General features: G+C 72.7%; 43 protein-coding genes and 2 pseudogenes (1 of these 45 only partly in view). 24 read left to right on the forward strand and 21 right to left on the reverse strand.

The window, feature by feature from the left end; all coding sequences use genetic code 11:
• On the forward strand, nucleotides 1-80 hold the 3' portion of the coding sequence (locus ABZ565_RS27435; RefSeq protein ID WP_361032268.1) for a class I SAM-dependent methyltransferase. 733 nt of this gene lie to the left of the window's left edge; only the last 80 of its 813 coding nucleotides appear in the window; its start codon lies off the left edge, out of view; the stop codon is at nucleotides 78-80.
• Here the strand turns inward: ABZ565_RS27435 and ABZ565_RS27440 are convergent.
• A complete protein-coding gene (locus tag ABZ565_RS27440) occupies nucleotides 77-2038 on the reverse strand; it encodes an acyl-CoA dehydrogenase (RefSeq protein WP_361032271.1) in 1962 nt (653 codons plus the stop codon). The two genes, ABZ565_RS27435 and ABZ565_RS27440, sit on opposite strands and share 4 nt — an antisense overlap.
• 151 nt (nucleotides 2039-2189) lie before the next feature.
• Nucleotides 2190-3677 (reverse strand): DHA2 family efflux MFS transporter permease subunit, encoded by a 1488-nt coding sequence (locus ABZ565_RS27445; RefSeq protein ID WP_361032274.1) that lies wholly within the window; start codon nucleotides 3675-3677, stop codon nucleotides 2190-2192.
• Nucleotides 3678-3921: 244 nt separating this feature from the next.
• Here ABZ565_RS27445 and ABZ565_RS27450 point away from each other — a divergent pair, with 244 nt between their 5' ends.
• Entirely contained in the window at nucleotides 3922-4530 is a 609-nt protein-coding gene (locus tag ABZ565_RS27450; RefSeq protein ID WP_361032277.1) for a helix-turn-helix domain-containing protein, read from the forward strand.
• Between the two features lie 281 nt (nucleotides 4531-4811).
• Here the strand turns inward: ABZ565_RS27450 and ABZ565_RS27455 are convergent, their stop codons facing one another.
• Nucleotides 4812-6296, reverse strand: a complete 1485-nt coding sequence (locus tag ABZ565_RS27455) for a hypothetical protein (RefSeq protein WP_361032280.1) — start codon at nucleotides 6294-6296, stop codon at nucleotides 4812-4814.
• Nucleotides 6297-6475: 179 nt separating this feature from the next.
• Here ABZ565_RS27455 and ABZ565_RS27460 point away from each other — a divergent pair, with 179 nt between their 5' ends.
• Nucleotides 6476-7855 carry an MFS transporter gene (locus ABZ565_RS27460; RefSeq protein WP_361032283.1) on the forward strand — a complete coding sequence of 460 codons (1380 nt, stop codon included), beginning with the start codon at nucleotides 6476-6478 and terminating at the stop codon, nucleotides 7853-7855.
• A 56-nt stretch (nucleotides 7856-7911) separates the two neighbouring features.
• Here ABZ565_RS27460 and ABZ565_RS27465 read toward each other — a convergent pair whose 3' ends face one another.
• The gene (locus ABZ565_RS27465) at nucleotides 7912-8388 is read right to left on the reverse strand and encodes an NUDIX domain-containing protein (RefSeq protein ID WP_361032286.1); all 477 of its coding nucleotides are present in this window, start codon (nucleotides 8386-8388) and stop codon (nucleotides 7912-7914) included.
• 29 nt (nucleotides 8389-8417) lie between these two features.
• Nucleotides 8418-10013 (reverse strand): apolipoprotein N-acyltransferase, encoded by a 1596-nt coding sequence (gene lnt, locus ABZ565_RS27470; RefSeq protein ID WP_361032289.1) that lies wholly within the window; start codon nucleotides 10011-10013, stop codon nucleotides 8418-8420.
• A 194-nt stretch (nucleotides 10014-10207) separates the two neighbouring features.
• Here lnt and ABZ565_RS27475 point away from each other — a divergent pair, with 194 nt between their 5' ends.
• A complete protein-coding gene (locus tag ABZ565_RS27475; protein WP_361032292.1) occupies nucleotides 10208-11323 on the forward strand; it encodes an O-antigen ligase family protein in 1116 nt (371 codons plus the stop codon).
• Here ABZ565_RS27475 and ABZ565_RS27480 read toward each other — a convergent pair.
• On the reverse strand, nucleotides 11271-11834 hold the full coding sequence (locus ABZ565_RS27480; protein WP_361032295.1) for a hypothetical protein: 564 nt from the start codon (nucleotides 11832-11834) through the stop codon (nucleotides 11271-11273). The genes ABZ565_RS27475 and ABZ565_RS27480 overlap by 53 nt on opposite strands.
• A 69-nt stretch (nucleotides 11835-11903) precedes the next feature.
• Complete coding sequence (locus ABZ565_RS27485) at nucleotides 11904-12686, reverse strand: aspartate/glutamate racemase family protein (protein ID WP_361032298.1); 783 nt, start codon at nucleotides 12684-12686, stop codon at nucleotides 11904-11906.
• Nucleotides 12687-12744: 58 nt separating this feature from the next.
• Between ABZ565_RS27485 and ABZ565_RS27490 the strand changes: the two genes are divergently transcribed.
• Nucleotides 12745-13917 (forward strand): glycosyltransferase, encoded by a 1173-nt coding sequence (locus ABZ565_RS27490; RefSeq protein WP_361032301.1) that lies wholly within the window; start codon nucleotides 12745-12747, stop codon nucleotides 13915-13917.
• 21 nt (nucleotides 13918-13938) lie between these two features.
• Here ABZ565_RS27490 and ABZ565_RS27495 read toward each other — a convergent pair whose 3' ends face one another.
• Nucleotides 13939-15294 (reverse strand): TerD family protein, encoded by a 1356-nt coding sequence (locus tag ABZ565_RS27495; protein ID WP_361032304.1) that lies wholly within the window; start codon nucleotides 15292-15294, stop codon nucleotides 13939-13941.
• A gap of 234 nt (nucleotides 15295-15528) precedes the next feature.
• Nucleotides 15529-15675: pseudogene (locus ABZ565_RS27500) on the reverse strand (DUF5954 family protein); the annotation flags it as partial.
• Between the two features lie 705 nt (nucleotides 15676-16380).
• Between ABZ565_RS27500 and ABZ565_RS27505 the strand changes: the two are divergent.
• The 3 genes from ABZ565_RS27505 (at nucleotide 16381) to ABZ565_RS27515 (ending at nucleotide 20305) form a co-directional block, all read left to right on the forward strand.
• Nucleotides 16381-16857, forward strand: a complete 477-nt coding sequence (locus tag ABZ565_RS27505; RefSeq protein WP_361032307.1) for a DUF6643 family protein — start codon at nucleotides 16381-16383, stop codon at nucleotides 16855-16857.
• A 226-nt stretch (nucleotides 16858-17083) separates the two neighbouring features.
• Nucleotides 17084-17680: a hypothetical protein gene (locus ABZ565_RS27510; RefSeq protein ID WP_361032310.1), complete on the forward strand. Its 597-nt coding sequence runs from the start codon at nucleotides 17084-17086 to the stop codon at nucleotides 17678-17680.
• Between the two features lie 201 nt (nucleotides 17681-17881).
• Nucleotides 17882-20305, forward strand: coding sequence for a right-handed parallel beta-helix repeat-containing protein (locus tag ABZ565_RS27515; RefSeq protein WP_361032312.1), 2424 nt, complete (start codon nucleotides 17882-17884; stop codon nucleotides 20303-20305).
• Here the strand turns inward: ABZ565_RS27515 and ABZ565_RS27520 are convergent.
• Nucleotides 20278-22559 (reverse strand): annotated as a pseudogene (locus ABZ565_RS27520) (hypothetical protein); the annotation flags it as partial. The gene ABZ565_RS27515 and the pseudogene ABZ565_RS27520 overlap by 28 nt on opposite strands.
• Nucleotides 22560-22801: 242 nt before the next feature.
• Between ABZ565_RS27520 and ABZ565_RS27525 the strand changes: the two are divergent.
• Both ABZ565_RS27525 and ABZ565_RS27530 read left to right on the forward strand, forming a co-directional pair.
• Complete coding sequence (locus ABZ565_RS27525; RefSeq protein WP_361032315.1) at nucleotides 22802-23632, forward strand: DeoR/GlpR family DNA-binding transcription regulator; 831 nt, start codon at nucleotides 22802-22804, stop codon at nucleotides 23630-23632.
• A gap of 48 nt (nucleotides 23633-23680) precedes the next feature.
• Complete coding sequence (locus tag ABZ565_RS27530; RefSeq protein WP_361032318.1) at nucleotides 23681-24133, forward strand: SRPBCC family protein; 453 nt, start codon at nucleotides 23681-23683, stop codon at nucleotides 24131-24133.
• A gap of 4 nt (nucleotides 24134-24137) precedes the next feature.
• Here ABZ565_RS27530 and ABZ565_RS27535 read toward each other — a convergent pair whose 3' ends face one another.
• Nucleotides 24138-25274 carry a PLP-dependent cysteine synthase family protein gene (locus tag ABZ565_RS27535; RefSeq protein ID WP_361032321.1) on the reverse strand — a complete coding sequence of 379 codons (1137 nt, stop codon included), beginning with the start codon at nucleotides 25272-25274 and terminating at the stop codon, nucleotides 24138-24140.
• A 228-nt stretch (nucleotides 25275-25502) separates the two neighbouring features.
• Between ABZ565_RS27535 and ABZ565_RS27540 the strand changes: the two genes are divergently transcribed.
• The 6 genes from ABZ565_RS27540 to ABZ565_RS27565 all read left to right on the forward strand — a co-directional run bounded on the left by ABZ565_RS27540 (nucleotide 25503) and on the right by ABZ565_RS27565 (nucleotide 29125).
• Entirely contained in the window at nucleotides 25503-25844 is a 342-nt protein-coding gene (locus ABZ565_RS27540) for a hypothetical protein (RefSeq protein WP_361032324.1), read from the forward strand.
• A gap of 186 nt (nucleotides 25845-26030) precedes the next feature.
• Nucleotides 26031-26549, forward strand: a complete 519-nt coding sequence (locus ABZ565_RS27545) for an ATP-binding protein (protein WP_361032327.1) — start codon at nucleotides 26031-26033, stop codon at nucleotides 26547-26549.
• A 95-nt stretch (nucleotides 26550-26644) separates the two neighbouring features.
• On the forward strand, nucleotides 26645-27205 hold the full coding sequence (locus ABZ565_RS27550; protein WP_361032331.1) for a TetR/AcrR family transcriptional regulator: 561 nt from the start codon (nucleotides 26645-26647) through the stop codon (nucleotides 27203-27205).
• 29 nt (nucleotides 27206-27234) lie between these two features.
• Nucleotides 27235-27633, forward strand: a complete 399-nt coding sequence (locus ABZ565_RS27555) for a cupin domain-containing protein (RefSeq protein WP_361032334.1) — start codon at nucleotides 27235-27237, stop codon at nucleotides 27631-27633.
• Nucleotides 27634-27644: 11 nt separating this feature from the next.
• Nucleotides 27645-28226 carry a DUF4865 family protein gene (locus ABZ565_RS27560; protein WP_361032337.1) on the forward strand — a complete coding sequence of 194 codons (582 nt, stop codon included), beginning with the start codon at nucleotides 27645-27647 and terminating at the stop codon, nucleotides 28224-28226.
• Entirely contained in the window at nucleotides 28220-29125 is a 906-nt protein-coding gene (locus tag ABZ565_RS27565) for a phosphotriesterase (RefSeq protein WP_361032340.1), read from the forward strand. Before ABZ565_RS27560 ends, ABZ565_RS27565 begins: the two co-directional genes overlap by 7 nt.
• Before the next feature lie 33 nt (nucleotides 29126-29158).
• On the opposite strand, the gene ABZ565_RS27570 is transcribed toward ABZ565_RS27565, so the two are convergent.
• Entirely contained in the window at nucleotides 29159-30373 is a 1215-nt protein-coding gene (locus ABZ565_RS27570; RefSeq protein ID WP_361032343.1) for an ROK family protein, read from the reverse strand.
• Between the two features lie 155 nt (nucleotides 30374-30528).
• Between ABZ565_RS27570 and ABZ565_RS27575 the strand changes: the two genes are divergently transcribed.
• Nucleotides 30529-31752, forward strand: coding sequence for an MFS transporter (locus ABZ565_RS27575; protein WP_361032345.1), 1224 nt, complete (start codon nucleotides 30529-30531; stop codon nucleotides 31750-31752).
• Nucleotides 31753-32002: 250 nt separating this feature from the next.
• Nucleotides 32003-32758, forward strand: coding sequence for a maleylpyruvate isomerase family mycothiol-dependent enzyme (locus ABZ565_RS27580; protein ID WP_361032348.1), 756 nt, complete (start codon nucleotides 32003-32005; stop codon nucleotides 32756-32758).
• A gap of 13 nt (nucleotides 32759-32771) precedes the next feature.
• Here ABZ565_RS27580 and ABZ565_RS27585 read toward each other — a convergent pair whose 3' ends face one another.
• Nucleotides 32772-33500: a TetR/AcrR family transcriptional regulator gene (locus ABZ565_RS27585; RefSeq protein WP_361032351.1), complete on the reverse strand. Its 729-nt coding sequence runs from the start codon at nucleotides 33498-33500 to the stop codon at nucleotides 32772-32774.
• Between the two features lie 141 nt (nucleotides 33501-33641).
• Between ABZ565_RS27585 and ABZ565_RS27590 the strand changes: the two genes are divergently transcribed.
• On the forward strand, nucleotides 33642-34106 hold the full coding sequence (locus tag ABZ565_RS27590) for a nitroreductase/quinone reductase family protein (protein ID WP_361032354.1): 465 nt from the start codon (nucleotides 33642-33644) through the stop codon (nucleotides 34104-34106).
• A 38-nt stretch (nucleotides 34107-34144) separates the two neighbouring features.
• Here the strand turns inward: ABZ565_RS27590 and ABZ565_RS27595 are convergent, their stop codons facing one another.
• The gene (locus tag ABZ565_RS27595; RefSeq protein ID WP_361032357.1) at nucleotides 34145-35359 is read right to left on the reverse strand and encodes a geranylgeranyl reductase family protein; all 1215 of its coding nucleotides are present in this window, start codon (nucleotides 35357-35359) and stop codon (nucleotides 34145-34147) included.
• Nucleotides 35360-35543: 184 nt separating this feature from the next.
• Between ABZ565_RS27595 and ABZ565_RS27600 the strand changes: the two genes are divergently transcribed.
• Together ABZ565_RS27600 and ABZ565_RS27605 are read left to right on the forward strand one after the other, a co-directional pair.
• Complete coding sequence (locus tag ABZ565_RS27600; protein ID WP_361032360.1) at nucleotides 35544-36908, forward strand: dipeptidase; 1365 nt, start codon at nucleotides 35544-35546, stop codon at nucleotides 36906-36908.
• Between the two features lie 92 nt (nucleotides 36909-37000).
• On the forward strand, nucleotides 37001-37711 hold the full coding sequence (locus tag ABZ565_RS27605; protein WP_361032363.1) for an MBL fold metallo-hydrolase: 711 nt from the start codon (nucleotides 37001-37003) through the stop codon (nucleotides 37709-37711).
• Here ABZ565_RS27605 and ABZ565_RS27610 read toward each other — a convergent pair.
• Both ABZ565_RS27610 and ABZ565_RS27615 read right to left on the reverse strand, forming a co-directional pair.
• Nucleotides 37670-38707 carry an NUDIX domain-containing protein gene (locus ABZ565_RS27610; protein WP_361032366.1) on the reverse strand — a complete coding sequence of 346 codons (1038 nt, stop codon included), beginning with the start codon at nucleotides 38705-38707 and terminating at the stop codon, nucleotides 37670-37672. The genes ABZ565_RS27605 and ABZ565_RS27610 overlap by 42 nt on opposite strands.
• A 110-nt stretch (nucleotides 38708-38817) precedes the next feature.
• Entirely contained in the window at nucleotides 38818-39084 is a 267-nt protein-coding gene (locus ABZ565_RS27615; RefSeq protein ID WP_143625684.1) for a hypothetical protein, read from the reverse strand.
• Between ABZ565_RS27615 and ABZ565_RS27620 the strand changes: the two genes are divergently transcribed.
• The gene (locus tag ABZ565_RS27620; RefSeq protein WP_361032370.1) at nucleotides 39083-39706 is read left to right on the forward strand and encodes an excalibur calcium-binding domain-containing protein; all 624 of its coding nucleotides are present in this window, start codon (nucleotides 39083-39085) and stop codon (nucleotides 39704-39706) included. The two genes, ABZ565_RS27615 and ABZ565_RS27620, sit on opposite strands and share 2 nt — an antisense overlap.
• Before the next feature lie 43 nt (nucleotides 39707-39749).
• Here ABZ565_RS27620 and ABZ565_RS27625 read toward each other — a convergent pair whose 3' ends face one another.
• From ABZ565_RS27625 to ABZ565_RS27635, 3 genes are read right to left on the reverse strand one after another with little or no spacing between them, the layout of a single operon-like run.
• Nucleotides 39750-40661, reverse strand: coding sequence for a carbohydrate ABC transporter permease (locus ABZ565_RS27625; protein WP_361032373.1), 912 nt, complete (start codon nucleotides 40659-40661; stop codon nucleotides 39750-39752).
• Complete coding sequence (locus tag ABZ565_RS27630; protein ID WP_361032376.1) at nucleotides 40658-41572, reverse strand: sugar ABC transporter permease; 915 nt, start codon at nucleotides 41570-41572, stop codon at nucleotides 40658-40660. The genes ABZ565_RS27625 and ABZ565_RS27630 overlap by 4 nt, the downstream gene beginning before the upstream one ends.
• 16 nt (nucleotides 41573-41588) lie before the next feature.
• Nucleotides 41589-42878: an ABC transporter substrate-binding protein gene (locus ABZ565_RS27635; RefSeq protein WP_361032379.1), complete on the reverse strand. Its 1290-nt coding sequence runs from the start codon at nucleotides 42876-42878 to the stop codon at nucleotides 41589-41591.
• Between the two features lie 263 nt (nucleotides 42879-43141).
• Between ABZ565_RS27635 and ABZ565_RS27640 the strand changes: the two genes are divergently transcribed.
• The gene (locus ABZ565_RS27640; protein WP_361032382.1) at nucleotides 43142-45178 is read left to right on the forward strand and encodes an NPCBM/NEW2 domain-containing protein; all 2037 of its coding nucleotides are present in this window, start codon (nucleotides 43142-43144) and stop codon (nucleotides 45176-45178) included.
• 39 nt (nucleotides 45179-45217) lie between these two features.
• Here ABZ565_RS27640 and ABZ565_RS27645 read toward each other — a convergent pair whose 3' ends face one another.
• On the reverse strand, nucleotides 45218-46171 hold the full coding sequence (locus tag ABZ565_RS27645) for an ROK family protein (protein WP_361032385.1): 954 nt from the start codon (nucleotides 46169-46171) through the stop codon (nucleotides 45218-45220).
• Between the two features lie 177 nt (nucleotides 46172-46348).
• Between ABZ565_RS27645 and ABZ565_RS27650 the strand changes: the two genes are divergently transcribed.
• Entirely contained in the window at nucleotides 46349-47377 is a 1029-nt protein-coding gene (locus tag ABZ565_RS27650; RefSeq protein ID WP_361032388.1) for a LacI family DNA-binding transcriptional regulator, read from the forward strand.
• Between the two features lie 10 nt (nucleotides 47378-47387).
• Here the strand turns inward: ABZ565_RS27650 and ABZ565_RS27655 are convergent, their stop codons facing one another.
• Complete coding sequence (locus ABZ565_RS27655) at nucleotides 47388-48686, reverse strand: aldolase/citrate lyase family protein (RefSeq protein ID WP_361032391.1); 1299 nt, start codon at nucleotides 48684-48686, stop codon at nucleotides 47388-47390.
• Between the last annotated feature and the right edge of the window lie 266 nt (nucleotides 48687-48952).

Consider the following 48952-nt stretch of genomic DNA (forward strand, 5'->3'; position numbering starts at 1 on the left):
CCATCGACGCGCTGGGCGGCCGTTTCACCATGCGGTACGTCACCCTGGCGACGACCGCCGTCCGCGCCGAGAGCACCTAACCCACCAGGTCGGGCGCGCGCAGCATCTCGTCCGGGATGCCCCAGGCGTCCACGAGGTCGACCGCGAGAGGCCGGACCTTGCGGCAGAGGTCGTTCACCTCGCGGCTGATCGCCTTGGAACGCTGGACGGTCAGCCGGCCGTGCTCCATGAACCAGGCCCGGTCCGCCTCGATGACCGAGAGGGCGAACAGGTCGCACAGCAGGCGCAGCGCCTCCCTGTTGCCGCCCTCGGGCAGGGCGCGCACCTTGTCCGTGAACGCTTCGAGGACGAGCCGCTCGACGTGCGCGCGGGCGACGGCGATGACGTGGTCCTGAACCCGGGAGAAAACGGCGCCGGGGTCCTGGTGCTCGTCCATTCCGCGCTTGAGCCTGCGGGCCACCCCAGCGAGCATGTGCTCCTCACGGAAGCGGACCATGGCGAGCTGGTACTCCGGGTCGAGCAGCCCGGCCTCGCGGTCCCACTCGTCGCCGCCCGGCAGCAGGTCCCGCACCCGTTCGAGGAGCTTGTGGGCGGAGGTCTTCTCCAGGACCGTCTCGACGGCGAGCCCGGCGACGTGGCGGACGGTGCCGAGCTGGTCCAGGTCCTCGAACTCACTCGCGTAATGGGTGAGCAGGCCCTTGGCCACGAGTTGCAGCAGGACGTGGTTGTCGCCCTCGAACGTCGTGAAGATGTCGCTGTCGGCCTTGAGCGCGGCGAACCGGTTGACGCTGAGGTAGCCGGCGCCGCCGCACGCCTCGCGGCACTCCTGGACGACCCGGGTCGCGTGCCAGGTGGCGAGCGCCTTGGTGCCCGCGGCCCGGGACTCCAGGAGGCGCCGGGCCCGCGCGTCGTCCTGGATTCCGGAGAAGACGTCGTGCAGCCGGCTCCGTACGGCGTCCTGGGCGAAGTGCAGTGCGTACGTACGGGCGAGGAGCGGCAGCAGGCGGCGCTGGTGCAGTCCGTAGTCGAGGAGCAGCTGCTCGTCCGTGTCCGGGGCGGCCGCGAACTGCCGCCGCCGCACGGCGTACTTGGTGGCGATGGCGAGCGCCACCTTGGCCGCGCCGACCCCGGCGCCGGCGACGCTGACCCGGCCCTGCACGAGGGTCCCGAGCATGGTGAAGAACCGCCGTCCGGGGTTCTCGATCGGGCTCTCGTAGACGCCTTCGGCGGTGACGTCGGCGAACCGGTTGAGCAGCGCCTCGCGCTCCACGCGTACGCCGTCGAACCGGATGCGGCCGTTGTCGACGCCGTTGAGGCCCATCTTGCGGCCGTCGTCCTCGATCCGGACGCCGGGCACCGTCTCGCCCCCGTCCCGGATCCGTACGACGAAGGCGTGCACGCCCTCGGCCTTCCCACCGACCTCCAGCTGGGCGAAGACGACGGCGAGTTCCGCGTGGCGGGCGGCGTTGCCGATGTAGTCCTTGCACGCCTCGTCGTCCGGGGTGGTCAGGACGAACTCCTGGGAGCCGGGGTCGTACCGCGCCACCGTCCCGAGCGACTGCACGTCGGAGCCGTGCCCGGTCTCGGTCATCGCGAAGCACCCCATCAGGCGCCCGGTGATCAGGTCCGGCAGATGGGCCCGGTGGTGGCGTTCGGTGCCGAGCTGAAGAATCGCCCCGCCGAAGAGGCCGAACTGCACCCCCACCTTCACCAGCACGGACAGATCCCCGAAGGCGAGCGTCTCGAACGCCGCGATGGACGCCCCGACGTCACCGCCCCCGCCGTACTCCTCCGGAAACCCCATTCCGGTCTGCCCGGTGGCGGCCATCTCCACCACGATCTCCCGCACCCGCTCGCGATAGGCGTCGAGGCCCAGCTCCTCGGCCTCCTCCAGCACGGAGGCGTACGCCACCAGATTGCTCCGGACGAGATCGCGGATACCGGCGTAATCCCCGTCGAGCACCCGGGTCAACGCCTCGACGTCGACCTCGGGCTGCACGTAACCCCCACCAGCAGCGAATGTGTTCTCAGTGCCCATGCCACTTCGCTACCCCCCTCGGGCCGCGCCGACACCGGTGCGAGCGCCCCGCGGATCTTCCACATCGGCCGGTGAACACACCGCCGCCGGGTCGAAGAGGGCTTCTGCCGTCTTCGACCCGGCGGCGTTCAGTGGTCCGCGGGCCGGAGGGTCAGTGACCGACCATCGCGGTCGGGTCCGCCGCCTTGACCTTCCTGCGCGGCAGCAGCAGCGCCGGAACCAGGCACACGGCGATGAGGACGGCCGCCACCAGGAACACCGAGGCGAACGCGTCGCCCATCTGGTCCTTGATGCCGTCCGGGGTCCTCGCGGTGATGTCCTTCAGACCGTTGGTGAGGAGCACCGAGAACAGCGCGGTGCCGATCGAGGCGGCGACCTGCTGGACGATGTTCATCAGGGTCGATCCACGGGCGACCGTGTGCTCCCTCAGGGTGGCCAGGGCCGACGCCATGATCGGCATCATGGAGGCACCCATGCCGAGGCCCATGATGAAGAGCGCCGTGATGATGTAGGCGTACGACGTGTCGGCGGAGAGCTGCGTGAACATGCCCATGCCGACGGTGATCACCGCGATGCCGGTCATGACGATCTTGCCGGGGCCGATGCGGTCGGCGAGCATGCCGGCGATCGGCATGGTGATCATCGCGCCGATGCCCTGCGGGGCGAGCAGGACGCCCGAGTCGAGCGCCGACTCCCCGCGCACCTGCTGGAAGTAGAGCGGGAACAGCAGGCTGGCGCCGAAGAACGCCATCGCGAACAGCGACATCGCGATCACGGCGACGCTCAGGTCGCGGTTCTGGAAGAGCCGCAGATCGATCAGCGGGTGGATGTTGCTGGGCCGCAGCGCCCAGGGCACGAACGCGGCGACGAGCACCAGACCGATGATCGCGGGTACGAGGACCTTGACGGCCCAGACGGTGCCGGTCTCCGGGATGGAGGAGACGCCGTACAGGAAGGACGCGAGACCGGGCGAGAGCAGCAGCACGCCCACCCAGTCGAAGGTCTCGGACGGCTCCACGTTGTCCTTGGGCAGCACGACCCACGCGTACACGAGCGCGATCGCGCCGATCGGCAGGTTGATCAGGAAGATCCAGTGCCAGGTGGCGATGTCGATCAGCCAACCGCCCAGAATGGGACCGAAGATGGGGCCGAGGAGCATGGGGATGCCGAGCACGGCCATCACCCGGCCGACCCGCTCGGGGCCGGCCGCACGCGTAAGAATCGTCATGCCGAGCGGCATCAGCATGCCGCCGCCCAGGCCCTGGATCACCCGGAACGCGACCAGCATTTCCAGCGAGTTGGCGGCGGCGCACAGCGCCGAACCGGCCGCGAACAACGCGACCGCGAGCAGATAGAGACGTTTTGTCCCGAACCTGTCGGCGGCCCAGCCGGTGAGCGGGATGACGCTCGCCAGTGCCAGCGTGTAGCCGGTCATCGTCCAGGCGACCTGGGCCGAGGTCGCGTGGAACTCCTTCTGGAAGGTCTGCAGTCCGACCGAGACCACGGTGATGTCCAGGATCGACATGATCCCGCCGAGCACGACCACACCGGCCACGAGGAGGACCTTGCTGTCCAGCTTGTCGCTGGAGGCGCCCCCTCCCCCCGGAGGGCTCGACTCATTTTTTTGCAACGTGGTCATGACTCACCTTTCGGAGAAGCTGCGGGGCCGTCCGAGGCCCGCTCGATCTGTCCACCCCCCGCGACCTCCGGCTGGTGGCAACGGTGCGCTCCGGCGGGCGTGGATACGGAATCCGCTCTTCCGTCGGGCGGTCGGAGCTCCACCGGGGCACGGTCCACGACGGACGACTCACCGGGCGGGATTCATGCGATCCGTTGTGGAACATGAATGTACCAGCGCCGGTAGGCCAGTATCTTTTGGATTGATGACAAGAAACGTGCACCTGCGCGATCGCGTTGCGATCGCGATCCTCGACGCCGCAGCGATGCTGCTCGCCCGGCGGGGCGAGAGCGTCAGCATGGCGGACGTCGCGGCGGCTGCCGGCGTGGGCCGCACCACTCTGTACCGCCACTTCCCCAGCCGTGACACCTTGCTGGACGCCCTGTCCCAGGAAGCGTGCGCCGAACTGATCGGCAAGCTGGCGGACGCCGGCCTGGACCGCGTCGCCGTGCCCGAGGGCGTGGCGCGGGTGAGCCGGATCGCGATGGGTCAGGCCGCCAAGTACCAGGCCCTGATGCGCATCCACGGCAAGCCCGCCGTGCCCGACGAGACCGCCCGCCAGCTCATGGCGCCCCTCACCGCGCTGTTCGTCCGCGGATCGGCCGACGGCACCTGGCGCACGGACCTCGGCCCCGACACGCTGCTCGACCTCTACAGCGCGCTCCTGCAAGGCGCGCTGGGCCAGGCGCTGCACGCCAAGCTGGGCGTGGAGCCCGCCGCCGCCGCCGTCACATCGGTCTTCATGCACGGCGCGGGCACCCGGCGGCCGGTGAGCGACGGCCTCGTGAACAGCCCTTCTCCGGCGGGCTTCTGAGGCGCGCGGGCCGTCCGTGCGGTCAGCCGGCCGATACCGGCGCGTCGGTGCGGACCCGCCGGCGTTCCACGACCCGTGCGGACGCTGCCCGGGCCTAGGCGGACCCCGGTGCCGTGAAGGCGGACGTTGTGGGCACCCCAGGGGGTGCGGAACGCGGGCCCGGCGGCGGTCGCCCAGGTGCTACCGCAGGCGGTGGCCGGCGCACTCTTTCGGGTGACAGGAGCCTCCCCCGCCTCCCTCTCGGCCAGGTCCGCACCGTCAAGGGTACGAGCCCCCCGCCGTCAGCCGACCGATGCGCTCCAGCCCTCTTCCGTGGCGACGTGCAACGCGCCACGGTGCAGGTCGAGGCTGCTGGGGCCGGTGGCCTTCCCGGTACGGGCGAGTGCGCCGGGCCCCTGGAACGCGGCGTCGCCGACGCGGAAGGCGCGGGGCTCGGTGCAGCTGAGGGTGCGCAGCCGCCAGGGCGCGCCGGGCCGGCCCGGGAGGGCGAGGTGGAGCTGGGCCTCGGCGGGACGGTCCGTGCGGTAGCCGGTGCGGGCGGCCGTCCAGGCGGCCATGACGAGAGCCGCCCGGCGCGGCGGCTCCGGGGGCCGGGGCGTTCCGGTGAGCGGGGCGGGCGCTCGTACGGGGTCGTCGCCGGCCTCGATGAGGTCGTCGCGGCCCGCGCTCGACCTGAGGATCTCCGCGAACGAGCGGGCGAGGACCGGGCCGCCCCGGTCGGCCCAGGCGCGGATCAGCTCCCGGAAGGCCGCTTGCCGGTGCGCACGCGGTGCGGAGCCGGCGGCGAGAATCGCTGCCCCCGCCCCCTCGAAGACCCGGCACAGGGCGCGTACGGGAACACGACCGGCTTCGCCGGGATACCGCACCGAGCGGATCTCCCACATGACGTGGCGCAGCAGCACGGCGGCGGCATCCGCGTCGGCCCCCAGCTTCCCGTCCTGGGGCGGTGGGTCGGTCCGTCCCGACCGGTCGTCGCGGGGCGGAGTCACGGCGTCGGCGCGCCGGCCGGCGGCGGAGCGGTACCAGGAACGGTCGTCGCACCAGTACTCGGCGAGTTCCGCGCGGAGGCGGCCGCCCGCCCCCAGGGATATGACGATCCCGTCCGCCCGGGGGTCCAGGACCGCGCCCCGCGTGTCCGAAAGGCCGAAGGCGGCCTCGGTGACACGGTCCAGCGAGACGTTCAGCAGGGCGGGGTCCGCGGCCCCGCCCTCCTCGACGGCGAACCTGCGGGGAACGGCCAGTTGGAGCAGGGCGGTCAGATCCCTGCCGGCGCGTTCCACCCGCAGGTGGCTCACGGTGGCCGCCGCCAGGTCGTAGTCGGGGAGCAGTTCCTCGACCCGCTTCCCGGTCACCACCTGGGGCAGCGGCGCCATGACGCGTCCGCGGTAGTCCCGGCCCGGGACGTACGGCTCGGCCGAGGGGAGCAGCGGGCCGATGTCGTACCCGGCGATCGCGGCCTGCTCCGTCATCCACTCGCGGCGGCGCTCACTGATCCCCGCCATCCACCTCAGGGCGGCCAGCGCCCGCCGTTCCCGCTTCCCCGCATGGGCCGAGTGCGCGGCCCGGAAGAGCGGGAAGAGGTTGTTGTCCCACACGTCGGACACCGCCCGGATCGCCTCCCGGTCGTACCAGCGGGCGTCCGCCGCCGCCTCGGCGATCTGCGCCACCGAGCGGTCCAGGAGCGCCGCCAGTACGGCCATGGCCGAGACACCGTCCGCGCCTTCGGGGGAGACGCCGGGCGGCAGCGGGGCCGCGGGGGGTGTCATGCCCGCGATCGTCGCACACCCTCGTCCGCGCCATCCGGCGTCGTACGCCGCAACTCCATGGTGCCCCCGCGCACACCCCCGCCAAGAACTGTGGTGTCCCGCCACATACGCCCCTGACCTGGCCCTTCCTACGGTGTGGCGACACGTCCCCGTCCCCCGACCGTCCGGAAGTGGTTCCCATGGCCGACGCAGCATCCGCTCCCCCGCCTCCCTCGCACCTCCGGCGCATCGTCGCCGCCAGCCTCATCGGCACGACCATCGAGTGGTACGACTTCTTCCTCTACGGGTCGGCGGCCGCGCTGGTCTTCAACAAGCTGTTCTTCCCGGACTCCGAACCGCTCGTCGGGACCCTGCTGTCCTTCCTGACGTACGCGGTCGGCTTCGCCGCACGACCCATCGGGGCGCTGGTGTTCGGCCACTACGGCGACCGGCTGGGGCGCAAGAAGCTGCTGGTGCTGAGTCTGCTGATGATGGGCGGGGCGACCTTCGCGATCGGACTGCTGCCGACGCACGCGACCGTCGGCGTGGCCGCGCCCGCGCTGCTCACCCTGCTCCGGCTGGTGCAGGGGTTCGCGCTCGGCGGCGAGTGGGGCGGGGCCGTGCTGCTGGTGTCGGAGCACGGGGACGCGGAGCGGCGCGGGTTCTGGGCGTCGTGGCCGCAGACCGGTGCGCCGGCCGGTCAGTTGCTGGCCACCGGCGTGCTGTCGGCGCTGACCGCGCTGACCTCGGACGCCGCGTTCGAGTCGTGGGGGTGGCGCGTTCCGTTCCTGCTGTCCGGGGTGCTGGTGATCATCGGTCTGTGGATTCGTCTCTCTGTCGATGAATCGCCTCTGTTCAAGGAGGCCCTGGCCCGCGCCGACGAGCGGAAGGCCGCTTCGGGGGCCGCCGAGAAGATGCCGGTCGTGGCCGTCCTGCGGCACCACTGGCGCGATGTGCTGGTCGCCATGGGGGCGCGGATGGCGGAGAACATCAGCTACTACGTGATCACCGCGTTCATCCTCGTCTACGCGACGAACGCGGCGGACCTGAGCAAGCAGACGGCGCTCAACGCGGTGCTCATCGCGTCCGCCTTCCACTTCGCCGTGATCCCGCTGTGGGGCGCGCTCTCCGACCGGGTGGGGCGCAAGCCCGTCTATCTGGTCGGCGCGGTCGGCGTGGGCCTGTGGATGTTCCCGTTCTTCGCGCTGATCGACACCCGGAACTTCGGGAACCTGCTGCTGGCCGTCACGGTCGGGCTGTTCTTCCACGGGGCGATGTACGCGCCGCAGGCGGCGTTCTTCTCGGAGCTGTTCGCGACCCGGATGCGCTACTCGGGCGCGTCGATCGGCGCGCAGTTCTCGTCCGTCGCGGCGGGCGCGCCCGCACCGCTCATCGCCACGGCCCTGCTCGCCGACTACGACAGCTCGACGCCCATCTCCCTGTACGTGATCGCCGCCGCGCTCCTCACGGTGCTGGCCCTCCTCTGCGCCAAGGAGACCCGCCACCGGGATCTCGCCGAGGTCGGACCCGGGTCCGGGACGGCGGCCGAGGCGCCCCGGGACGCCGCGCGGGTCGTCTGACCCTGGGCTCCGGGAAGCGCGAGAGCCGGGCGGTCCGCCCGGCTCTCGCGTCGTCCCTACCGCGGGGTGGCCTCGAACCAGGTGGGCCCGTCGGTCAGTGCCTGCTTGATCCGCAGCAGCGCGAACTCGGCCAGGTCGGGCAGCGCGTCCACGGGGAACCAGCCCACCTCCAGCGACTCGTCGTCGTTGACCCGGGCCGTGCCGCCGGTCGCCCGGCAGCGGAAGGTGATGTCGAGGAACTGGCAGCGGTCGCCGTTGTCGTACTGGATGGGCGGCAGCGCCTGGGTGAGGACGACCCGCTCCGCCACGCAGCGCACGGCGGTCTCCTCGTACACCTCGCGCTCCGCCGTCGTCGCGGGCTGTTCGCCCGGCTCGGAGATGCCGCCGATCACGGACCACTCACCGGTGTCGGCGCGCCGGCCGAGGAGCACTCTGCCCTCGTCGTCGAAGACGACGGCGGTCACACCGGGCAGCAGGAGCAGCTGCTGCCCGGCGGTGGCACGGATCTCGCGGATGAAGTCAGGAATGGCCATGTGCCGACCCTACGTGGCGTGTCACCCGTTCAGCGGACACGTCGGGCGCGCACCGCCTGGGCGCCCGCCCACCCGAGCGCACCGAGCGCGAGCAGGATCAGGATGCCCTCGGGCAGCGGTCCCATCCGGGTCGCGGGGGTCAGCGAGGAGCGCAGCGGCACCTCGTCCACCAGGGCGTCCGGGGTGAACATCTTCGTCTTCTCGGCCACGGTGCCGTCCGGGCGGATGATCGCGCTGACGCCGCTGGTGACGGGGACGACGACGGAACGGCTGTGCTCGACGGCGCGCACCCGGGACATCGCGAGCTGCTGGTAGGTCATCTCGCTGCGGCCGAAGGTGGCGTTGTTGCTGGGCACGGCGATCAGCTGGGCGCCGTGCTCGACCGTGTCGCGTACGGCGTCGTCGAACGCGGCCTCGTAGCAGGTGACGAGCCCGGTGTAGGTGCCCGCGAGGTCGAAGACGCCGACCTTCTTGCCGGGGCCGAAGTCGCGCTGCACCCGGTCGACGTCCGAGCTGAAGACGCGGACGAACGAGCGCATCGGCATGTACTCGCCGAACGGCTGGATGTGCCGCTTGTCGTACGTGGCGACGGGGCCCTTGTCCGGCTGCCACTGGATGAGGGTGTTGCGCAGGGGGCCCGTGTCGGGCTCGATCACCGCGCCGATGACCGTCGGCGCCCCGATCGCCTTCACGGCGTCGTCGATGACGATCCGCGCGTCCGGGTTGCGGTAGGGGTCGAGGTCGGAGGAGTTCTCCGGCCAGAGGACGAAGTCCGGCTGCGGGACCTTGCCGGCCTTCACCTCCCGGGCCAGCTGCTCCGTACGCTTGGCGTGGTTGTCCAGGACCGCGCGGCGCTGGGCGTTGAAGTCGAGGCCGAGGCGGGGCACGTTGCCCTGGATCGCGGCGACGGTCGCGGTGCCGTCCTCCGCCGAGTCGTCCACGAGCGGCAGCGCCGCGAAGGCCGCCGCCACGGGGACGAGGACCGTCGCCGCCGCGACGGCGCTCGCCCCGCGACGGAGCTCGCCGGCCGACCGGTAGCGGGCGAAGCGGCGTACCGCCTCGAAGAGGCCGAAGCCGCAGAGCACCACGGCGAAGGAGAGGAGCGGGGTGCCGCCGAGCGCGGCGAGCGGCAGGAAGACGCCGTCCGCCTGACCGAAGGCGATCTTGCCCCAGGGGAAGCCGCCGAACGGCACCCGGGCACGGACCGCCTCGTCCAGCGTCCAGACCGCGGCCGCCCACAGCGGTCCGCCGGGGAGCCGGGAGACGGCGGAGATGCCGATGCAGCCGACCGCGACGAACAGCGCCTCGGCTGCGGCGAGGGCCAGCCACGGCACCGGGCCGACCTCCTCGCCGGTCCAGTGCAGCAGGGGCAGCATGAAGCCGAGACCCGCGAGCAGCCCGAGACCGAACGCGGCGCGGGCCCGGCGCTCGGACAGCACCCAGCCGAGCAGGGCGAAACCGGGCAGAACGAGCCACCACAGCGGCCGGGGCGGGAAGCTGAGGTACAGCATCACGCCGGAGAGGACGGCGGCCCCGGGCCGCGCGAGGCGCTTCGGCAGCCCGGCTGTCCGGAGGGCGGGGGCGGGGCTCTGCGGTTCGCCGACCTGGGCGATGGTGGTGCTCACCCGGCGGAGTCTACGGTGACCGCCCGGCCACGCGGGAGCCCTGTCCCGATGGCGGAATCCCGACCACCGCATCATTTCTCCGCATCTTCCGCCCATATGACCGATGCGGCCGTTAGCCTGTGCGCCAGTCCCCCGCCGACGGGCCGGCTCCGGCCCTCGCGTACGGGACGGTCACAGGCCGGGGGACGGACGTGATGGCTGAATCAGTGCGGCGGGGGCCCGAGCGGGGGAACGCTTCCGATGCCGCCGGTGCGCTGATCCTCGCCGCCTGCGCGGTGTGGTCGCTGATCAGCGCGGCGGGACGGGAGACCCGGCCCGAAGGGGTGCTGCTCGCCCTGCTCGCCGTCGCGGCGGGCTTCGCCTGCGGACGCATCTGCGGCACGCTGCTGCCGGTGGCGACCGCCACGGGCGCCGCGCTGGCCGCCCTGCTCCTGGCCCTTCTCTGGCGGCACGGGATGCCGGGCGCGACGGCTGCCGCGGATCACGCGCCGGGGCAGACCGGCGCCGCCGCGGCGCTGCTGGTCCTCGCCGCCGGGTGCGCGTGCTGCGCGGCGGCGGGGGCCGGGCGGCGCGTGTCGCGTACCGCCCTGCGGCTGCTGGCACTGGGCACCGCCGGCGCCTCGCTCGCGCTGGGCTCGGCGGCCGGGTTCGCGGCGGCGCTCGGGGTGCTGGTGTGCTCGCTGGCCGCCACCCGGACGCGGCGTCGGCTGCTCGGACTCGGCGGTCTCGCGCTGGTGGCGGGGCTGGTCGTCGGCACCTCGTGGGCCATGGCCGAGGAGGTCCTGCCCGAGGGGCTCACGGTCTCGCTGGAGGGCCCGCTCACCCGCAACCGGGTCGAGCTGTGGCAGGACGCCGCCCGTCTGACGGGCCGGCACCCCGTGCTCGGCATCGGCCCCGGCCGGTTCGACGAGCTGAGCCCGACCGCGCAGCACAGCCTCGGTTCGGACGGGAAGCCGCACTCGGCGCCGTGGCAGCAGGCCGCCGAGCAGGGGGTCGTCGGGGTGGTGCTGCTGGGCACCGCGTTCGGCTGGCTGCTGTACGCGCTGTGGCGCTCGCCCCGGTCCACGGCGGTGGTCCTGGCCGCGGGCGCGACGCTGACGGCACTGGCCGTGCTGGCGAGCGTCGGCAACGCGCTGAGCTTCACACCGGTGACGGCGGGGGCGGGGCTGCTGGCCGGGCTCGCGTCGGCCAGGCGGCCGATCGGCGCGGGCGAGCCCTGCGGGCCTGACAAGGAGGAGAGCGGGCAGGAGGACGGGGTCAGGCCCCGGCCGGGAAGCCCGAGGACGGCAGGTGCAGCCGGGCCCGGATGAACCGTACGCCCGCCTCGGCGTCGTCCACCGTGATGGTGAACGTACGCCCGTCGCCGAGCCGCAGCACCAGCCCCTCGCCCCGGCGCACGACGACGGCCGTGCCCTTCTCGGGGCGCCAGCGGTAGCCCCAGCCGCCCCACTGCCGGGGGTTCACGTGGGGCGTGAAGTCGGCGGCCACCACATGGGTGAGCAGGATACGGCGGCGCGGCAGCCCCATGTGGCCGCAGCGCACCTCCAGGGCGTCGCCGTCGACGCGGACGGCGACGTTCACGAAGGCGAGGGTGCCGAACAGCATCAGCAGGCCGGCGGCGACGCAGCCGATCACCGACATCAGCAGCGGGGCGATGCCGGAGGCCCAGTTGGAGCTGACGGCGAGCTGGACGCCCAGGGCCAGACAGGCGGCGCCCAGGACCGCGAGGACCCACTGGGTGCGGTTGGTGGCCCGGCCGACCCAGACCTGCGAGTGGGTGCCGGTTCCGGTGCGCTTCGGTTCTCCGGGGTGCTCCCTCATGCCGAGCAGCGTACTGAAGAACGGGCGCCGGGGGACGGTCGCGGGCGTGCGGACGGGGTCGTCCGTGGGTCAGTGGACGGAGCCGACGGCGGCCAGTCCGCGCCCTTCCGCGTAGGCCAGGGCGGCTTGCGGCAGCGCCGAGACGCGTCCGCTGAGGATGACCGCGATGGACGAGGAGGGTTCGGCCGACGGAGCGGGTTCGGCGCCGATCCGGCGCAGCGCCTGGGCGGCCACGGCCCCGGCGGACCCGTGCAGGGCGACCGGGCGCCGGCCCGGGCCGCCGACGGCCTCGCGGATGCGCTCGGCGACGAGCTCGTAGTGGGTGCAGCCCAGGACGATGGCCCGGACGTCGGGCGGGGTGAGCGCGGCGGCGGCGGCGATCGCCTTCTCGATGGCGTCCTCGTCCGCGTGCTGCACGGCGTCGGCGAGGCCCGGGCAGGGCACCTCGGCGACGGCGGCGGACCCGGCGAACTCGCGGATCAGTCCGCGCTGGTACGGGCTGCCGGTGGTGGCCGGGGTCGCCCAGATCGCGACGGAGCCGCCGGCCGCGGCGGCGGGCTTGATCGCGGGGACGGTGCCGATGACCGGCAGGCCCGGTTCCAGCTCGGCGCGCAGCAGCTCCAGCGCGTGCACGGAGGCGGTGTTGCAGGCGACGATCAGCGCGTCGGGCCGGTGCGCGGCGGCGGCCCGGGCCACCGCGAGCGCGTGGGCCTTCACGCCTTCGGGGGCTCGGCCCCAGGGCATGTTGTCCGGGTCCGACGAGAGCACCAGATCGGCGTCCGGCCGCAGCCGGCGTACTGCGGCGGCGGCGGCGAGCAGTCCGATTCCGGAGTCCATGAGCGCGATCTTCACCCGGTCACCATAGTCGACCGCCCTTGCGGTCCCCGCTCAGTGGTGCAGACTTCCGCCAATGAGCGCCGTTGCCTGGATCGCCGTGGGTTCGCTTCTCGCATGGGTGTGGCTGCTGCTGGGCCAGGGGTTCTTCTGGCGCACCGACCAGCGGCTTCCGAGCCGTGCGGCCCCGGAGCGCTGGCCCTCGGTCGCCGTCGTCGTGCCGGCGCGCGACGAGGCCGCGATGCTGCCGGTGACCCTGCCGTCGCTGCTCGCGCAGGACTATCCGGGGAGCGCCGAGGTCTTCCTCGTGGACGACTGCAGCAAGGACGGCACGGGTGACATCGCCCGTGCCCTGTCCGTGAGGTACGGAGGGCTGCCGGTGACCGTGGTCTCGCCGGGCGAGCCCGAGCCCGGCTGGACGGGCAAGCTCTGGGCCGTACGCCATGGGATCGCGCTGGCCCGGGCCGGGGAGCCGGAATACCTGCTGCTCACGGACGCCGACATCGCGCATGAGCCGGACAGCCTGCGGGAGCTGGTGGCGGCGGCGGAGACGGGCGGCTTCGACCTGGTCTCGCAGATGGCGCGGCTGCGGGTGGCGAGCGTCTGGGAGCGGCTCGTCGTGCCGGCCTTCGTCTACTTCTTCTCCCAGCTCTATCCGTTCCGGTGGATCAACCGGAAGCGGGGGCGGACGGCCGCCGCGGCCGGGGGCTGTGTGCTGCTGCGGACGGAGGCGGCTGTGCGGGCCGGGGTGCCTGGCTCGATCCGGCAGGCCGTGATCGACGACGTGTCGCTGGCCCGGGTGGTGCGGCGCTCGGGTGGCCGGATCTGGCTGGGGCTCGCGGACCGGGTGGACAGCGTGCGTCCGTATCCGTGCCTGGCCGATCTGTGGCGGATGGTCTCGCGGAGCGCGTACGCCCAGCTGCGGCACAATCCGCTGGTGCTGCTGGCCACCGTGCTCGGGCTGGCGCTCGTCTACCTCGCGCCGCCGGTGACCCTGGTCGCCGGGGTGCTGGGCGGGGGCGCGGTCGCGGCCTGGGCCGGGGGCGTCGCGTGGGCCGTCATGGCGGGGACGTACATGCCGATGCTGGGCTACTACCGGCAGTCGCTGTGGCTGGCCCCGCTGCTGCCGTTCACCGCGCTGCTGTATCTGCTGATGACCGTCGATTCGGCGGTGCAGCACTACCGGGGACGCGGTGCGGCCTGGAAGGGGCGTACGTACGCCCGTCCCGAGGCCGCACCGGATCAGTGACTCAGCGCCACCCGGGCCGGGTCACTTGCGGCCCGGGGTCCAGTTCATGCCCCACCCGTAGGCGTGGTCGATGGTGCGCTGCGGACTGACGCCGCGCTGCGGCACCAGGTAGCGGGCCTCGCGCTGCACGGTGAGGTCGTTCCCCGTGTTGGTGATGAGCGCCAGCGCGCAGACGGTCGACGGGACCGTGCACTCGTCCAGCGAGAAGTCGATCGGCGCGCCGTGCTGGGGCTGGAGGGTGACGGTGGCGTGCAGGTCGGCGAAGCTGCGGGCGCCCTCGTAGATGGTGACGAAGATCAGGACCCGGCGGAGCTGTGCCTTGTGGTCGAGGTTGATCGTCAGGTTCTCGCCGGTGGAGACGGCACCGGTGCGGTCGTCGCCGTCGAGGTGGATGAACGGCGGCTGGTGGAGCGCACCGAAGGCGTTCCCCAGGGCCTGGACGACTCCCTTGCGGCCGTCGGTCAGCTCGTACAGGGCGCAGAGGTCGAGGTCGAGGTCCGAGTGGTTCGCCACGGCCCGGCCCAGCTTGCTGCCCCAGCCCTTGAACTGCTTGCGCACCTCCCAGTTGAGGTTGACGCGCATGGCGCCGGACGTGCCGCCCTGCTTGGTGAGCGAGACGGACGGCGACTCCTTGGTGAGCGTCACCTTGGTCAGCCGGACGGGCTGGGTGACGGGCGGTGCCGGAGGAGCCGGGGGGGCCGGCGGGGCCATCGGGGGTGCCATCGGCGCGGCGAGCGTCGGCTGTTGCGGCTGCGGGTACTGCGGAGGCGGCGGGGTGGCGGTGACCCGGGTGGCCGGGTGGGGCTGCTGGGGCTGGGGGGCCGGGTGTGGCTGCTGGGGTTCGTCCACGGAGATACCGAAGTCCGTGGCGAGCCCTTCGAGCCCGGAGCCGTAGCCCTGGCCGACCGCCCGGAACTTCCAGGCGCCCTGCCGCCGGTAGAGCTCACCGAGGATGAAGGCCGTCTCCACGGTGGCGTCGGAGCTGTCGAAGCGGGCGAGTTCGGCGCCGTTCGCCGCGTCCAGGACGCGGACGTACAGTCCGCTCACCCGGCCGAACGTGCCGCCGTCGGCCGAAGCGGCCAGCACCACGCGGTCGACGGCCGGCTCCACCCGTGCCAGGTCGACCGCGAGGGTGTCGGTCGCCGCGCCCCCGGCGTTGCGCTTGCCCTCGTGGCGCACCGCGCCGGAGGAGTGGGCCGGCTGGTTGTAGAAGACGAAGTCGCCGTCGTTGCGCACCTTGCCCGAGCCGAGGAGGAGAAGTGCGGAGGCGTCCACATCGGGTGTCCCCGGGGCGGTGCGCCACCCCATTTCGACACGCACGGCCTGGGCCGCCACTGGGACATTGGTTCCCTTTTGCATGGTCATGCTCGCCCCCATCACGAGTCCGCTTCCGAGACCTTTCCGGGTCAACCTAATGCCGTACCCGCCTCGGGACCCACCGAGGGGCGGGTACGGGCGCCCGGACCCGTGCACGCGGCGCCCGCCCACATCCTCACGGCATGAAGTGGCGGTGTCCTCCAGCCGCGCGCCCTCCTCGCCGCTGTGGACGACACCCTTCGCGTCCAGTCGGGGAGGGAGGGCCATCGGCTCCACCATGGTGACGTCGGACGGCCGTTGGTTCTCCGGGCCGTCGGGCCCCCAGCGCAGCAGGCGCCGTGAGCGGGCGATCCGGTAGGCGGTGTCGCCGGCCTCGACCTCATCGCGGCGGCCCGCGCGCAGCCGGTCGGCCGCCTCGGCGCGGCCAGTCTGTTGCGCGATGCCGCGTCGAAGGCGTCGGCCTCGATCGCGGCCTCGGCGGGCTCCACCGGAATCCTCACCAGCACCGGCCGGCCGGCGGGGCGCGCACCGTGTTCGTTCATGGCGTCATCCTGGCGTCAACCGACGGCGTGTACGCGGCTTTCGCCGGATCGTCCTCCGTAAGTGCCGTCCGGGATCGCCGGGTTGCCACTCGCCGCCCACGGCGGGTGAGGCTCGGGGCCGAGCCTCACCACTCCCGGTGCGCCTCATTGCCGCCCGGTGGGGCACTCACCGGAATTGCGCTCTGGAAATCGGCGAGTTCGAGTGAAGCCCGAATGCCGGGGCCGGATGCGAAGTGCATCCCTCCGCGCACACGTACGACGCGGCCCTGTTCGTCGGTCCACGCCTCGGCGCCGACCGGGGCGGCGGGGCGGAGATTGCGGCCGAGCAGGGCGCGTCATCCGCCGCGGCCGGCCGTTCCCCCACCGCCGCGCGGCCGGATTCGGACCGCGCGGTCGAGTCCGGTGAGCATGCGGTGAGCACCAATGTGAAGAGCACCGGAATGAGAGCCATGGATCGGCGGTGATTCACAGGGCGATTCCTCCGCGTACGGGCCTGCGAAGACAACGATGTTTCAGCAGGTCAGGCCGGTAGAGGGAAGGTAAAACCGATGACCATAAAATTGGGACTCCCCAATCTGCACATCGTGGGCTTAACTTAGGTGTCATGACCTCCCCCCGCTCCACCTACGGTGGCGGCTACTACGCCGCGCCGTCGTTTGCCGACACCCCGATCTACGACTCCCTCGTCGCGGAGCGGGGCACCCCTCAGATCGCACCGATCCGAGTGCCCGCCGCCTACGACACCGGCAACAGCTATCTGCCGGCGCTCCCGTCGGCCCTGCCGGCGCTTCCCGCGGCCCCCTCCCAGCCCCAGCAGTCCTACGGCTACCCCCAGCCGACGGCGCAGCAGGGCTACGCACCGATGCAGCCCGCGCAGCTCCAGCACGCGCCGGCGCCGTACATCCCGCAGCAGCCGGCCGGTGGCCGCGGCATGTACCAGGCGCCCCCGCCGCAGCAGCAGCGTCCGGCGCCGACGTCGGGTTACGAGTCGATGCGCCCCGCCGCGCCCCGGCCCGTCCCGGCGCAGTCCCCGTACGAGGACCCGTACGGCCGGCCCTACCAGGGCGGCCGGGGCTACTAGAACCTTCGGCCCGGATCAGGCGGCGCACGGCCCGGGGCGGGGTGCCCGGCAACACGGGCCTGTGCGCCGTTCCGCGTTCCGTGCCCGGTCCGGGGCGCCGGGAACTCGCGGGGACGGGCCGCGCGTTGAGCACGGTGGGCCGCCCACACCGCGCGGCCTCGGCGTGTGGACGGCACCGTACCGGGTGGGGACGGGTGCGGAAGGGGGTGCGGGGACCGTGCGAGCGATGGCGGGTGTCTGGCGCTGGCGGCACAATCCGCTGCGCCGGGCGACGGACCGGTACGAGGCGTGGCTGGCCCTGGCCGCCTTCCTGATGCTGATGCTGGCGGCCCCCGCGGTCGGCTGGCTCTGCGGGGCCCGGACGGACGCGGCGCTCCAGGCGTCGGTGCGCGCCCAGCGGGCGGACCGTCACCTCACCACGGCCGTCGTGGTGCGGCGGGTGGCCGGCGCCCGTCATGTCGCCGACCCCGAGATATCCGGCGGCGCCATGACCCGGACCGAAGTGGTGGCCCGGTGGCACACCCCGGCCGGCGCGGCCCGCACGGCGACGGTGACGACCGCCTCGCGCAACGCGGCGCCGGGAGCCCGGGTCCGGATCTGGACCGACCGCGCAGGCGACCCGGCGCTCCGTCCGATGGACATACCGACGGCGCACACGCACGCCGCGCTCGCCGGGTTCGGGGCCGCGATGATGTCCGCCCTGCTGATCGAGTGCGTCCGCCGCCTGGTCCTGAGGCGCATGACATGGCGGCGGTACGAACGGCTCGACCGGGCCTGGGCGGCGGTCGGGCCGGACTGGGGCAGGACGGGCACCGGCAGCTGACCGGAGCCGGGCCGAGTCTCCCGGCTCCGGTCTCCCGGGCAGGCGCCGGGACCTGCGCATCGGGTCAACTCCCGGCGTCCGCGCGCGCTACGGTGGACCGGCCCGCCCGTCGCTCTTCGGCAGGCGGACCCCGGCTGGTCGCTGCCGCGAGGCCGGTGACACGGGCATCACACACGCACGAGGCGGGGGCACGACAGCGCCATGGCACAGGGCACGGTCCAGGTGACGCACACCGGCACATCGCGGTGGCGGCGCCGCACGGGCGAATACACCTCCCTCACCGCGGCGCTCGAAGCGGCGGCGGACGGTGATGTGCTCACCGTCGCGCCCGGCACGTACCGGGAGAACCTGGTCATCGCCCGCGCGGTCACGCTGCGGGGCCCGGAGGGTTCCGTCGGCTCCGTGCGCATCGCTCCCGCCGACGGGGTGCCGCTGACGCTGCGCGCCTCCGCCGTCGTCCAGGACCTCCATGTGGAGGGGCAGGACTCCGCGGCCCCGGCCGTGCTCGTCGAGGACGGCGCACCGGAGATAGCGGACGTACGGATCGTGACCCGCTCGGCGGCCGGCGTCGAGGTGCGCGGCGCGGCCCGGCCCACCGTGCGCCGGTGCACCGTCGACAATCCGGCCGGCGTCGGCATCGCCGTGCTCGACGGCGCGGGCGGGGTGTTCGAGGAGTGCGAGATCGTCTCGGCCGGGCAGTCCGGGGTCGCCGTGCGCGACGGCGGACACCCCCGGCTCGAACGCTGCCGGGTCCACCACGCCTCGGGCGCGGGCCTGTCCGTCACCGGCGAGGGCAGCGGTCTGGAGGCGCTGGGCTGCGAGGTGTACGAGATCAAGGGCAGCGGGATCCAGGTGACCGCCCGCGCCTCGGCCCATCTCACCGACTGCACGGTGCACCGCACCTCGGCGGACGGCGTCACGCTGGACACCGACGCGGTGCTCACGCTCGCCGACTGCGACATCCACGACATCCCGGAGAACGCGGTGGATCTGCGTTCGCGGGCGGTTCTGACGCTGACCCGCTCGACCGTGCGCCGCTTCGGCCGCAACGGGCTCTCGGTGTGGGACCCCGGCACCCGGGTCGACGCCAACCAGTGCGAGATCCACGACAGTACGGGCGACTACCCGGCGGTCTGGGTCAGCGACGGGGCGACGGTGATACTGGATTCCTGCCGGGTCCACGACGTGCCGGACGCCCTGTTCGTCCTCGACCGGGGCTCCCGCGCCGATGTCGTGGACAGCGATCTCTCCCAGGTCCGCAACACCGCGGTGTCGGTCAGCGACGGGGCGACCGCGCAGCTGGACGACTGCCGCATCCGGGAGGCGTCGACCGGCGCCTGGTTCCGGGACCACGGCAGCGGCGGCACGCTGAACAACTGCACCGTCGACGCCGCGCAGACGGGCGTGATCGTCACCAAGGGCGCCGACCCGGTGATCGAGCGGTGCACGGTGACCTCGCCCGCCGAGGCCGGCTTCTATGTGTCGGCCGAGGGCCGGGGGACGTTCAACGGCTGCCGGGTCACGGGCAGCGAGGGGTACGGCTTCCATGTGATGGAGGGCTGCCGGACGACGCTCACCCGGTGCCGCACCGAGCGGTGCGCGCGCGGCGGTTACGAGTTGCCGGAGGGCACCGGCCTCCTGGGCGGCACGGGAAGCGGGCCGGTCGTGGAGGACTGCACGAGCGACGAGAGCGGGCTGCGCACCGCCACTCCCCCGCCGGCCCCGGTCCTGACGGCCACGCAGACCTCGCCCGGGCTGCTCGGTTCGGTCCCCGCACCGCGCCCCGTGGAACCGGCGCCGCCCGCCGAGCCCGCGCGCACCTCGGGAGAGGTCCTGGGCGAGCTCGACGCGCTGGTCGGCCTGGACAGCGTCAAGCGGGAGGTGCGGGCGCTCACGGACATGATCGAGGTGGGGCGCAGGCGCCGGGAGGCGGGCCTCAAGGCCGCGTCGGTCCGCCGCCATCTCGTCTTCACCGGATCCCCGGGCACCGGCAAGACCACGGTGGCGCGGCTGTACGGCGAGATCCTGGCCGCGCTCGGGGTGCTGGAGCGCGGCCATCTGGTCGAGGTGTCCCGGGTCGACCTGGTCGGTGAGCACATCGGCTCCACCGCGATCCGTACGCAGGAGGCGTTCGACCGGGCGCGCGGCGGGGTGCTGTTCGTGGACGAGGCGTACGCGCTGTCGCCCGAGGACTCCGGCCGGGACTTCGGCCGGGAGGCGATCGACACGCTGGTGAAGCTGATGGAGGACCACCGGGACGCGGTGGTGGTCATCGTCGCCGGGTACACCCAGGAGATGGAGCGGTTCCTGACCGTCAACCCCGGGGTCGCGTCCCGCTTCTCGCGGACCATCACCTTCAGCGACTACGAGCCGGCCGAGCTGCTGCGGATCGTCGAGCAGCAGTCCCAGGAGCACGAGTACGACCTGGCGTCGGGCACCGGTGAGGCGCTGCTGAAGTACTTCACCGAGCTGCCCAAGGGGCCGGCCTTCGGCAACGGGCGCACCGCTCGCCAGACCTTCGAGTCGATGGTCGAGCGGCACGCCGGCCGGGTCGCCCAGCTCGCCGATCCGAGCACGGACGACCTCACTCTGCTGTATCCGGAGGACCTCCCGGAACTGCCCTGACGCCCTCGCCGACGGGCTCCGCCTGCTGGGGCAGCACCGGGTCGAGCCGTTCCAGCAGGGCGGCGCGCTCCTCGGCGAAGACGGGGTCGGCCTGGTAGTCGGAGTGGCCGAGCACCGGCTCGGGCAGCGGGTGTTCGGGCGTCCGGCCGTAGACCAGCGGGTCCCTGAGCGGGCCCCGGTCGACCTCGGGGCCGGATTCCTCGCCGAGCCGCATCGCGCCGCCGATGGGGTCGGTGGCCCGCCACAGATTGCGCCAGCAGTGCACGGAGCGGTGCAGCCCGTGGAGCTGCCCGGCCCCGAAGTACGCCGGGAACCAGCGGGCGTAAAGCCGTTCGATCGGCGATCCGTACGTGAGCAGGGCGACCCGGGAGCGGGTGCGGGCGGGCAGCTGCCAGACCGCGGAGGCCGCGAGCACGCTGCCCTGGGAGTGGCCGGAGATGACGAGCCGTCCCCGGGTGCGGCCGGTCCAGCCGGACATGCGGGAGGCCAGGTCGGGCACGGCGCGCTCCGCGTAGCAGGGCGGCGCGAAGGGGTGGGCGGCGCGCGGCCAGAACGTTCCCACGTCCCAGAGGATGCCGATCGTGCGCCGGGCGGACGCGTCCCGGTAGGCGCGTCTGCCGCAGGCGACGAAGACGAGGAAGCCGAAACCGATCAGCCAGGAGCCGGTGGACTGCGCCGCCTCGGCCACCGATTCGAGAAACGGACCGCTGCCCTCCAGCGCGAGTCCGGGGACCTCGCCGGCGGCCCAGGACCCGGCCACCGCCCCCGCGCCCAGGAACAGGGTGGCTCCGGAGACGATCCCCACCATGCCGGGTGCCGAGTCGGTGAGCGCGGCTGTGGCCCGGATGCGGGCGATCCGCTGGGTCCGTGCCGGGTCGGGGAACGGCTCCCCGTACTCCGCGTCGACCACGGGTTCCAGCCTGCGGGCCGCCAGCCAGGTCCGTACCCCGAGGACGGCGCCCGGCACCAGGAGCAGCAGGAGGAGGACGGGGATGACCGACGCCTGCCAGCTGAGCAGCACCGGTGGCCCCTCTATCAAAGCGCTGCGCCCCATGCCCGGGCTGCCGGGTCCGTCGAGCCAGTCGGCGACGCGCTGGGCGACGCCGCCGGTCATCACGCCGCCGAGCGCGCAGGCGAGCATCGCGACGGCCGGTCCGCCGAGTCCGCGCAGGACGGTGCGCGGATCGGGGCAGCACCGGTACAGGTAGAGGGAGATCGCCGCGAGGAGGACCACCAGGATGCCCTCGGCGACGCTGACCGCCCGGAACAGCGTGACGTCCCCGGGAAGCCTTCCGGAGGAGGTCCAGCCGGGGCGCGGCCAGGCGGCGTGGACGGCGGCGAGGGCGAGGAGAGCCAGCGCGGCGCCGGGCAGCCAGGTGATGGCCGCCCGGTCGAGCCGGTTGTCGAGGCGCCGTTCGCTGCGGCCCCGGCGGCAGACCACCCAGAGCACGACGACGAGCCCGGCGGCGAGGGCCCCTTCGATGAGCCGGCCGAGGAGCGGGGCGACCGGTCCGGGGACGGCGCGGTCGTGGCGGGCGGCGGCCTCCGTGACGGCGGCGGCGACGGTGAGGAAGCCGGCCGCGGTGTGGGCGGCACGCAGCCGGGCGACGAGGCGCCGCCCGTACCAGAATCCGGGACGTCCGAGCGCGGGGCGGACGGGGTGGGCGGCGGGTGCGGGGCCGTCGTCCTCCGCGTCGTCCGGGTCCGCCTCGGTCATCGGGCGCTGGGACTCGTAGGCGCTCCAGGTGCGGTTGGACAGGAACCAGAGCAGCCCGACCAGCGCGGCCGGCACCAGGGCGGCCAGTGCGAGGCGGCGGCCGGGCTGGGACCACCAGCCGCCCTGCTCGGCGGAGAGGAAGCCGAGCCAGGAGCGCTTCTCGGAGCAGGCGGCGACGCCCGCGCACTGCCAGGCGGTGAGGTCGAGGGCGACTTCGCAGGCGGCGGCGGTCAGCAGCACGGTGAGGCTGAGCGCGATGAGCCGCACGAGGACGCCGTACAGCCGGATCGCGCGGGGGCGGCGCCGGGCGGTGGGGCGCATCCAGTGGGCGAGGTTGATCACCATGAACGGGAGCAGCAGCAGCCACAGCGCGCGGGAGCCGTTGCCGGAGGTGAGGTTGGACCAGCAGTACGCCTCGGCGATGGGCTTGTCGCGGTACCGCTCGGGGTGCTGTTCGGCGTCGACGTCGGCGGAGCGCCGGTAGATGGCCGCGGTGGTGTCGCCGGTGACCCGGACCGTGCGCGGGTCGACCAGCATTTCCTGGGGGGTGGTCCCGCCCACCCCGTGGACCAGTAATTCCAGCGCGGGGCCGGGGCTGCGCGGGGCAGGGGTGGGAGGGGGCACGTGCGTCTCGCTCTCGCCGGGGGGGAAGGCGGCTGATGGCCGGTCACCGTTACTGACGAATCTCCCCCGGGCGGGGGCCCGCGACACCGCGCGTGGCAGGATGAGTCCGTCGATGCGGACTCCTGTACGGCCAGACGGAAGGGCGAGGCCCGGCGTTGAGCGAGAATCAGAATCTGCTCGCGGAGCAGCGGCGCGCGCTGATCCTCGACGAGGTGCGCCGGCGCGGCGGGGTCCGGGTCAACGAGCTGACCCGGAAGCTGAACGTCTCGGACATGACCGTCCGCCGGGACCTGGACGCGCTGGCCCGGCAGGGTGTGATCGAGAAGGTGCACGGTGGCGCCGTCCCGGTGGTCGAGGCGAGCACCCACGAGCCCGGTTTCGAGGCGAAGTCGACGCTGGAGCTGAGCGCCAAGGAGGACATCGCCCGGGCCGCCGCCGCGATGGCCGTGCCCGGCAGTGCGATCGCCCTGTCCGGGGGCACCACGACGTACGCGCTGGCCCAGCATCTGCTGGAGGTGCCGGACCTGACGGTCGTGACGAATTCGGTGCGGGTCGCGGATGTGTTCCACGCGGCGCAGCGGCCCGGCGCTCCGGGCGGCCGGCCGGGTGCGGCGACGGTCGTGCTCACCGGCGGGGTGCGTACCCCGTCCGACTCGCTGGTCGGCCCGGTCGCGGACCGGGCGATCGCGGCGCTCCACTTCGATGTGCTGTTCCTCGGGGTGCACGGGATCTCGGTGGAGGCGGGGCTGTCCACGCCGAACCTCGCCGAGGCGGAGACGAACCGCCGGTTCGTGCAGTCGGCGCGCCGGGTGGTGGTGGTCGCCGACCACACCAAGTGGGGCACGGTGGGCCTCAGCTCGTTCGCCTCGCTGGACGAGGTGAGCACGCTCGTCACGGATGCGGGGCTGCCCGCGGGTGCGCGGGCGGAGATCGAGGAGCATCTGCCGGGCCTGCTGGTGGCCGGCGACGAGTCCGCCGAGGGCTGAGACTTCCGCTCAGCTCGCGGCAGGGCTGTCACGCCCTAGGATCTCGGTGTGGCCGTGTTCCGGATCGAGCGTTTCACCTCCCTGCCCGCAGCCGAGTCCTGGCGCCGGGTGACGGACTGGGAGCGGCATGCCGCGCAGGTGCCGCTGACCACGATCACGGTGCCGACGGGGCTGCCGACCCGGGTCGGGACGGTGTTCGTGGCGCGCACCGGGGTGGGTCCGCTGGCGTTCGACGATCCGATGGAAGTGGTCCGCTGGTCGCCGCCGGCCGGGAGCCGGGCGGGGATGTGCCGGCTGGAGAAGCGCGGCCGGGTGGTGCTGGGCCGCGCGTCGATCGATGTGTATCCGAACCGGGCCGGCTCGCATGTGGTGTGGGTGGAGGAGCTGGGCGTACGGCTGCTGCCGCGCTGGGCCGACCCGTTGCTGGCCGGTGCCGGGAGGCGGGTCTTCGGCCGGGTGCTCGACGCCATGCTGGACCGTCCGGCGGGCCGGTACGGCTGAGGGGTCACCCCTCCGGCCAGCTGCCGGTGGCCAGGAACTGGTCGATGGTCCGGGTGTACGGGGCGATGTCGAGGCCCTGCGCGGCCAGCCAGGAGTCGGAGTAGTACTTGTCGAGGTAGCGGTCGCCGGGGTCGCAGATCAGCGTGACGACGCTGCCCCGCTCGCCCCGGGCGACCATCTCGGCGATCAGTTTGAAGGCGCTCCACAGGCCGGTGCCGGTGGAGCCGCCGGCCTTGCGCCCGATGGCCCGTTCCAGGGCGCGCACGGCGGCGACGCTCGCCGCGTCCGGGACCTTCATCATCCGGTCGATGGCGCCGGGGACGAAGCTGGGCTCCATGCGGGGCCGGCCGATGCCCTCGATGCGGGAGCCGCAGTCGCTGGTGGCGTGCGGGTCGTGGTGCGTCCAGCCGTCGAAGAAGCAGGAGTTCTCCGGGTCGGGCACGCAGATCCGGGTGTCGTGCTGCATGTAGTGCACGTAGCGCGCGATGGTGGCGGAGGTTCCGCCGGTGCCGGCGGTGGCGACGATCCAGGCGGGTTCGGGATAGCGTTCGAGCCGCAGCTGCTGGTAGACCGACTCCGCGATGTTGTTGTTGCCCCGCCAGTCGGTGGCCCGCTCGGCGTAGGTGAACTGGTCCATGTAATGACCGCCGGTCTCGGCGGCGAGCCGGGCCGATTCCTCGTACATCCGGCGCGAGTCGTCCACGAAGTGACAGCGTCCGCCGTGGAATTCGATGAGCCGGCACTTCTCCGGGCTTGTGGTGCGGGGCATGACCGCGATGAACGGCACGCCGATCAGCTTGGCGAAGTACGCCTCCGAGACGGCGGTCGAACCGCTCGACGCCTCGATGACCGGTTTGCCCGGCCTGATCCAGCCGTTGCAGAGCCCGTAGAGGAAGAGCGAACGCGCCAGCCGGTGCTTGAGGCTGCCGGTGGGATGGGTCGACTCGTCCTTGAGGTAGAGGTCGATGCCCCAGCGCTCCGGGAGCGGGAAGAGCAGCAGATGAGTGTCGGCGGAGCGGTTGGCGTCGGCCTGGACCTTGCGGACGGCCTCCTTGAGCCAGGCGCGGTAGGCCGGGTCGGAGCGGTCGATGTCGACGGTCGGCGCGGCTGCGCCGCCGTGCCCGTGCTCGGTGGTGTCCATCTGCGCGCTTCTCCTCGTACGACCGGTCTCGGCGGGGCCCACGATATGCCCCCCACCTGCACAAACGTTGACTTTGATGGTCCATAGCAGTGCCTTGGTGTCGCGGACCGTACCCATGCGCCCCCGCGCGGCCCGAATGCGCCGTTTATGTACCGTCCCGCTCTGGTGTGCACGCCCCCGGATGGGCACACTTCGTCTCAGAGGTACGTCGAAGGGGGCGAAGGGGCCATGTCGGAAACGGAGTTCAGGGCGACGGGCGTGACGGAGTTCAGTGCGACCGGTGTGCGCATCGACCGGTGGGCGCGCTCGGTCACCAGGGCGGGGCAGGTGACCGTGAAGGATGGCCGGGTGGCCCTCCTGACGAGTTACGGGCGGGAGATCGACAGTGCGCCGGTGGGGACGGTGAGCGCGGGCAGACCGTGGTTCGCGGGGGCGGACGCCACGGTGGCGCGGGTCAACGGGAGGCGGTACCGGCTGACGATGCGGCGACCGGACGGCAAACCCGGTGACGCGGCACCCTCGCGCCGGTTCCTGGAGGCGCTGTACAGCGCGGGGGGCCGTCGCTCCTGAGGCCGGTGGGGTGCGGGAGACCGCGAGTTGCGGAGCCGTGTGCCCTGAGCGACATTGGAGTCGCGTCACTCATGGTGTACCGGCGGTGACACTGTGATCCAGGCCGCCGGCCCGGACTCAGCAGCGAGCCATGTGCTGGATCCGTCCCTTCGTCTTCTTCCGGACCTATTTCGGGGAGTCGCAGCCGTGATCAGCGAGCCAAGCAGGCACTGCACGGTGGAGCTCCAGGCCCTGCCGTCGCGGATCGGTCAGGTCCGCAGAATCATCTCGGCGCAACTGCGCTACTGGCATCTCGATTCCCTGATCGACCAGGCAGCGCTGGGCGTCACCGAGCTCCTCACCAACGTCCACCGGCACGCACAGCCGGACAAGTCATGCACCGTCGAGATCGAGTTGCTCCTCGACCGGCTCACGGTGTCCGTCCACGACCACGATCCACGGCTGCCGACCGTGCGCGAGGCCGACGACTCCAGTACGTCGGGGCGCGGGCTCGCACTGATCGCCGCGGTCAGCGAGAGCTGGGGGGCGCGCCCCCGGGGCGGCGCGGGGAAGGTCGTGTGGTTCACGCTTCCCGCACCGGCGCCGCTCGCCCCGCCGTCGCACATGGTGCACGGGGCGACCACGGACGGGCCGTTCGATCTGAGCGCCCTGAAGCATCTGGAGGGGTCACCGCCCTCGACGTCGCGGTCGGTCGTGGTGGGCTGACAGGACAGGAGCGGGGCATCCCGACCGGGGGTGCCCCGCTCGCGTATGCGCGACAGCGGTCCCTTTCTGTACCTACTAGTATGTACACTGCTGGCATGAGCACTCCGGACCGTCTGATCGAAGCCACCCGGGAGCTCCTGTGGGAGCGCGGTTACGTGGGCATGAGCCCCAAGGCCATCCAGCAGCACGCCGGTGTGGGCCAGGGCAGCATGTACCACCACTTCACCGGCAAACCGGATCTGGCCCTCACCGCCATCCGCCGCACGGCCGACGAGCTGCGGGAGGCCGCGGACCGGGTGCTCGACGCGCCCGGGTCGGCGTACGAGCGGATCGCGGCCTACCTGCTGCGCGAGCGCGACGTGCTGCGCGGCTGCCCGGTGGGGCGGCTGACCATGGACCCGGACATCATCGCGAACGACGAGCTGCGGGAGCCGGTGGACGAGACCATCTCCTGGCTGCGCGGCAGGCTCGCCGGGATCGTCCGCGAGGGCGTCGACCGGGGCGAGTTCGCCTCCGGCGTGGTGCCCGAGGACATCGCCGCCTCGATCGTCGCGACGGTGCAGGGCGGCTATGTGCTGGCCCGCGCCTCGGGTTCGACGGACGCGTTCGACGCGGGCGTACGAGGACTGCTGACCCTGCTCGCCCCGCCCGCCTGACCCATCGACCGATTCAGGAGCAGCCGCGCATGCGCATCACCAGGAACCGTCCCGACACCCGGCCGGGTCCCTCCGCACACTTCAACGGGGCGGTGTGGCTCGACGAGATCGCCGCTCCCGAACCGCCCTCCCGGCTGCGGATGTTCAGCGTGCACTTCGCACCGGGCGGCCACACCTCGTGGCACACCCACCCGCACGGCCAGGTCCTGCACGTCACCGGGGGCGAGGGCCTGGTGCAGCGCAGGGGCGGCCCGGTCGAGACGATCCGGGCCGGCGACACCGTATGGATCGAGCCGGACGAGTGGCACTGGCACGGGGCGTCCCCACGCACGTTCATGACCCATCTCGCCGTGGTCGAGGCCGCCGAGGACGGCAGCACCATCCACTGGCACACCGACGCCCGCGTCGCCGACTACCCGGCGTCCTGAGGAGCCCTCCGATGCATGCCATGCAGTACGAGATCACCCTGCCGGCCGATTACGACATGGGCGTCATCCGCCACCGGGTGGCGACCAGGGGCCATCTCCTGGACGACTTCCCCGGGCTCGGGCTCAAGGCGTATCTGATGCGGGAGCGGGGCGACGACTCGCCGGTCAACCAGTACGCGCCGTTCTACCTGTGGACCCGGCCCGAGGGCATGAACGCGTTCCTCTGGGGCTCCGGATTCCAGGGCGTGGTCCAGGACTTCGGGCGCCCCGTGGTGCAGCACTGGACCGGGCTCTCGTACGAGGAGGGGCCCGCGGCCTCCGCAGTCCCCCGCTCGGCGACCCGCCACCGCTCGCCCGTACCGGCGTCGCTCTCCCCGGCCGACGCGGTGGAAGCGGCGCTGGAGGAGAGCCGCCGGCTCGCGAAGACACCCGGTGCCGTCGCCTCGGCCCTGGCGGTCGACCCCCGCCACTGGGAGCTCCTGCGCTTCACTCTCTGGGACCACGACGCCCCGGCCGCGCCCGGCGAGCGCTACCGGGTGCTCCACCTCAGCCGCCCCGAGCAGGACCTGATCACGAAGGGGCGCCAGTGGTAGCCGCCGTCCGAACCGTCCTCGGTGACATCGCGCCCGAGCGGCTGGGAGTCTGCGACGCCCACGACCACCTCTTCCTGCGCAGCCCGGTGCTGCCGGGCCAGGAGCTGGACGACCCCGTGTCGGCGGCCGACCGGCTGCGCGCCTTCCACGCGCTGGGCGGCCGGGCCGTCGTGCAGTGGACGCCGCACGGCATGGGGCGCGGGGCCGACGTCCTGGCCGAGCTGTCCCGGACGACGGGCACGCACGTGGTCGCCGCGACGGGGCTGCACCAGGCGGCGCACTACCCGCCGGAGCTGCTGGACCGGATCAAGGACGACCTCGCCGCGCTCTTCGTCGCCGAACTGACCGAAGGCATCGGCGCCACCGGGGTGCGGGCGGGCCTGATCAAGGTGGCCGGCGCCTTCCACACGCTCGACGCGCACGCCCGGCTCACCATGACCGCGGCGGCCGGGGCCCATCACCGCACGGGCGCGCCGATCGCCGTCCACCTGGAGCTGGGCACGGCCGCGCTCGACGTCCTGGAGCTGCTGTGCGGGGAGTTGGGCGTCCCGCCGCACCGGGTGATCCTCGGCCACCTCGGCCGCTCTCCGGACGGGGCGGTGCAGCGGGAGGCGGCGCGGGCGGGCGCCTTCCTGGCGTTCGACGGGCCGTCGCGGGCCAACCACGCGACGGACTGGCGGCTGCCGGAGGAGCTGGCGGAGCTGGCCGGGGCGGGGGTCACCGGGCAGTTGCTGCTCGGCGGTGACACGACGGTCCCGGAGACCCCCGGCATGCCGTACCTGCTGCGCCGGCTGCGGCCCCGCCTGGAGGAGGTGCTGGGCGCCGAGGCCATGGAGACGGTCCTGGTGGCGAATCCTGCGCGGGCGTTCGCGTTCGAGGCGCCGGTGCGGGGGGCCTGAGGGCGTTCGAGGCCGCGGCCCCGCACCGCCCTCTCAGGCCAGCGCCCCCAGCGGGTCGTCCAGGACCGGCTGCCAGGCCAGCTCCGCCGCACCCACCAGGCTGTTGTGGTCGAGGGTGCAGGGCAGGATCGGCACGCTCCCGCTGCGGCCCCAGAGGCTGCGGTCGGCCACCACCGCCCGCAGCCGCTCCGGGTCGGCGTCGAGCAGGGCGCGGTGCAGCCCGCCGAGGATGATCCGGTCCGGGTTGAGGATGTTGACGAGACCGGCGAGCCCCAGGCCGAGCCGGTCGATCAGCTCCTCGGCTGCGGTGCGCACGACCGGGTCCGCGTACTCGTTGCGCAGCAGGTCCCCGGACTGCTTGAGCAGCGACTCCTCGGGGCCCGGGGTGCGCCCGGCGGCGGTGAGGAAGGCGAGCGGGTCCGTCTCGACGTCCAGGCAGCCGCGCCCCCCGCAGTGGCAGGGGCGGCCCTCGGGGTTGACGGTGAGGTGGCCGACCTCCAGGGCGAGCCCCGAACTCCCGGTGTGCAGGCGGCCGTCGAGGACGAGCGCCCCGCCCACGCCCCGGTGTCCGGTGGCGACGCACAGCAGGTGCTGGGCCTCGCGCCCGGCGCCGTGCCGGTGTTCGGCGAGCGCGGCGAGGTTGACGTCGTTGCCGGTGAACGCCGGTCCCTCGATGCCCGCTTCGCGTACGCAGGTGGCGAAGATCTCGCGGACCGGGGCGCCGGCCGGCCAGGCGATGTGGAGCGGGTTGAGGGCGGTGCCCTCCGGCTCGGCGACCGCCGACGGCACCGCGAGCCCGGCCCCGACGCACCGCAGTCCGCTGTCCCGGAGCAGCCGTGCGCAGTGGTCCACGACCTCGCCGATGACCTGGGCCGGGTCGGCGGTGATGGTGACGCAGCCGGGGGCGGTCGCGACGAGCCGGCCACCGAGGCCGACGAGCGCGGCGCGGAAGCCGTCCGCGTGCACCTGGGCGGCGACGGCCACCGGACCGGACTCCCGTACGGCCAGCCGGTGCGAGGGCCGGCCCTGCGAACCCGCCGCGGAGCCGGGGCTGGAGTCGACCCGGATGAGGCCGAGGGCTTCCAGTTCGGCGGCGACCGCGCCCGCCGTCGCGCGGGTGACCCCCAGCTCGGAGGTGAGGACCGCACGCGTGGGCGCGCGTCCGGTGTGGACCAGTTCCAGGGCGGGTCCGAGCGCGCTGCGGCCCCTCTCCAACTTCGTCCGGGTGGTGGTCGCCTTGCCGTTCATGGGGGCGAGTCTCCCATGATCCGGAGGTTCCTCCGACGCCGTGGTGGCCGACTTGCCCCGGGTGACCGGCCCCCGCGCACTCCGGGGCCGAACGCTTCGGGCCGGGCGGGGCATCCGTCTTGCACCGGCCGCCGGACCACCCCTATGCTGAGTTTGTGCCGCAACTAAACAAACTGCGGACGGCACTCCCGGGGGGACTTGGCGGCAACACCGCCCCGCTCTCGTCGGCCCGTCTCCGTACCGCGCTGACCGTGTTCTTCGCCCTCGACGGTTTCCTCTTCGCCGGCTGGGTGGTCCGCATCCCGGCCATCAAGCACCAGACCGGCGCCTCGGCCGCCACCCTCGGCCTCGCGCTCCTCGGCGTCTCCGCCGGTGCCGTGGTCACCATGACGCTCACCGGCCGGCTCTGCCGCCGGTTCGGCAGCCACGCGGTGACCGTGGTCTGCGGTGTCCTCCTCTCCCTCAGCATCGCGCTGCCCGCCCGGACGCACTCGGCCCTGTCGCTGGGGCTGGTGCTCCTGCTCTTCGGCGCCGCCTACGGCGGGGCGAACGTGGCGATGAACAGCGCGGCGGTGGACCTGGTCGCCGCACTGCGCCGGCCCGTGATGCCCAGCTTCCACGCCGCGTTCAGCCTCGGCGGGATGCTCGGCGCGGGGCTCGGCGGGCTCGTCGCGGGCGGCCTCTCGCCCTCCGTGCACCTCTCCCTCCTGACCGGAATCGGACTGGTCGTCACCGCGCTCGCGGGCCCGGTCCTCCTGCGGCACCCGGCGCCCGTGGCCCCGGAGCGGGCGGACTCCCCACCCGCCGGCCGGTCCGCGCAGCGGCTGTCGGGGCGGGCGCGCAAGGTGGTGCTGCTCTTCGGCCTGATCGCGCTCTGCACCGCGTACGGCGAAGGCGCGCTGGCCGACTGGGGCGCCCTCCACCTGGAACAGGACCTGCATGCCCGTCCCGGGGTGGCCGCCGCCGGATACTCGCTGTTCGCGCTGGCCATGACGGCGGGCCGGCTCAGCGGCACCGCCCTCCTCGAACGGCTCGGGCAGACCCGCACACTGGTGGCGGGCGGCGCCACGGCAGCCGCCGGCATGCTCCTGGGCTCGCTCGCCCCGACGGCCTGGCTGGCGCTGCTCGGCTTCGCGGTCACCGGGATCGGCCTCGCCAACATCTTCCCGGTGGCGGTCGGCCGGGCCGGCGAGCTGGCCGGACCCGGCGGGGTCGCGGCGGCCTCGACGCTCGGTTACGGCGGGATGCTGCTCGGGCCGCCCGCGATCGGGTTCCTGGCCGACTGGTTCTCGCTGCCGGTGGCCCTGACCACGGTGGCGGTGCTGGCCGGTGCGGCGGCGGCCCTGGGTTACGGCGCCCGCAAGGCGGCGCACATGTGACCGCCGCGGACACCTGTTCGTCGCCCACGAGGGCGCCTCGGTCGCCGGTGCCAGGCTGTTCCGGCCGGCGGCGCCGGGCGTCCTCGTGTTCCCGCTCGGCGACCGGGGCGGAGTCCTTCGACCAGTCGCCGGCGCCGGGCTGGTTCGTTCGGCTGGTACGCGGCGCCGCCCCGCCGGAACCGTACGATCCGTCCCCGGGGCACTTGACCGGCCCGCCCTCCGGGGTCCGCCCGGGTGGCACAATCCGGCCATGAAGACCACGGAACACATAGCGGCCCTGGCCGCCGAGGGCCGCCTGCTGGCGGACGCGGCCGAAGTGGCGGGCCCCGGGGCCCCGATGCCGACCTGTCCCGACTGGCGGGTGCGCGATCTGCTCAGGCACACCGCCATGGTGCACGCCTGGGCCGCCGCCTTCGTACGCGAGGGACACACCTCGTACGTCCCCGACGGCGGCGAACCGGAGCTGGACGGGCCGGAGCTGCTGGCCCACTTCCGCGAAGGGCACCGCCTCCTGGTGGAGGCGCTGGAGAACGCGCCGCAGGACGTGGAGTGCTGGTCCTTCCTCCCCGCGCCCTCACCGCTGGCCTTCTGGGCCCGCCGCCAGGCCCATGAGACGACGATCCACCGGGTGGACGCCGAGTCCGCGCGCGGCGGCGACCTCTCCCCCGTCGCACCCGCCCACGCGCTGGACGGCATCGACGAACTGCTGCGGGGGATGCACGCCCGCCCGAAGAGCCGGGTGCGCACCGGGAGCCCGCGCACGCTGCGGGTGCGGGCGACGGACACGGACACCGTGTGGACCGTGGGGCTGTCCGCCGAGCCGCCGGCGGCGGTGCGCGAGGAGGCACCGGCCGGCTCGCCCGCCGTGGACTGCGAGCTGAGCGCGCCGGCCGGGACGCTCTACCTCGCCCTCTGGAACCGGCTTCCGCTCACCGCCCTCGCGGTGAGCGGCGACGAGGAGTTGGCCCGGCTCTGGCGCGACAACTCATCGATCACCTGGTCCTGACGCCGTACCGGAATCAGCCGCGCCGGCCCAGGAGGCCCACCGTGCGGGCCAGTTCCGTGACGGCCTGGCGGAAGAAGACCTCGCGGGCCTCCACCACCCGGTTGAACTGGCCGAACACCTCGAAGGAGATCAGCCCGAACAGCTGCGACCAGGCCGCGACGAGCGGGGCGGCCACCGCCGGTGCCAGCCCGGGGGCCAGATCGGCGGCGAGCCGTTCGGCCTCCGGGCGCAGCTCGTCCGGGAGCGGCGGAAGCGCCAGGCCCTCGTCACGGCGGGCGTCCTCCACGATGGCGATGAGCACCATGCCGACGCGCGCCGCGGGGCCGACGGTGTCCTGCGGTGCCGAGTAACCGGGCACGGGCGAGCCGTAGATGAGCGCGTACTCGTGGGGGTGGGCCAGCGCCCAGTCGCGTACGGCGCAGGCGACGGCGACCCAGCGGGTGAGACCGGTGGCGGGGGCGCCGGGCTTCCCGGCGGCGGCGCGATCAATGGCGGTGCGATCGGCGTGCTCGGCGGCCTCGCCGACCGCGTCGTACGCGTCGACGATGAGGGCGGTCAGCAGGTCGTCCCGGCTGGGGAAGTAGCGGTAGAGGGCCGAGGAGGCCATGCCCAGCTCGCGCGCGACGGCGCGCAGTGACAGCTTCGCCGCGCCCTCGGCGGCGAGCTGTTTCCTCGCCTCGTCCTTGATGGCGGCGGTGACCTCGATACGGGCCCGTTCCCTGGCTCCCCGGATAGCGCTCATGAGCCTCAGTCTGCCATGTGCACAGAGCAGCGACCAATAACGAGAGCAGTGCTCTTGCTTTTGAGCACCGCATCCGTGCACACTGATCTCAAGCGAGAGCACCGCTCTCGGAAATGCTCTATCCGCTATGGGGGTCACACCATGTCGCCGTCTCAGACGCAGCCGTACTACCTGCAGGGCAGCCCGCTCACCGTCCGCTTCAACAGCCTCGTCGGCTGGCTCGCGCGGCACGGAATCAGCCTGCTCGGCTCGCAGGAGCTGTCGGTGCGGGGCCGCAGGAGCGGCAAGATGCAGCGCGTCCCGGTCAACCCGCACACCTACGAGGGCGTGCGGTATCTGGTCTCCGCCCGTGGCCACTCGCAGTGGGTGCGCAACATGCGGGCGGCGGGCGGCGGGGAGCTGCGCCGCGGCCGCAGGACGCGGGCCTTCTCGGCCGTGGAGATCGCGGACGACGCGCACAAGACGGCTGTCGTCCGCGCCTACCTGGAGCGGTGGGGCTGGGAGGTCAACCAGTACTTCCAGGGCATCACGGCGAAGTCCACGGACGCCGAGATCCTGGCGGCCTGTCCGGACCACCCCGTCTTCCGGATCAGCGAAGAGGACTGACGCGCCGGATGGCACGTCAGCCCCGGAGAGCCCGCGTTCTAGCGGTCCATCGCCGAGAGCGCCCGCTGGGCCAGCGGGTGCGAACGGACCAGCTCGGCCAGTGAGGTCGTGCCGCGCGTGATGCCCGCGAACGCGTTCCACGCCGGGCGGAAGCCCGTCAGGACGGCGTGCAGCAGGCCCGGGCGCCGCTCGAACAGCTTCAGCATGCGCCGGCCGACGCTCATCTCGACGCCGAGCCCGGCCTTGATGGCGAAGGCGTAGTTGAGCGCCTGGCGGCGGGCGTCCACCGCGTCGTGCGCCTCGGCGACGCGGACCGCCCACTCACCGGCGAGCCGTCCCGAGCGCAGCGCGAAGGAGATGCCCTCTCGGGTCCACGGCTCCAGCAGGCCGGCCGCGTCACCGCACACCAGCACCCGGCCGCGCGAGAGCGGCGAGTCCTCGCTGCGGCAGCGCGTGAGGTGCCCGGAGGAGATCTTGGGCTCGAATCCGGCGAGGCCGAGGCGCGCGACGAAGTCCTCCAGATACCGCTTGGTGCCGGCGCCGTCGCCGCGCGCGGAGATCACGCCGACCGTCAGGGTGTCGCCCTTGGGGAAGACCCAGCCGTAACTGCCGGGCATGGGGCCCCAGTCGATGAGGACGCGGCCCGCCCAGTCCTCCGCGACGGTGGGCGGCACCGGGATCTCCGACTCCAGGCCGAGGTCGACCTGGTCGAGCTTCACCCCGACATGCGCCCCTATCCGCCCGGCGCTGCCGTCGGCGCCGACCACCGCACGGGCCAGGACGGTCTCGCCGCCGGACAGCACGACGGCGACGGTGCGCCGGTCGGGCACCGCGGCTCCGTGCTGCTCCACCCGCGAGACGGTTGCGCCGGTGCGCAGCTCGGCACCGGCCTTCTGTGCCTGCTCGACGAGCCCCGCGTCGAACTCGGGGCGGTTGATGAGGCCGAAGAGCATCCGCTTGGAGCGGCGGGTGCGCGCCAGTCTGCCGTTGAGCGAGAAGGTGACCGCGTGGATCCGGTCCCGCAGGGGCAGTTCGAACCCGGGCGGCAACGCGTCGCGCGAGTATCCGATGATGCCGCCGCCGCACGTCTTGTACCGGGGCAGCTCCGCCTTCTCCAGGAGCAGTACCTTGCGGCCGGCGACGGCCGCCGCGTATGCCGCGGAGGCTCCCGCCGGTCCGGCGCCGACTACGACGACATCCCACACGGACGACTCTTCGTGCTCATGTCCGGCGTCTGCGTTCTCGCTGCTCACGATGTGCTTCTGCTCCCGATCCCACCAGTGGCCCAAGCTGCTCACGGCATCCTACGGCGCGTTCTGGCCGAGATCCGCTGTGGGAGGATCGGCCGAGTCTCCGACGTACCCGCGACGCCGCACTCCGGGCGGGCGAGTAACCGGAAACGTACACATAACGTCGCACCTACCAGGAGCGTGCCCCATGACCGGCCATCCGATTCCCGAGACCGTCGCCTCACTGATGCCCCGCGCCAAGGCGGAGCTGACCGAGCTGGTGGCCTTCCAGTCGGTGGCGGACCCCGCGGTCTATCCGAAGAGCGAGTGCGAGGGCGCGGCCGAGTGGGTCGCCGCCGCGCTGCGTGCGGAGGGCTTCCAGGACGTGGCCCTGCTCGACACCCCGGACGGCACCCAGTCCGTCTACGGCTTCCTGCCCGGTCCGGCGGGCGCCCCGACCGTGCTGCTCTACGCGCACTACGACGTACAGCCGCCGCTGGACGAGGCCGCCTGGATCTCCCCGCCGTTCGAACTGACGGAGCGTGACGGGCGCTGGTTCGGCCGGGGGACGGCCGACTGCAAGGGCGGCTTCATCATGCATCTGCTCGCACTGCGCGCCCTGAAGGCGGACGGCGGAGTCCCCGTCTCGGTCAAGGTGATCGTGGAGGGTTCGGAGGAGCAGGGCACCGGCGGCCTGGAGCGGTACGCCGAGGCGCACCCGGGACTGCTCGCCGCCGACACCATCGTGATCGGTGACACCGGCAACTTCCGGGCGGGCCTGCCGACCGTGACGTCGACGCTGCGCGGGATGACGATGCTGCGGGTCCAGCTGGACACCCTGGAGGGCAATCTGCATTCCGGGCAGTTCGGCGGTGCCGCGCCCGACGCGCTGGCCGCGATGATCCAGCTGCTCGCCTCGCTGCGCGCCGAGGACGGCTCGACCACGGTCGACGGCCTGACCGCGGACGAGGAGTGGGACGGTCTGCAGTACCCGGAGGAGGGGTTCCGCAAGGACGCCAAGGTCCTCGACGGGGTCGGGCTCGTCGGTACCGGCTCGGTCGCCGACCGGATCTGGGCGCGGCCGTCCGTGACCGTGATCGGCATCGACTGCCCCGCGGTGGTCGGTGCGACCCCGTCCGTGCAGGCGAGCGCCCGCGCGCAGATCAGCCTTCGGGTGCCGCCGGGGCAGGACGCGGAGCAGGCCACGAAGCTGCTGACCGCGCACCTGCTCGCGCACACCCCGTGGGGTGCGAAGGTCTCGGTCGAGCAGGTCGGCCAGGGACAGCCGTTCCGCGCGGACATCGCCAGCCCGGCGTACACCGCGATGGCCGACGCCATGCGGGTCGCGTACCCGGGCCAGGAGATGCAGTCCTCCGGCATGGGCGGTTCGATCCCGCTCTGCAACACGCTGGCCGGGCTGTACCCGGACGCGGAGATCCTGCTGATCGGGCTGAGCGAGCCGGAAGCGCAGATCCACGCGGTGAACGAGAGCGTGTCGCCCGAGGAGCTGGAACGGCTGTCCGTGACCGAGGCGCTGTTCCTGCGCAACTACGCGGCGTCGAAAGCGGTCTGAGTCCTCGTCGGGAGCCGGGCTACGCGTTGAGCGAAGCTCGCCGAGAGCGTAGATCCATGCGGTGACCGGACGCGGCCGCTTACGTTCGCCGCATGGATCTCGTAGAAGTGCTTCCGCGGTTGCACATGTTCCGCTTCCCGATCGGCCAGGCGTACCTCTGGCGCGACGGGACGGAGCTGACTCTGATCGACGCGGGCGACGTGAACGCGGCGCCCGCCATCGAGGAGGCGGTGCGCGGCCTCGGCCACGATCCCGCCGACCTCGCCCGGATCGTCATCACCCACGGCCACCGTGACCACTACGGCGCCGCCCAGAAGCTGGCCGACCGCCACGGTGCCGAGATTCTGGCGCACCGGCTGGACGCGCCGGTGATCCGGGGCGAGGAGGAGGTCGGGGAGCCGGTGCTCCTGGACTGGGAGCGCCCGCTGTACGAGCACGCGCTGACCGTCCCTCCGGCTCCCCCGACCCGGGTCGACACCGAGCTGTCGGACGGGGCGGTGCTGCCGTTCGGGGGCGGGGCGCGGGTGGTCCACTCCCCCGGGCACACGCCCGGCTCCATCGGAGTGCATCTGCCCGGGCACGGCGTGCTGTTCACGGGCGACTGCGTGGCCGGGGTGGGGCAGGTGATGCTGGGCGTCTTCAACATCGACCGGGAGCAGGCCGTGGCCTCGTTCCGGCGCCTGGCCGCACTGGAACCGGCCACGGTCTGCTTCGGCCACGGCGACCCCCTCACCGAGGACGCCGCCGCGGTCCTGCGGGCCTCAGCCGACGGGGACGCCGGCCTCCAGGTTGAGCACGGCTGAGCGTTCGCGGGCCCGCAGCGCCCAGCACAACCGCTCGTAGCGGGTGGGCGGCAGCAGGGTGGCCGCCTCCGCCTCGGTGACGAACCGCCAGCCGCGCAGTTCGGAGCCGGGGAGCAGCAGCCGTTCCGCGTCCGCCCGGGGCAGCAGTCCGCCGTCGAAGAGGAGGCGCAGACCTCCGTACCCGGGCGGGTCGGGCGCCTCCCAGTCGATGACGAGCAGCTTGGGCACCCGTTCGAGATGGATGCCGATCTCCTCGGCAACCTCCCGGATCCCGGCCTGGGCGGGGGCCTCGCCCGCCTCCACGACGCCGCCGGGGAACTCCCAGCCGGGCTTGTACGTGGGGTCGACGAGCAGGAACCGGTCGTGCTCGTCGAAGAGGAGCACCCCGGAGGCGACGGTCTCCGCGGTCGGCTCGGGGGTCTGGACGATCTCGCAGGCGGGCGCGGCGCCGGTGCGCACGGCCTCCGCTATGCGCTCCGCCGTCTCGCGCGGGGTGAGCGCGCTGTTGTCGATCGTGTGGGCGTCCCCGGTGATCCAGCCGAGGGCCGATCGGTACGGTTCGATCCGGTCGTACGCCCAGCGGCCGGTCGGGTCCACGCCCTCCACGTCGCCCGGGTACTGCGCCCGGTGGGCGATGCGGGTGCGCAGGATCGTTTCCTCAGGTGAGAGCAGCACATGGCACACCGGTATGCGCCGGGCGGCCAGGCCGCCGAATATCTCGTCGCGGTACTCCTGCCGCAGGAGCGTCATCGGCACGACGAGAACCCCGCCCAGCTCGGCGAGGAGCGCGGCGGCGGTGTCCACCACGAGGCGCCGCCAGATCGGCAGGTCCTGGAAGTCCGTCACCTCGGCCATTTTCTTCTGGGGCAGCAGGCTTCCGAGCCCCGTCCCGGTGAGTTCCGGGTCGTACAAGGTGCTGTTCGGGATCAGATCGATCAGTTCACGCGCGGCGCTGGTCTTTCCGGCGCCGAACGCACCGTTGATCCAGACGATCACGGTTCCCCCTCTTCCGTAGCAGCCCCCTGTGGCTTGCCCGCAACACCCTGCCGCGAAAACACGCCCGAGGTGATGCGTTGCGCGGACGGGACGACGGAGGCCTCTACGGATTACGGCGTATCACCCCGCCAGTCCCACTTGTCCGGCTCGTCCGGGCGCGGCCCGTACTCCGCGCGGCCGCCCGGCCCGTACGCGCCGATCTCGGTGACCAGGGCGGAGCCGTCCGCGAGGGCCACCGGCGTCCACCCCGTGACGTCCAGGAGCAGTCCGTCGAGCGGCCCGCCGACCAGTTCGCGATACTCGCGGCCGGGCCGGGGGCCCGGGTCGGGGTCTTCGTGGTCGGCGCCGTACACCCGCCGTCGCATGATCTCGTCCATGCGTGCAGGATCGCACCCGCCACTGACAACGGCGGGCCCGCGCGGACCGTGGCGGGCCACCGGCTTCACGTGGGGGCCGCCGCCGCGGCCGTCCCCGTTCGGCCCGCAGGGTCCGGGCGGGGACGGCTGGGCGAGGAAGCGAACCGTCATCCCGGCGGCGGCCGTTCTCTTCCTCATCGGTGTGGGCATGGGCGCCGCCGGCGGGGATTCCGGGGCGGACAGGACCGAGGCGGCGGCGAAGTCCTCGCCCGCGCCGACCGTCGCCGCCACGGTGTCGGTCACGCCCGCGCCGGAGCCCGCCGTGACCGAGGCGGTCAACGCCGGCCCCAAGGCGGTCCCGACGGTCACGAAGACGAAGACCGTCAAGGTCACCGTCGCGCCCGAGGCCCCCGCCCGCACCTCCGACGACTCCGGTTCGAGCGACTCCGGTTCGGGCGACTCCGGTTCGGGCGACGGGGGTTCGGGCGACTCCGGTTCGGGCGACGGGGGCTCGGGAGGCGGCGGCTCGGCGTACTACGCCAACACCGCCGTCCGCGCGGCCGGCGCGGCCCCGATCCACCGGAGCGGCCCGGGGTACGGCCCGCGCCTCGGCCGCGACGGGGACGGCGTGGCCTGCGAGTAGGGCGTGATGCTGGAGTGCCCGGCCGTTCCGCCGGGCACCCCTCTCACCCCTTCCCGGACCCCAGCGTCAGTCCGGCGATGAAGTGCCGCTGGAGCAGCAGGAAGACGACGAGGGTCGGCAGCGCGACGATCACCGAACCGGCGGCGAGCAGGTTGTAGTCGGTGAAGAATTGCCCGCGCAGGTTGTTCAGCGCGGAGGTGATGGGCAGTTTGTCGCCGTCGGAGATGAAGACCAGCGCCCACAGGAAGTCGTTGTACATCCAGGTGAACTGGAGCGTGCCCAGCGCGGCGAGCGCCGGGCGGCACAGCGGCAGGGTGATCCGCCAGAACCGCGTCCACACCCCTGCCCCGTCCACCACGGCCGCCTCCAGGATCTCCGGCGGGAGGGTGCGCATGAAGTTGGCCAGGACGAAGACGCAGAAGCCGATCTGGAAGCCGATCTGCACCAGGATGACGGCCCAGAAGGAGTCGAACATCGTCATCGAGTCGGACATCCAGTACGGCAGCGGGATCCGGTTGAAGACGACGTAGAGCGGGGTGACGATCACCTGCTGCGGAAGCAGGTTGCCGGCCGCGAAGAGCATCAGCAGGACCAGCCCGCCGCGCATCTTCAGCCGGGCGAGCGCGAAGGCCACGAACGAGGCGAGGAACAGGGTGATCAGAACGCCCGGCACCGCGATGATCAGGGTGTTGACGAAGTACTTCGTCATGCCGGAGTCGGTGAACGCCTGCCGGTAGTAGTCCAGGGAGAGATGGCGCGGCAGCGAGAAGTAGCCGTACTCGGAGGTCTCGTCGTACGGCCGCAGGGACGCGTACACCGCGAGCAGCAACGGGGCGAGGAAGGCCAGCGAGACCGCCATCAGGAAGGCGTGCACACCGAGCCGGCCGGGGCGGAGCCGACGGCGGGCCCCGGCAGGGGCGGCCGGGACCGCACGGGTGGTCTGCGGGGTGGTCATCTGTCTTTCTCCCCTCGGAGCTCCTGGACCAGGTACGTCACCACGAATCCGAGGGAGACGGTCAGCAGGACGACGGCGATCGCGGAGCCGAAGCCGATGCGGCTTGCCTCGCCGATGATGTTGTCGGTGACGAGCACGGACAGCAGTTCGAGGCCGTTGCGGCCGTGGTTGACCGCGTACACGATGTCGAAGGCGCGCAGCGACTCGATCACGGTGATGACGCCGACGATGACGTTGACCGGGCGCAGGGTCGGGAAGACGACGCGGAAGAAGGTCTGCGCCTCGCTCGCCCCGTCGATCGCCGCCGCCTCCTTGAGGGACTGGTCGACGGCCTTGAGCCCGGCGAGGTAGAGGATCATCACATAGCCGGTGTGGCGCCAGGCGGCGGCCAGCAGGATCATCCAGATGTTGAGGTCCGGATCGCCGAGCCAGTCCGTCGGGGTCTCCGTGTCGCCGATGACGGCGTTGAGCGCGCCCTGGTCCCGCGAGAACACGAGCTGGGCGATGAAGCCGACCACCGCGAGCGAGAGCACGACGGGCATGTACAGCGTGGACTGGTAGAACCGGCTGAACCGCACGCCCCGGTCGATCAGCACGGCCAGGAGCAGCCCGAACGGGGTGGCGACGAAGCCGAGGAAGGCGAGCCAGAGCAGGTTGTGCCGGGCGGCGGGCCAGAACTGCGGGTAGTTCGTGAAGAGGTCCGTGTAGTTGCGGGTCCCGACCCACTCGATGTCGCCGATCCCGTCCCAGCTGGTGAACGAGAGGACGACGGAGGCCAGGGTCGGGCCCCAGACGATGGCGAGATCGAGCAGGACGGGCAGACCGAGCAGCACACCGAGCACGACGAGGTCGCGACGGGTGTACCGCCGTGTGCCCCGACGTCCGGTGCGCCTCCCCGAGATGAACGGCACGGTGGGTACTCCCGGTTCAGTCCGAGGCGAAGATGGACTTCTTCTGCCGTTCGATGTCGTTGACCAGGCCGTCCACGTCGTTGGGGCTGCTGATGAACTTCTGGATCGCGGGGATCATGACCGTGGACGCGAAGTCCGGGCGGGTGTCGCGGTCGAGGAACTGCGAGATCTGCTTGGCGCCCGAGACGAGTCCGACGGCCTTCTTCTGGATCGGGGTGTACGCGGAGGTGTCCGCCTCGTCGCTGACCGCGATGTTGTTGGGGTCGCCCTTGAGGTAGATGTCCTCGGCCTTGCCGGTGGCGAGCCACTTCAACAGGTCCTTGGCGCTCTCCAGCGTCTTCTTGTTCTTGAGGTTCTTGGACTTCTTGGCCAGCAGGAACCCGTCGATCGGTGCCTCGACGGCGTCCTGGCCGTGCTCGGGGTTGATCACGGGGAACGGGAAGAAGTCCAGGTCGCCCTGGTCGTCCTTGGGGAACTGCTGCCCGGGGTGCGGCAGGCCGAGCACGGTCATGCCCGCCTCGCGCTTCTGGAGGCTGGTGGCGGACTCCTGCCAGGTACGGCCGTTGGCGCCGGGCTGACAGTACGGGAGGAGGCGCCGCCAGGTGTCGAAGACCTCCCGGACGCGCTTGTCGGTCCAGGCTTCCTCACCGGCCATGAGGCTCTTGTGGAATTCGTATCCGTTACTGCGCATGTTGATGTAGTCGAAGGTGCCCATGGCCGGCCAGCCGTCCTTGTCGCTGAACGCGATGGGGTCCAGCTTGTCCTTCTTCATCTGCTTGGCGAGCGCCACGTACTCGTCGAGCGTTTTGGGCGCCTGATATCCGCGCTCCGTGAACAGGCTCTTCCGGTGGAAGACGGCCCACGGATAGTAGTAGTACGGGGTGAGGTACTGCTTGCCGTCCTCGCCGGTGGACTGGTCCTTCAGGGCGTCGGAGAATCCCGTGTAGTGCTGCCAGTTGTCGCTGATGTCGTACAGCAGGCCCTTCTTCGCGAAGAACTGCATGCGGTACCCGGCGAACCACATGAAGACATCGTCGGGTTTGCCCTGGAGATAGCGGTTGATGTTCTCCTGGAAGGTGTTGTGGTCGACGGTGTTGACCTCGACCTTCCGGCCGTCCGACTGCGCGGCGTACGCCTTGAACGCGTCGGCGAACGCCTTCTTGGGAACGGGGTCGGACCCGTTCGATCCCAGGGTGATGGTCTTGCCGTCCCCGGCGGGGCCTCCGCCGCACGCGGTGAGCAGGGCGGGAAGCGTGACCGCGCCGGCACCGAGCGCCGCGCCTCGCAGCAGACTCCGACGGGACATCCGATGTCCCGCGACACTGCCGGGCAGATCCGATCTGTTGTACGTGTGTGCCATGACCCCGTCCTCCGGAAGGCAACCGAACACAACCGAACGTGCGCTTGGATCACACTCCCAACATGGGGCACAGTCAAGGGTTTTGACGAGATGTGGCCGACAGGCCGCCCGCCCTCTTCCAACAGACTCCAACACGCTCTAACGTATTCGCTCGTCTTGGCGTGCACATGTCGCCGCCTGTTCCGGCACGAGTACGGAGGAACGTAACGATGCGTCATCTTCCAAGCCGTCCCACCCGAGCGAGCCGCCACAGAGTCCTCGGAGCCCTGGCCGCAGGCCTTCTGTGTACGGCGGGGGCCGTGGTGCCCGCCGCCGCGGACTCCCCCGCACCTGCACCGGCCGCTGGGACCCGGGCCGCGAATGGTCTGGCCCTGACCCCGCCCATGGGCTTCAACAACTGGAACTCCACGCATTGCCGTGCGGAGTTCGACGAGGCGATGGTCAAGGGCATCGCCGACATCTTCGTGGAAAAGGGGCTGAAGGACGCCGGGTACGAGTACGTCAATCTGGACGACTGCTGGGCGATGCCGGAGCGGAATGAGGAAGGAAAGCTGGTAGCCGATCCGGTGCGCTTTCCGCACGGCATCGAAGCGGTCGCGGACTATGTGCACGCAAAGGGCCTGAAGCTGGGGATCTACACCAGTGCCGGCACCAGGACCTGCGACAGCGTGGGCCTCCCCGGCGCGCTCGGCCATGAATTCAGCGACGCCCAGCAATTCGCCGACTGGGGCGTCGACTATCTCAAGTACGACAACTGCAACAACCAGGGCGTGGACGCCAGGGAGCGCTATACAACGATGCGCGACGCACTCGCCGCGACCGGCCGCCCCATCGTCTACAGCGTGTGCGAATGGGGCCAGAACAAGCCCTGGGAATGGGCCGCCGAACTGGGCAATCTGTGGCGCACCACGGGTGACATCAACGACAGCTGGGGCAGCATGCTGTCGATCATGAAGCAGAACCTCCCGCTCGCCGCCGCGGCCGGCCCGGGGCACTGGAACGACCCCGACATGCTGGAGGTCGGCAACGGCGGGATGACGGACACCGAGTACCGCACCCACTTCTCGATGTGGTCGGTGATGGCGGCGCCGCTGCTCATCGGCTCCGACCTGCGCACCGCCTCGCAGGAGACGTTCGACATCCTCTCCAACGAGGAGGTCATCGCCGTCGACCAGGACCCGCTGGGCCGGCAGGGCGAGGTGCTCTCCTCCGAGGGCGGACGCTGGGTCGTCGCCAAGGAGATGGAGGACGGCTCCCGGGCCGTGGCGCTGTTCAACGAGACCGGCAGCGCCCAGCGGATCTCCACCACGGCCGCCGCGGTGGGCCTGCCGCGCGCCTCCGGCTACACCGTCCGCGACCTGTGGGACCACACCACCCGCAACACGGCGGGCGCCCTCTCGGCGACCGTGCCCGCGCACGGCACCGTGCTGCTGCGCGTCACCGCCGGCCACCGCTGGGCCGCACACCCCCCGGCCGTCGAACTCGCCCTGGAGGGCAGCCCGCTGATGGAGGCGGGCCGCACCGCCGCGCTGACGACCGAGGTCACCGACCTGGGCCGCACGCCCGCGCTCACGGTGTCCGCCGCGCTCACCGGCCCGGCCGGCTGGCGGGTCGAGGCCGCATCGGCGACACGGACCGCCGCACTGTCCACCGGCCGCGCGCTGGCCACCCGGTGGTGGGTGACGGCCCCCGCCGGAACGGCCCCCGGCAGCTACGACCTGACGCTCACCGCCCGGTACCGCTCCCCCACCGGTGAGCGGATCCGGTCCGCCGTCCCGTTCCAGGCCCATGTGGTGGTGCCGCCCCCGGCGGGCGGCGGCTACCTCAGCGACCTGCCGCAGCTCAGCGCCTCCAACGGCTACGGCCCCGTCGAGAAGGACACCAGCAACGGCGAGAGCGCCGCGGGCGACGGCCATCCGCTGACCATCGGCGGCCAGGTGTACGCCAAGGGGCTCGGCGCGCACGCGGCGAGCAGCGTCGAGTACTACGCGGGCGGCGCGTGCGGCACCGTGTCGGCGCAGGTGGGGGTGGACGACGAGAAGGGCACCAAGGGCAGCGTGACCTTCGAGATCTGGGCGGACGGCGAGAAGGCCGCATCGACCGGGGTCCTCACCAACGCGATGGCCCCGCAGCCGCTCTCGGCGGACGTGACCGGGGCGCAGGTCGTCCGGCTGGTGGTGACGGACGCCGGCGACGGGGTCGACTCGGACCACGCGGACTGGGGGGACCTGCGGATCATGTGCTGATCCTCGACGGGGGCGGCGTCCACCTCGGACGCCGCCCCCTCACCGCACTCGCTCCGGAACGCCCGTCCGCGCGGCCAGCGCGGCCGCCGCCGCGCCGACCAGGCCCGCGTCGTTGCCCATGACCGCGGGCACCACCGTCAGGTGCTGGACGAACGAGAGGGTGGCGTACCGGCGCAGGGCGGTACGCAGCGGTGCGAACAGCAGGTCGCCGGCCCCTGCGACCCCGCCGCCGATCACCGCGATGTCGATCTCGACCAGGGTCGCCGTCGCGGCGATCCCCGCCGCCAGGGCCTGCGCGGCGCGTTCGAAGGAGGCCACGGCGACCGGGTCGCCGGCCCGCGCGGCGGCCGCGACGCCGACCGCGGTCACGTCGCCGTCCGGGCCGGGCCGCCAGCCGGCGTCCAGCGCGCGGCGCGCGATGTTGGGGCCACTCGCGATGCGCTCGACGCAGCCGCGCGCCCCGCACGGGCAGAGGTCGCCGTCGAGGTCCACGCTGATGTGCCCGATGTGGCCGGCGTTCCCGCTGGGGCCGGGGTGCAGGGCTCCACCGAGGACGAGCCCACCGCCGACGCCGGTCGAGACGACCATGCACAGCGCGTTGTCGTGGCCGCGCGCCGCGCCGAGCCAGTGCTCCGCCGCGGTGATCGCGACGCCGTCGCCGACCAGCGTGACCGGAAGACCGCCCGTGGCGTCGGAGACCCGCTCGACCAGGGGGAAGCCCCGCCAGCCCGGTACGTTGACCGGACTGACCGTCCCCCCGGCGGCGTCCACCGGGCCCGCGCTGCCGATGCCGACGGCCGTCGCGTCGGCCCAGTGCGGGGACGCGGCCAGCTCGGCCAGGACGCCGCCGACCGCCTCCATGACGCGTTCGCCGCTCTCCCGCGCGGGCGTCGGGCGCTGCGCGCGCACCACGAGCCTGCCGTCCCGGTCCACCAACGCGCCGGCGATCTTGGTGCCCCCGATGTCCAGGGCGGCGACGAGGTCGGTTTGCATCGGTGTGGCTCCGGGTGGTGTGGACGGGACCTGCGGCTCAGGTGCACAGTCTGCCCAGTCTCCATTCCCTTGACAACGTTGTCCAGGGCCTATGCTCGACGCCACACCCTCCGGGAGCCCCACGGCAAGCCGCCGTGGCCCGCCGGGACCGCCCGACCGACGACAGGACAGCGCACCGTGGCCGAGACCGCCCGTCATCCCGAGCCCCGCTACGGCAACCGGCCGACCATGAAGGACGTGGCCGCCCGGGCCGGGGTGGGCCTGAAGACGGTCTCGCGCGTGGTCAACAGCGAGCCGGGGGTCACCCCGGACACCGAGCGCCGCGTGCAGGAGGCCATCGAGGCACTGGGCTTCCGCCGCAACGACAGCGCGCGGGTCCTGCGCAAGGGCCGCACCGCCTCCATCGGCCTGGTCCTGGAGGATCTGGCGGACCCCTTCTACGGGCCGCTGAGCCGCGCGGTCGAGGAGGTGGCCCGTGCGCACGGCGCCCTGCTCATCAACGGCTCCAGCGCCGAGGACCCGGAGCGCGAGCAGGAGCTGGTCCTCGCCCTGTGCGCGCGCCGGGTGGACGGGCTGATCGTGATCCCGGCGGCCGACGACCACCGCTATCTGGAGCCGGAGATCAAGGCCGGGGTCGCGACGGTCTTCGTGGACCGCCCGGCCGGGCAGATCCAGGCGGACATGGTGCTCTCGGACAGCTTCGGCGGGGCCCGCGAGGGCGTCGCCCATCTGATCGCGCACGGGCACCGCCGTATCGGCTTCATCGGTGACCAGCCGCGCATCCACACCGCGACCGAGCGGCTGCGCGGCTACCACGCGGCCATGGCGGAGGCCGGGATAACCGTCGAGGACTCCTGGGTCTCGCTGGGCCCGACGGACCCCGACCGCGTCCGCGCCGCCGCCGAGGCGATGCTCGCGGGCCCGGAGCCGGTGACGGCGCTCTTCTCCGGCAACAACCGGGTGACGGTGACGGCGGTACGCGTCCTCGCAGACCGGGAGCGGCCGGTCGCCCTGGTCGGCTTCGACGACATCGAGCTGGCGGACCTGCTCGGCATCACCGTCATCTCCCAGGACCCGGCGGCGGCGGGCCGCACCGCCGCCGAACACCTCTTCCGGCGCCTGGACGGGTCCGGTCACCCCCCGGCGCGCGTGGAGCTCCCGACCCGTCTGATCGCCCGCGGTTCGGGGGAGATCCCTCCGGCCTGAAGGAGGGCCCTCAGGGCGCGGTGACCGTCAGGGTGCCGCGCCGGGGCGAGGCGAAGGCGTCGAGGTCCGCGCGGGTCAGCCCGGTCAGCTCCGCCACCTCCGCGGTGTCCAGGGCGCCGCAGTCGATGCCGCGCAGCAGGTAGCCGCTGAGCGCCTTGGCGGTGGCCGGTTCGTCCATCACGTCGCCGCCGGTCTTGGCCACGTACGCGGCGAGCCGGGCGGCGGCCTGCTCCAGGCCCTCGCGGTAGAACGTGTAGACGGCCGCGTACCGGGTCGGCAGGTGCCCGGGATGCATGTCCCAGCCCTGGTAGTAGGCGCGGGCCAGGGCGCGCCGCGTGAGGCCGTAGTGCAGCCGCCACGCCTCGTGGACCTGCGGGGTGGGGCCGACGGGCAGGACGTTGGTCGAGCCGTCGGAGACGCGTACGCCGGTGCCGGCGGCGGCGACCTGCATGACGGCCTTGGCGTGGTCGGCGGCCGGGTGGTCGCTCGCCTGGTACGCGGCGCTGACGCCGACACAGGCGCTGTAGTCGAACGTGCCGTAGTGCAGCCCGGTGGCCCGCCCCCGCGCCGCGTCGATCATGCGGGCCACGGCCGCGGTGCCGTCGGCGGCCAGGATGGACTGGCTGGTCTCGATCTGGATCTCGAAGCCGATCCGCCCGTCCGGCAGCCCGTGCGCCTGCTCGAAGGCTTCGAGGAGCTGCACGAAGGCGGTGACCTGTTCCGGGTACGTCACCTTCGGCAGGGTGAGGACGAGCCCGTCGGGGAGCCCGCCCGCCCGCATGAGGCCGGTGAGGAAGACGTCCGTGGTGCGGATGCCCCGGTCGCGGACGGCGGCTTCCATGCACTTCATCCGGATGCCCATGTACGGGGCGGCGGTGCCCTGTGCGTACGCCTCCGAGACGAGCCGGGCCGCACGGGCCGCCGCCTCGTCCTCCTCGGCGTCGGAGCGGGGCCCGTAGCCGTCCTCGAAGTCGATCCTCAGGTCCTCGACGGGCTCGCGCTCCAGCTTGGCGCGTACGCGGTCGTGAACCGGTCCGGCCAGCTCGTCCGGGATGCCGAGCACCTCGGCGAGGGCCGCCGCGTCGGGGGCGTGCTCGTCGAGCGCCTTCAGTGCCTCGTCGCCCCAGGCACGCAGGGCGCCTGCCGTGAAGACGTCGCCCGGTACGTAGACCGTGTGCACGGGCTGGCGGGTGCCGGGGTCGCCCGGGTAGCGGCCGGCGAGTTCGGCGTCCACCGGCGCGAGGGACGCGCTGATCCCGTCGCTGACCGCACCGGCGAGGCTCGTCTCCACCTTCTCCTGCTGACCCATCGTCCGCACCCTCCACACTCCGATTGTTTCCGCTTCCCGGAAACAACAATCCGTATAGTGAAGTTATAAGGCGGTCGCATCCGAGTCAACGGTGACCGGGAACGCCCCGGGGCCGCACGGTGCGTTCACCGTGCGGCCCCGGGCCGTCGTTCGTACGAAGCCGTCCGGCGATCAGCCCTTGCGGGTGTTGATCTCCTCGGTGAGCTGGGGGACGACGTCGAAGAGGTCGCCGACGACGCCGTAGTCGACGAGGTCGAAGATCGGGG

This window comes from Streptomyces sp. NPDC016469 (genome assembly GCF_040632905.1).
Taxonomy (GTDB): Bacteria; Actinomycetota; Actinomycetes; order Streptomycetales; family Streptomycetaceae; genus Streptomyces.

Excerpts from the sequence above, each read along its gene's own strand:
- ABZ565_RS27440 (WP_361032271.1), bottom strand. The coding sequence starts at position 2,038 with ATGGGCACTGAGAACACATTCGCTGCTGGTGGGGGTTACGTGCAGCCC.
- ABZ565_RS27445 (WP_361032274.1), bottom strand. The coding sequence starts at position 3,677 with ATGACCACGTTGCAAAAAAATGAGTCGAGCCCTCCGGGGGGAGGGGGC.
- ABZ565_RS27450 (WP_361032277.1), top strand. The coding sequence starts at position 3,922 with ATGACAAGAAACGTGCACCTGCGCGATCGCGTTGCGATCGCGATCCTC.
- ABZ565_RS27455 (WP_361032280.1), bottom strand. The coding sequence starts at position 6,296 with ATGACACCCCCCGCGGCCCCGCTGCCGCCCGGCGTCTCCCCCGAAGGC.
- ABZ565_RS27460 (WP_361032283.1), top strand. The coding sequence starts at position 6,476 with ATGGCCGACGCAGCATCCGCTCCCCCGCCTCCCTCGCACCTCCGGCGC.
- ABZ565_RS27465 (WP_361032286.1), bottom strand. The coding sequence starts at position 8,388 with ATGGCCATTCCTGACTTCATCCGCGAGATCCGTGCCACCGCCGGGCAG.
- ABZ565_RS27475 (WP_361032292.1), top strand. The coding sequence starts at position 10,208 with ATGGCTGAATCAGTGCGGCGGGGGCCCGAGCGGGGGAACGCTTCCGAT.
- ABZ565_RS27480 (WP_361032295.1), bottom strand. The coding sequence starts at position 11,834 with ATGAGGGAGCACCCCGGAGAACCGAAGCGCACCGGAACCGGCACCCAC.
- ABZ565_RS27490 (WP_361032301.1), top strand. The coding sequence starts at position 12,745 with ATGAGCGCCGTTGCCTGGATCGCCGTGGGTTCGCTTCTCGCATGGGTG.
- ABZ565_RS27495 (WP_361032304.1), bottom strand. The coding sequence starts at position 15,294 with ATGGGGGCGAGCATGACCATGCAAAAGGGAACCAATGTCCCAGTGGCG.
- ABZ565_RS27505 (WP_361032307.1), top strand. The coding sequence starts at position 16,381 with ATGACCTCCCCCCGCTCCACCTACGGTGGCGGCTACTACGCCGCGCCG.
- ABZ565_RS27510 (WP_361032310.1), top strand. The coding sequence starts at position 17,084 with ATGGCGGGTGTCTGGCGCTGGCGGCACAATCCGCTGCGCCGGGCGACG.
- ABZ565_RS27515 (WP_361032312.1), top strand. The coding sequence starts at position 17,882 with ATGGCACAGGGCACGGTCCAGGTGACGCACACCGGCACATCGCGGTGG.
- ABZ565_RS27535 (WP_361032321.1), bottom strand. The coding sequence starts at position 25,274 with ATGGACACCACCGAGCACGGGCACGGCGGCGCAGCCGCGCCGACCGTC.
- ABZ565_RS27540 (WP_361032324.1), top strand. The coding sequence starts at position 25,503 with ATGTCGGAAACGGAGTTCAGGGCGACGGGCGTGACGGAGTTCAGTGCG.
- ABZ565_RS27550 (WP_361032331.1), top strand. The coding sequence starts at position 26,645 with ATGAGCACTCCGGACCGTCTGATCGAAGCCACCCGGGAGCTCCTGTGG.
- ABZ565_RS27555 (WP_361032334.1), top strand. The coding sequence starts at position 27,235 with ATGCGCATCACCAGGAACCGTCCCGACACCCGGCCGGGTCCCTCCGCA.
- ABZ565_RS27560 (WP_361032337.1), top strand. The coding sequence starts at position 27,645 with ATGCATGCCATGCAGTACGAGATCACCCTGCCGGCCGATTACGACATG.
- ABZ565_RS27570 (WP_361032343.1), bottom strand. The coding sequence starts at position 30,373 with ATGAACGGCAAGGCGACCACCACCCGGACGAAGTTGGAGAGGGGCCGC.
- ABZ565_RS27580 (WP_361032348.1), top strand. The coding sequence starts at position 32,003 with ATGAAGACCACGGAACACATAGCGGCCCTGGCCGCCGAGGGCCGCCTG.
- ABZ565_RS27585 (WP_361032351.1), bottom strand. The coding sequence starts at position 33,500 with ATGAGCGCTATCCGGGGAGCCAGGGAACGGGCCCGTATCGAGGTCACC.
- ABZ565_RS27590 (WP_361032354.1), top strand. The coding sequence starts at position 33,642 with ATGTCGCCGTCTCAGACGCAGCCGTACTACCTGCAGGGCAGCCCGCTC.
- ABZ565_RS27600 (WP_361032360.1), top strand. The coding sequence starts at position 35,544 with ATGACCGGCCATCCGATTCCCGAGACCGTCGCCTCACTGATGCCCCGC.
- ABZ565_RS27605 (WP_361032363.1), top strand. The coding sequence starts at position 37,001 with ATGGATCTCGTAGAAGTGCTTCCGCGGTTGCACATGTTCCGCTTCCCG.
- ABZ565_RS27620 (WP_361032370.1), top strand. The coding sequence starts at position 39,083 with ATGCGTGCAGGATCGCACCCGCCACTGACAACGGCGGGCCCGCGCGGA.
- ABZ565_RS27615 (WP_143625684.1), bottom strand. The coding sequence starts at position 39,084 with ATGGACGAGATCATGCGACGGCGGGTGTACGGCGCCGACCACGAAGAC.
- ABZ565_RS27625 (WP_361032373.1), bottom strand. The coding sequence starts at position 40,661 with ATGACCACCCCGCAGACCACCCGTGCGGTCCCGGCCGCCCCTGCCGGG.
- ABZ565_RS27635 (WP_361032379.1), bottom strand. The coding sequence starts at position 42,878 with ATGTCCCGTCGGAGTCTGCTGCGAGGCGCGGCGCTCGGTGCCGGCGCG.
- ABZ565_RS27640 (WP_361032382.1), top strand. The coding sequence starts at position 43,142 with ATGCGTCATCTTCCAAGCCGTCCCACCCGAGCGAGCCGCCACAGAGTC.
- ABZ565_RS27645 (WP_361032385.1), bottom strand. The coding sequence starts at position 46,171 with ATGCAAACCGACCTCGTCGCCGCCCTGGACATCGGGGGCACCAAGATC.
- ABZ565_RS27655 (WP_361032391.1), bottom strand. The coding sequence starts at position 48,686 with ATGGGTCAGCAGGAGAAGGTGGAGACGAGCCTCGCCGGTGCGGTCAGC.